This is a genomic window from Streptomyces sp. NPDC007084, from assembly GCF_040703595.1.
Classification (GTDB): Bacteria; Actinomycetota; Actinomycetes; order Streptomycetales; family Streptomycetaceae; genus Streptomyces.
In genome coordinates, this window is the sequence record NZ_JBEYFY010000007.1 from 1 (window position 1) to 57,671 (window position 57,671).

The 57,671-nt window shown below is 72.7% G+C and carries 46 protein-coding genes and 1 pseudogene (1 of these 47 running past the window's edge); 23 read left to right on the forward strand and 24 right to left on the reverse strand.

The window, feature by feature from the left end; translation table 11 throughout:
* Positions 1-353: 353 nt before the first annotated feature.
* A complete protein-coding gene (locus AB0912_RS08715; protein WP_366697225.1) occupies positions 354-1,127 on the reverse strand; it encodes a hypothetical protein in 774 nt (257 codons plus the stop codon).
* Between the two features lie 555 nt (positions 1,128-1,682).
* Between AB0912_RS08715 and AB0912_RS08720 the strand changes: the two genes are divergently transcribed.
* Together AB0912_RS08720 and AB0912_RS08725 are read left to right on the forward strand one after the other, a co-directional pair.
* Positions 1,683-2,372, forward strand: coding sequence for a transglycosylase family protein (locus AB0912_RS08720; RefSeq protein ID WP_366697226.1), 690 nt, complete (start codon positions 1,683-1,685; stop codon positions 2,370-2,372).
* 211 nt (positions 2,373-2,583) lie between these two features.
* On the forward strand, positions 2,584-3,255 hold the full coding sequence (locus AB0912_RS08725) for a transglycosylase family protein (RefSeq protein WP_366697227.1): 672 nt from the start codon (positions 2,584-2,586) through the stop codon (positions 3,253-3,255).
* Here AB0912_RS08725 and AB0912_RS08730 read toward each other — a convergent pair.
* The 3 genes and pseudogenes from AB0912_RS08730 to AB0912_RS08740 all read right to left on the reverse strand — a co-directional run.
* Positions 3,203-3,883, reverse strand: coding sequence for an ATP-binding cassette domain-containing protein (locus tag AB0912_RS08730; RefSeq protein WP_366697228.1), 681 nt, complete (start codon positions 3,881-3,883; stop codon positions 3,203-3,205). The genes AB0912_RS08725 and AB0912_RS08730 overlap by 53 nt on opposite strands.
* Complete coding sequence (locus AB0912_RS08735; protein ID WP_366697229.1) at positions 3,880-6,585, reverse strand: ATP-binding cassette domain-containing protein; 2,706 nt, start codon at positions 6,583-6,585, stop codon at positions 3,880-3,882. The genes AB0912_RS08730 and AB0912_RS08735 overlap by 4 nt, the downstream gene beginning before the upstream one ends.
* 251 nt (positions 6,586-6,836) lie before the next feature.
* Positions 6,837-7,328 (reverse strand): annotated as a pseudogene (locus AB0912_RS08740) (hypothetical protein); the annotation flags it as partial.
* Between the two features lie 123 nt (positions 7,329-7,451).
* Here AB0912_RS08740 and AB0912_RS08745 point away from each other — a divergent pair.
* The 3 genes from AB0912_RS08745 to AB0912_RS08755 all read left to right on the forward strand — a co-directional run bounded on the left by AB0912_RS08745 (position 7,452) and on the right by AB0912_RS08755 (position 10,065).
* Entirely contained in the window at positions 7,452-7,994 is a 543-nt protein-coding gene (locus AB0912_RS08745) for a hypothetical protein (protein WP_366697230.1), read from the forward strand.
* 6 nt (positions 7,995-8,000) lie between these two features.
* Positions 8,001-9,281 carry an ABC transporter substrate-binding protein gene (locus tag AB0912_RS08750; protein WP_366697231.1) on the forward strand — a complete coding sequence of 427 codons (1,281 nt, stop codon included), beginning with the start codon at positions 8,001-8,003 and terminating at the stop codon, positions 9,279-9,281.
* Positions 9,282-9,849: 568 nt separating this feature from the next.
* Positions 9,850-10,065: an I78 family peptidase inhibitor gene (locus AB0912_RS08755; RefSeq protein WP_366697232.1), complete on the forward strand. Its 216-nt coding sequence runs from the start codon at positions 9,850-9,852 to the stop codon at positions 10,063-10,065.
* Positions 10,066-10,284: 219 nt separating this feature from the next.
* On the opposite strand, the gene AB0912_RS08760 is transcribed toward AB0912_RS08755, so the two are convergent.
* Entirely contained in the window at positions 10,285-11,316 is a 1,032-nt protein-coding gene (locus AB0912_RS08760) for a phosphatase PAP2 family protein (protein ID WP_366697233.1), read from the reverse strand.
* A 543-nt stretch (positions 11,317-11,859) separates the two neighbouring features.
* On the opposite strand from AB0912_RS08760, the gene AB0912_RS08765 reads away from it, so the two are divergent.
* Both AB0912_RS08765 and AB0912_RS08770 read left to right on the forward strand, forming a co-directional pair.
* Positions 11,860-13,614 (forward strand): MFS transporter, encoded by a 1,755-nt coding sequence (locus tag AB0912_RS08765; RefSeq protein ID WP_366697234.1) that lies wholly within the window; start codon positions 11,860-11,862, stop codon positions 13,612-13,614.
* 259 nt (positions 13,615-13,873) lie between these two features.
* Entirely contained in the window at positions 13,874-15,064 is a 1,191-nt protein-coding gene (locus tag AB0912_RS08770) for an acyl-CoA dehydrogenase family protein (protein WP_366697235.1), read from the forward strand.
* Between the two features lie 54 nt (positions 15,065-15,118).
* On the opposite strand, the gene sepF is transcribed toward AB0912_RS08770, so the two are convergent.
* Positions 15,119-15,559 carry a cell division protein SepF gene (gene sepF / locus AB0912_RS08775; RefSeq protein WP_366697236.1) on the reverse strand — a complete coding sequence of 147 codons (441 nt, stop codon included), beginning with the start codon at positions 15,557-15,559 and terminating at the stop codon, positions 15,119-15,121.
* A 289-nt stretch (positions 15,560-15,848) separates the two neighbouring features.
* On the opposite strand from sepF, the gene AB0912_RS08780 reads away from it, so the two are divergent.
* From AB0912_RS08780 to AB0912_RS08805, 6 genes are all read left to right on the forward strand, one after another.
* Positions 15,849-17,120: a DUF5685 family protein gene (locus tag AB0912_RS08780; RefSeq protein WP_366697237.1), complete on the forward strand. Its 1,272-nt coding sequence runs from the start codon at positions 15,849-15,851 to the stop codon at positions 17,118-17,120.
* Positions 17,121-17,563: 443 nt separating this feature from the next.
* On the forward strand, positions 17,564-19,459 hold the full coding sequence (locus AB0912_RS08785) for an FAD/NAD(P)-binding protein (RefSeq protein ID WP_366697238.1): 1,896 nt from the start codon (positions 17,564-17,566) through the stop codon (positions 19,457-19,459).
* A 198-nt stretch (positions 19,460-19,657) separates the two neighbouring features.
* Positions 19,658-20,440, forward strand: coding sequence for a DUF1684 domain-containing protein (locus AB0912_RS08790; protein WP_366697239.1), 783 nt, complete (start codon positions 19,658-19,660; stop codon positions 20,438-20,440).
* A gap of 264 nt (positions 20,441-20,704) precedes the next feature.
* Positions 20,705-21,604 carry a S1 family peptidase gene (locus AB0912_RS08795; protein WP_366697240.1) on the forward strand — a complete coding sequence of 300 codons (900 nt, stop codon included), beginning with the start codon at positions 20,705-20,707 and terminating at the stop codon, positions 21,602-21,604.
* A 219-nt stretch (positions 21,605-21,823) separates the two neighbouring features.
* Positions 21,824-22,675 carry a slipin family protein gene (locus tag AB0912_RS08800; RefSeq protein ID WP_366697502.1) on the forward strand — a complete coding sequence of 284 codons (852 nt, stop codon included), beginning with the start codon at positions 21,824-21,826 and terminating at the stop codon, positions 22,673-22,675.
* Between the two features lie 288 nt (positions 22,676-22,963).
* The gene (locus tag AB0912_RS08805; RefSeq protein ID WP_366697241.1) at positions 22,964-24,046 is read left to right on the forward strand and encodes a S1 family peptidase; all 1,083 of its coding nucleotides are present in this window, start codon (positions 22,964-22,966) and stop codon (positions 24,044-24,046) included.
* Positions 24,047-24,203: 157 nt separating this feature from the next.
* Here AB0912_RS08805 and AB0912_RS08810 read toward each other — a convergent pair whose 3' ends face one another.
* Positions 24,204-25,274 carry a DUF3533 domain-containing protein gene (locus tag AB0912_RS08810; protein WP_366697242.1) on the reverse strand — a complete coding sequence of 357 codons (1,071 nt, stop codon included), beginning with the start codon at positions 25,272-25,274 and terminating at the stop codon, positions 24,204-24,206.
* Positions 25,275-25,747: 473 nt separating this feature from the next.
* Here AB0912_RS08810 and AB0912_RS08815 point away from each other — a divergent pair, with 473 nt between their 5' ends.
* Positions 25,748-26,167 (forward strand): hypothetical protein, encoded by a 420-nt coding sequence (locus AB0912_RS08815; protein WP_366697243.1) that lies wholly within the window; start codon positions 25,748-25,750, stop codon positions 26,165-26,167.
* 108 nt (positions 26,168-26,275) lie between these two features.
* On the opposite strand, the gene AB0912_RS08820 is transcribed toward AB0912_RS08815, so the two are convergent.
* From AB0912_RS08820 to AB0912_RS08830, 3 genes are all read right to left on the reverse strand, one after another.
* A complete protein-coding gene (locus tag AB0912_RS08820; protein WP_366697244.1) occupies positions 26,276-27,256 on the reverse strand; it encodes an ImpB/MucB/SamB family protein in 981 nt (326 codons plus the stop codon).
* A complete protein-coding gene (gene dnaE, locus AB0912_RS08825) occupies positions 27,253-30,705 on the reverse strand; it encodes a DNA polymerase III subunit alpha (RefSeq protein ID WP_366697245.1) in 3,453 nt (1,150 codons plus the stop codon). Before dnaE ends, AB0912_RS08820 begins: the two co-directional genes overlap by 4 nt.
* Positions 30,706-31,293: 588 nt before the next feature.
* The gene (locus tag AB0912_RS08830; protein WP_366697246.1) at positions 31,294-31,668 is read right to left on the reverse strand and encodes a cupin domain-containing protein; all 375 of its coding nucleotides are present in this window, start codon (positions 31,666-31,668) and stop codon (positions 31,294-31,296) included.
* Positions 31,669-31,821: 153 nt separating this feature from the next.
* On the opposite strand from AB0912_RS08830, the gene AB0912_RS08835 reads away from it, so the two are divergent.
* Together AB0912_RS08835 and AB0912_RS08840 are read left to right on the forward strand one after the other, a co-directional pair.
* A complete protein-coding gene (locus AB0912_RS08835; protein ID WP_366697247.1) occupies positions 31,822-32,268 on the forward strand; it encodes a MarR family winged helix-turn-helix transcriptional regulator in 447 nt (148 codons plus the stop codon).
* A 176-nt stretch (positions 32,269-32,444) separates the two neighbouring features.
* Complete coding sequence (locus tag AB0912_RS08840; protein ID WP_366697248.1) at positions 32,445-33,305, forward strand: alpha/beta fold hydrolase; 861 nt, start codon at positions 32,445-32,447, stop codon at positions 33,303-33,305.
* 68 nt (positions 33,306-33,373) lie between these two features.
* Here the strand turns inward: AB0912_RS08840 and AB0912_RS08845 are convergent, their stop codons facing one another.
* The gene (locus AB0912_RS08845; protein WP_366697249.1) at positions 33,374-34,417 is read right to left on the reverse strand and encodes a lytic polysaccharide monooxygenase; all 1,044 of its coding nucleotides are present in this window, start codon (positions 34,415-34,417) and stop codon (positions 33,374-33,376) included.
* A 381-nt stretch (positions 34,418-34,798) separates the two neighbouring features.
* Between AB0912_RS08845 and AB0912_RS08850 the strand changes: the two genes are divergently transcribed.
* Positions 34,799-35,251 carry a GNAT family N-acetyltransferase gene (locus tag AB0912_RS08850; protein ID WP_366697250.1) on the forward strand — a complete coding sequence of 151 codons (453 nt, stop codon included), beginning with the start codon at positions 34,799-34,801 and terminating at the stop codon, positions 35,249-35,251.
* A gap of 85 nt (positions 35,252-35,336) precedes the next feature.
* Here the strand turns inward: AB0912_RS08850 and AB0912_RS08855 are convergent, their stop codons facing one another.
* A complete protein-coding gene (locus tag AB0912_RS08855; RefSeq protein ID WP_366697251.1) occupies positions 35,337-35,471 on the reverse strand; it encodes a hypothetical protein in 135 nt (44 codons plus the stop codon).
* A gap of 136 nt (positions 35,472-35,607) precedes the next feature.
* Between AB0912_RS08855 and AB0912_RS08860 the strand changes: the two genes are divergently transcribed.
* Entirely contained in the window at positions 35,608-36,246 is a 639-nt protein-coding gene (locus AB0912_RS08860) for a class I SAM-dependent methyltransferase (protein WP_366697252.1), read from the forward strand.
* A gap of 267 nt (positions 36,247-36,513) precedes the next feature.
* On the opposite strand, the gene AB0912_RS08865 is transcribed toward AB0912_RS08860, so the two are convergent.
* Complete coding sequence (locus tag AB0912_RS08865; RefSeq protein ID WP_366697253.1) at positions 36,514-37,014, reverse strand: DUF402 domain-containing protein; 501 nt, start codon at positions 37,012-37,014, stop codon at positions 36,514-36,516.
* Positions 36,986-37,924 carry a GNAT family N-acetyltransferase gene (locus AB0912_RS08870; protein WP_366697254.1) on the reverse strand — a complete coding sequence of 313 codons (939 nt, stop codon included), beginning with the start codon at positions 37,922-37,924 and terminating at the stop codon, positions 36,986-36,988. Before AB0912_RS08870 ends, AB0912_RS08865 begins: the two co-directional genes overlap by 29 nt.
* Positions 37,925-37,995: 71 nt before the next feature.
* Between AB0912_RS08870 and AB0912_RS08875 the strand changes: the two genes are divergently transcribed.
* Entirely contained in the window at positions 37,996-38,370 is a 375-nt protein-coding gene (locus tag AB0912_RS08875) for a GntR family transcriptional regulator (protein ID WP_366697255.1), read from the forward strand.
* Positions 38,371-38,565: 195 nt separating this feature from the next.
* Here AB0912_RS08875 and AB0912_RS08880 read toward each other — a convergent pair whose 3' ends face one another.
* Complete coding sequence (locus tag AB0912_RS08880) at positions 38,566-39,660, reverse strand: DUF5925 domain-containing protein (RefSeq protein ID WP_366697256.1); 1,095 nt, start codon at positions 39,658-39,660, stop codon at positions 38,566-38,568.
* Between the two features lie 165 nt (positions 39,661-39,825).
* On the opposite strand from AB0912_RS08880, the gene AB0912_RS08885 reads away from it, so the two are divergent.
* Entirely contained in the window at positions 39,826-41,256 is a 1,431-nt protein-coding gene (locus AB0912_RS08885; protein ID WP_366697257.1) for a xylan 1,4-beta-xylosidase, read from the forward strand.
* Between the two features lie 18 nt (positions 41,257-41,274).
* Here AB0912_RS08885 and AB0912_RS08890 read toward each other — a convergent pair whose 3' ends face one another.
* The 5 genes from AB0912_RS08890 to AB0912_RS08910 form a co-directional block, all read right to left on the reverse strand.
* Positions 41,275-45,174 (reverse strand): lipopolysaccharide biosynthesis protein, encoded by a 3,900-nt coding sequence (locus tag AB0912_RS08890; RefSeq protein WP_366697258.1) that lies wholly within the window; start codon positions 45,172-45,174, stop codon positions 41,275-41,277.
* Entirely contained in the window at positions 45,167-45,964 is a 798-nt protein-coding gene (locus AB0912_RS08895) for a polysaccharide deacetylase family protein (RefSeq protein WP_366697259.1), read from the reverse strand. Before AB0912_RS08895 ends, AB0912_RS08890 begins: the two co-directional genes overlap by 8 nt.
* Complete coding sequence (locus AB0912_RS08900) at positions 45,961-46,974, reverse strand: glycosyltransferase family 2 protein (RefSeq protein ID WP_366697260.1); 1,014 nt, start codon at positions 46,972-46,974, stop codon at positions 45,961-45,963. Before AB0912_RS08900 ends, AB0912_RS08895 begins: the two co-directional genes overlap by 4 nt.
* Positions 46,971-47,789, reverse strand: a complete 819-nt coding sequence (locus AB0912_RS08905) for a glycosyltransferase family 2 protein (protein ID WP_366697261.1) — start codon at positions 47,787-47,789, stop codon at positions 46,971-46,973. Before AB0912_RS08905 ends, AB0912_RS08900 begins: the two co-directional genes overlap by 4 nt.
* A gap of 362 nt (positions 47,790-48,151) precedes the next feature.
* On the reverse strand, positions 48,152-48,508 hold the full coding sequence (locus AB0912_RS08910; protein ID WP_366697262.1) for a hypothetical protein: 357 nt from the start codon (positions 48,506-48,508) through the stop codon (positions 48,152-48,154).
* Between the two features lie 346 nt (positions 48,509-48,854).
* On the opposite strand from AB0912_RS08910, the gene AB0912_RS08915 reads away from it, so the two are divergent.
* Positions 48,855-49,661 carry an SGNH/GDSL hydrolase family protein gene (locus AB0912_RS08915; protein WP_366697263.1) on the forward strand — a complete coding sequence of 269 codons (807 nt, stop codon included), beginning with the start codon at positions 48,855-48,857 and terminating at the stop codon, positions 49,659-49,661.
* Here the strand turns inward: AB0912_RS08915 and AB0912_RS08920 are convergent.
* The 4 genes from AB0912_RS08920 to AB0912_RS08935 form a co-directional block, all read right to left on the reverse strand.
* Complete coding sequence (locus AB0912_RS08920) at positions 49,631-51,316, reverse strand: serine/threonine-protein kinase (protein WP_366697264.1); 1,686 nt, start codon at positions 51,314-51,316, stop codon at positions 49,631-49,633. The two genes, AB0912_RS08915 and AB0912_RS08920, sit on opposite strands and share 31 nt — an antisense overlap.
* Positions 51,317-51,361: 45 nt before the next feature.
* Positions 51,362-53,227 (reverse strand): sulfite exporter TauE/SafE family protein, encoded by a 1,866-nt coding sequence (locus tag AB0912_RS08925; RefSeq protein WP_366697265.1) that lies wholly within the window; start codon positions 53,225-53,227, stop codon positions 51,362-51,364.
* Complete coding sequence (locus AB0912_RS08930; RefSeq protein ID WP_366697266.1) at positions 53,224-54,762, reverse strand: tetratricopeptide repeat protein; 1,539 nt, start codon at positions 54,760-54,762, stop codon at positions 53,224-53,226. The genes AB0912_RS08925 and AB0912_RS08930 overlap by 4 nt, the downstream gene beginning before the upstream one ends.
* A gap of 121 nt (positions 54,763-54,883) precedes the next feature.
* Positions 54,884-56,419, reverse strand: coding sequence for a DUF4331 domain-containing protein (locus AB0912_RS08935; RefSeq protein WP_366697267.1), 1,536 nt, complete (start codon positions 56,417-56,419; stop codon positions 54,884-54,886).
* Positions 56,420-56,667: 248 nt separating this feature from the next.
* Between AB0912_RS08935 and AB0912_RS08940 the strand changes: the two genes are divergently transcribed.
* Together AB0912_RS08940 and AB0912_RS08945 are read left to right on the forward strand one after the other, a co-directional pair.
* Positions 56,668-57,210, forward strand: a complete 543-nt coding sequence (locus AB0912_RS08940; RefSeq protein ID WP_366697504.1) for a sigma-70 family RNA polymerase sigma factor — start codon at positions 56,668-56,670, stop codon at positions 57,208-57,210.
* Positions 57,207-57,671, forward strand: the 5' portion of a protein-coding gene (locus AB0912_RS08945; protein ID WP_366697268.1) for an anti-sigma factor. 357 nt of this gene lie beyond the right edge of the window; only the first 465 of its 822 coding nucleotides appear in the window; its start codon is at positions 57,207-57,209; the stop codon falls past the right edge of the window. Before AB0912_RS08940 ends, AB0912_RS08945 begins: the two co-directional genes overlap by 4 nt.

Consider the following 57,671-nt stretch of genomic DNA (forward strand, 5'->3'; position numbering starts at 1 on the left):
CGCGGGGCCGCGCGCCCGTCGCGCCGGGCCGCATGCCTCTGGCGCGGGGCCGCACGCCCGGTAGCGCGGGGGTCAGGCCGGGTCCGAGTCGGGTCCAGCGCCGGGAGGCGGGTCTGCCCGGGCCGTACGCCGCTCACCTCGGTTGCTCGCGGCCCCTGTGCCGGCCGGCTCCCGGCGTCATGTGCGACCGGGCCCTGACGCGGAGACGTGCCGGTGCGGCAGGACCCTGCGCCACTGCTCCCGCCCGCCCCCGGGGTCCGCCCCCTCGCCCCCACGCCCAACCGGGCGCGCCCCGCCGGGCGTTGGGATGCACGGCGGGGCGGGGGTGGGGGCGCGTCGGCTTCGGAGGGGGCTCAGGTGCCGGCCAGCGGCATGGTCGCCGCGACGAGTTGGCCGTTGGCCGCCGCCTTGTCGAGGGCGTCGCGCAGCAGGTCCTCGCGGGGCTGCCGGCCGATCGAGCCGACCGGCGCGGCGAACAGCAGCACCTGCTGGTGCTTGTTGGCGGCGGCGCGCCAACTGTCGGCGACCTGGAGCGCCTGGTGCGCCTGCCACCAGGCGACGGGGGAGCCGCCGCCGGTGCCCGGCTGGAGCACGGCGTGGAGCTGGCCCATGGCGAGCAGGACGGACCAGCCGTGCAGCACCGGCGGCACCGCGTTCAGCTCGGTCACCGGCATGAAGCCCTGCTCGATCAGCAGCGGCAGGAAGTCGTCGCCGATGTCGGTGGACCCGGGGCGCACGATCGGGCCGGTCGGCTCGACCACGAGCGCCGGGTGCAGGTCGCCGTTGATCAGCACGAGTCCGCTGGTCACCCCGAGCACGGCCTGCTCGGGCGCGGCGTCGGCGGGAGCGCCGTCGGGGTGGATCGAGCGGACGGCGCCCTGCAGTTGCTCCTCGGTGACCTGCACGACCTGGGAGGGCAGGCAGGTGGCGTGGGCGAACGCGAGGACGGCGGTCTCGTCGCCGATGAACAGGACCGTGCTGGTGCGCTCCTGTTCCGAGTCGCCCGGGGTGCGGCACGACGTGCAGTCGTAACTGCCGGGGGCGTTCTCTCCGGCGAGCAGCCGGTCGGCTTCTTCGTCGCCGATCTCGGCGCGTACGTCGTCGCTGACGTCGAGCATGCGCGGCACGGTGGCTCCTCGGGATGCGGTGCGTGGCGGTGCCGGGAGGCGCCCGGCCCATGAACCCGGGGGTTCCCGGCTCATGAAGATGACAACGGGCGATCTGTGGCCGGAGTCACGCTCGGGAGCGAACGGAATCGAACCAACCGACGCCCAGGGTGAAATGACCGCCGGAATCGGTCACTCCCCGTCAACTTCTGTCAGTACGAAGGAAGTTGAACGGGTGAAGTAAGTCACAGGTCGTCAGGGTGACAGGTCGACAAATCACGAAATCGGCGCATGAAAGGGGTGGCCGAAAATCGACGATACCCCCGGTAACAGTGAACTGGCCTCGAATGACAGGGAATTGGTTGATACCAGGCGCCCCGCTCCATAGATTCCTCCGCCGTGTGCACAGAGCACCGCCCGGGAACGTCCGCCGGCCGATCGAGCACGACCGCACCACAGCACGACCGCACCACAGCACGGCCTCCGGCGGACGGGGCGGAGCGCGACGAACGCGTCCTATGCGCGGCACGTCGCGCCCCGCCTTGGGGGACCCCGGGTGTTCGGAGAGGGAACTACATGTCCGCATGTGCCGATAACGCTCACGGCAACAACTCCAAGGCCCGTCCCGCGAACAAGACGCGCACGACGGCGGTTCTCGCCGGGGCGGCCCTGCTGGCCCCGCTCGGGGTGCTCGCCGCGAGCGGCGACGCCGGCGCGGCCGACGGTGGAGTCTGGGACCGTATCGCTCAGTGTGAGAGCGGCGGCAACTGGCACATCAACACCGGCAACGGCTACTACGGAGGACTCCAGTTCTCCGCCGGCACCTGGCGTGCCTACGGCGGTACGGCCTACGCGCCGACCGCCGCCCAGGCCTCCAGGAGCGCGCAGATCGCCGTCGCCGGCAAGGTCCAGCGAGCGCAGGGATGGGGTGCCTGGCCGGTCTGCTCGGCCCGCGCGGGCGCCTATGGCAGCGCGCCCGCCTCATCGGCCGGGAGCACGGCCACCAAGAGGCCGGCGGCGAAGCCGGCACCGAAGCCGGCGGCCGGGTCCACGGTGAAGTCCGCCCCGGCGAAGGCGCCGGAGCGTCCCGCGGGCCACGTCAACCGAGGTTCGTCCCGTGGTGACTACACCGTCCGGGCGGGCGACACCCTGAGTGTCATCGCCGCCCGGCACGGGACCACCTGGCGGAAGATCTACGCGGCCAACCAGGCCGTCATCGGCGGCGATCCCGACCTGATCGTGCCCGGCCAGCGGCTCGACATCTGAGCCACGCGCCCACGCGCCCACGCGCCGCTTGCGGGGCCCCGCCCGGTCGTCCGACCGGGTGGGGCCCTGGGCGTGCCGGGCGCGGCTGGACGGGCCCACCGGCCGGGCTGCTTAGCGTGGCCCGATGTCTCCCATGTCGAACAGGTGCACCCCGCCGACCTCCAGGACCCTGCCCACGGCCGGGGCCCCGCGCCCGGCCAGGACCGCACCCGTGGCCAGGCCCCTGCCGACGGTGCCGAGCGGGCCCGCCCGGTACGCGGCCGTAGTCGCCGTCGCCGCCGCGCTGGCCGCCCTCGTCCCGCAGGACGCGTTCGCCGCCCCGCCGCCCCCGCGGCCGCGATCCCTGTCCGCGAGCGTCTCCTACGCCTGCGCGGCCGACGGCTGGCCCTGGGGCTGCATCGCCGACTGCGAGAGCAGTGGCCGCTGGAACGCGAACACCGGGAACGGCTTCTACGGCGGCCTCCAGTTCTGGCAGCCCACCTGGAAGGAGTTCGGCGGCCTCGCCTACGCCGCGCGGGCCGATCTCGCCACCCGCGCCGAGCAGATCAAGGTCGCCGAGAAGGTACTCGCCGTCCAGGGGTGGGAGGCCTGGCCCGCCTGCTCGAAGAAGTACAGCCTGCGGGGCCGCGCGCACATCGTGAAGAGCGGCGACACCCTGTCCTCGATCGCCCGCAAGTACGCGATCGCGGGCGGCTGGCAGGCCCTCTACGAGGCCAACAAGAAGACGATCGGGGCCAGTCCGGACAGGCTGAACCCGGGCACGCTGCTCACCCTCCCGAAGGCGGGCGGCGGCACCCGGGCCCTGGAGCCCGCCGGGTTCGGCCCACCCGTCACCTCCGCCGGTCCGGGCTCCAGAAACCACGCTCGGCCGCCTCTCCGCTGAAGACGACCGCGCCCCGGCTCAGTTCGTGGACGTAGGCGGTCCGGGCCGCCCGCCCGCGCAGCGCCGGTGGCAGCCGCTGCTCGGCCACGACCACGCACGCGTCGAGTGCGCCGAGCAACTCGTACGTGCGTGCCGCGACCGCCGGTGACATGCCCTGGGCGGGCTCGTCGACGAGCAGGACGCGGGCGCGGGCCAGCAGGGCGCGGGAGACGGCGAGCATGCGCCGCTCCCCGCCGGAGAGGGTGCCCGCGCGGCGGCCGAGCAGCGGTGCCAGTTGCGGATACGCGTCCAGGGCGGGGGCGAGGGAGGGTCCCGCCAGCTCCAGATTCTCCGCGACGGTCAGCGAGCCGAACACGGCCCGGCGTTCGGGCACCAGGCGCAGTCCGCGCCGGGCGCGCTCGAACACGGGCAGGCGGGTCACGTCGGCGCCGTCCCAGACGACGGCGCCCCCGGACAGGGGGAGCGTTCCGGCCAGCGCCCGCAAGGCCGTCGTACGACCGGAGCCGTTGCGGCCCAGCAGCACGGTGAGGCCGGGGCCCGGCGCCACCAGGGTCACGCCGTGCAGGGCTTCCAGCGGGCCGTAGCGCACCCGCGCCTGGCGCAGGGCGATGCCGCTCGCCTGGCTCATCCGCCGGCCCTCCTCTTCAGAACGCGGCCGGCGGGCCCCGACGTCACGATCCGGCCCGCCGCCATCACATGGACGGTGTGCGCCAGACCGGCGACCAGATCGAGGTTGTGCTCCACCACCAGGACCGCCATGCCGTCGGCGGCCAGCGCCCGCAGCACCCGGGCCAGGGCGGTCACTTCCCCGCCGTCGAGTCCGGCCGCGGGTTCGTCGAGCAGCAGCACGCGGGGGTTTCCGGCGAGGGCCCGGGCCAGTTCGACGCGGCGCAGCGTGCCGGTCGGCAGCTCGGACGCGGGGCGCGAGCGCACCGGCCCGTCCAGCCCGAGCAGCCGCAACGCCCGGTCCACCGAGGCGGGATCGGGCCGCCGTCCGTGCTCGGCGCCGACCCGTACGTTCCCGGCCACGCTCAACGACGGGAAGACGGCCAGTTCCTGAAAGGTCCGGGCGATCCCCAGCCGCGTCCGCGCGTACGCCGGGAGCCCGCCGATGTCCCGCTCCCCGAGCAGCACCTGACCGCCCGAGGGGCGCAGCGTGCCGGCGAGACAGTGGAACAAGGTGCTCTTGCCCGCCCCGTTGGGCCCCACCACCGCGGTGACCCGCCCTGGCCGGACATCCAGGGAGACCCCGTCGAGCGCGACGAAGCCGCCGTAGGCGACTCGGAGCCGACGGGCGGACAGCGGGGGAGGGGGAGGAGAGGAGGGGCGGAGGGTGATGGGAGGGGAGGGCGGCTCCGTCCCGGCGGGGAGCGAGGGGGCCGGGAGTGCGTGCCTCGTGGTCGACCGGGAGGGGCTCGCCGCCGGCACAGCTCCGGACGGTCCCCTTTCCGGCGCGGACGTTCCCGCCCGGCGCGACTGCTCCGTCGCCGCGAGCCGTCGTCGGACCCGCAGGCCCAGAGGTGTGAGCGTCGCCGGGCGACGCGGGCGGGTCGGCGCCGCGCGCAACGCCTCGTGGGGGCCGTCGGGGAAGTGGCCCGCGGCGATGGCCAGCACGCCCACCACGGCCGCTGCCAGTCCGCCGCGGGTGCCCGCGTCGAGGCCCACCAGCAGGGCCGCGGCGGCGAGCGCGCCCAGCATGCTGTCGGCGCCGAGCACGACGACCGCGGCGAACCAGAGCAGCCCGCGCACCGGGTCGTACGCGTCGGCGTCGAAGGCGCGGACGCCCATGCCGAGCATGCCGCCGCCGAGCGCGGCCAGCGCCGCGCCGGCGACGAACGCGGCCAGTTTCAGGGCCGGCACCGGGACCCCCGCCGCCGATGCGCCCGCCTCGTGATCGCGCAGGGCGGCCAGTGCCCGGCCCGTGCGGCCCCGGCGCAGACCGTGCACCGCGCACAACGCGAGCGCCAGCAGGGCGAGTTCGAGCAGGTAGTAAGCGTGGTCGCCGTCGAAGCCCGCCGGGCGGTCAAGGGACAGGCCCGACACGGCGTAGGGCTGCGCGAAGACGAACCGGCTGACGCCGACGCCCACCGCGAAGGTGGCCGCCGCGAGCGCCAGGCCGTGCCGGCGGATGGCCGGCCACCCGGTCAGCAGACCGAGCGGCGCCACCAGCGCCACCGCCACCGCGAGCGCGGCCAGTTCGGGCAGCCGGGGGAAGCCGGGAAGGCGACCCGCCGCGAGCAGCGCCGTGAACAGGGCACCCAGACCGGCGTACGCGGACTGGCCCAGCGAGATCTGGCCGCCGCGCCCGGTGACGACGACCAGGGACAGCAGGACGACCCCGAGCGCGGGCACCTGCACCGAGGTGTGCAGGTCCGAGCCCGCGAAGCCGAGCGGCAGCAGGAACAGCACCGCCGCGACGGCCCAGGTCCCCGGCGGCGCCGGTACGCGGGCCCTCGCCGGCCGGGGGAGGGCGTCGCGGCCCCCGATACCGGGCAGGACGAGGGCCGCGACCAGCAGGGCGACCACGAAGAGGTTGGCACCGACGGCCTGGAGCAGCGGCTCCGCCGCGCCCGGGGGACGCAGCCGGGTCAACTGGCTCTGGGCGACACCGATACCGAGGGCGGCCACGACGGCTACCGGCAGGCTCCGCATCCGGGCGGCGACCGCGACCGCCATCACCTCCATCACGAGCAGCGGCATGCCGTACGGGTCGAGCCGCACGTACGGAGCGAGGAGCACGCCCGTGAGGCCCGCCGTGAACGAGCCGAACGCCCAGCCGGCCGCCGCCACTCGGTCGGCGTCCACGCCTCCGAGCACCGCCAGCGGCCGGTCGTCGACGACGGCCCGCAGCTCCGTGCCGAACCGCGTCCGCCGGGTCACCGCGCCGACGCCCACCGCCAGCGCGCCGGCGACCGCCAGTTGGCCCCACGGGTCCGCCGAGACCAGCACCGGGGCGTCGGCCCGCGCTCCCGGCCCCCACACCAGCGCCGCCCCGCCGACCAGCAGCACGAAGACGCCGATGGAGGCGACGAGGGTGCGCGCCGGGTCGCCGCCGAGGACGGACAGCGGCCGGAAGACGAAGCGCTCCAGCCCCACGCCGATCACGGGCGCCACGACGAGCAGGGTCACCGAGGCGCCGGCCGCGAGCGGCCAGCCCCACTCGACCGTGAACTGCCGCAGCAGGTAGGCGCAGACCATCGCGATCGCGCCGTGCGCGAGGTTGACGACGCCGGTGGAGCGGTGCGTGACGACCAGCCCGATCCCGGTGAGCGCGGCGGCCCCGCCGACCGAGAGGCCGGCGAGGGTGAGGTCGTACGTCAGCGACGCCATCAGGCGTCCGGACCGCCGGTGCCGCCGCCGGTCCCCGTCCCGCCATCCGCTCCCGGCCCGCCGCCGGTCCCCGTCCCTCCGGCTGTTCCCGGGCCGTTGCCGATTCCGGTGCCGCCGCCGGTGCCCCTACCGGTCTGTCCGTCGGGGGAGGGCCGCTCGACGAGCGGCTCGGCGGGTCCGGCGACGCGTGCGGACGGCGGCTCGGCGGCGGACGTAGGCGGCTCGGACTGCCGCGCGGGGGTGGGGAGTTCGTCGTCCGCGTCCGGTTCGCAGATCGGGCAGGGGCCGAGGTCGCCGCCGGTCAGGGCGTGCGAGTCGACGGGGACCGCCTCCGGTTTCCCGGCGACCAGAGGGCAGTCCGCGCGGTGGTACAGGGTGCCGCCGGGCACCATCAGGAGATCACCGGCGACCGCGAGGGGAGCGGACGCCGCCCGCGCCGACTCCTCGGCCTCCGCCGCGCCCGAGGCCACGAGCAGCCCGTACAACTCCTCGACACGGGACCCGGCCGACGCGCTCCTGCCCTGCGCGACCAGCACCGCCCCCGCGACGATCAGCGCGGCGCCGGGCACGGTGCACGAGGCGAGATAGGGGAGTTGGCGTTCCGCGTACCGCTCGCCGGAAACGCCGTACCAGCCGATGACACACAGCACGGCGCCGGCCGCGAGCGCGGCCCAGCCGGCCCACAGGACGGGGCGCACGGTCCCCGGGACGGGCCGCACGGTCCGCAGTCGAGCTGTCCGCATCCGGACTCCCCCACGTCGTGTGTCTGTCCATGTGAGCCGATGGCTTGCACTATGCCTTCTGGAAGCTGACCCTGAAAGCGCCGGGCGCACACCGCCCGGACCGACACCCGGCGGTGAGCCACGATGGTTCTCGGGAGCGACCCAAGGCGGCTGCGCGGCAGGGGAGTCGCGGCGACGGCGGTTCTCGTCCTCGCCGCCGCCCTCACGGCCTGCGGCGACGACAGCGGCGGAGCGAGCACGTCGGCGCCCACCCCCTCCGTGGAACGGACCGGCGGCGCCGGCCCGAGCGCCACCGCTCCGGCCGACCCCGCCGCGGCGGAGGCCCAGGTGCGGGAGAACTGGGAGAAGTTCTTCGATCCCGGCGTCGGCACCAAGGACAAGCGGGCCGTCCTGGAGAACGGCGACCGGATGGCCCCGGTGCTCAAGGGCTTCAACGGCGACCGGCGCGGCCAGGAGGTGCGGGCGAAGGTGGAGAAGGTCGAGTTCACCTCACCGGCCGCGGCGAACGTGACGTACACCCTGACCCTCAAGGGCGCCACCGCGCTGCCGGACGCCGCCGGGACGGCCGTCGAACAGGACGGCACCTGGAAGGTCTCCGTCAACACCCTGTGCGCCCTGGTCAAGTTGAGCGGCGACCCGTCGTCCAGCGCCGCCCCGGGCTGCTGAGCTGCGGTGCGCCGCACAGCCGCCGGGGCCGCCGTCGCGGGACTGCTGCTCCTGCTCGGCACGGCCTGCGGCAGCCGGCTGCCCGAGAGCGACTTCGGGCACCGCGCCACGACCGCGCCCGCCCCGAGCGCCGGACCGGTCCGCGTCGGGATCGTCACCAGCGCCACCAGCCCCGTCGGCGGCTCCGCGTTCACCGGACCGCGCGACGGGGCGATCGCCTACTTCGACCGGCTCAACGCGCGCGGCGGCATCGCCGGGCGGCGCGTCGAGGTGAGGCTGTGCGACGACGGCGGCAGCGGGGTCGGCAACAACGCGTGCGTGCACCGGCTGATCGACGAGGACAAGGTCATCGCCCTCGTCGCCACCACCGTCCTCGACTACGCGGGCGCCTCCCGTGTCTCCCGCGCGGGCGTGCCCGACATCGGCGGCCAGCCCATCGGGCCCGCCTACGACACCTATCCGCACCTCTACGGGATCTACGGCAGCCTCGCGCCCCGGGACGGTACGCCCGGCTGGGGCGGGAAGCTGTACGGCGGCACCGAGGTCTACCGCTACTTCAAGCGCGTCCACGGCGCCCGTACCGCCGCCGTCGTCTCCTACAACCAGTCCGCCTCCGCCGCCTACGCCCGTCTCGTCACCCAGGGGCTCAAGGCCGAGGGCTACCGGGTCGTCCCCGAGCAGGTCGACTTCGCGCTGCCCAACTTCCGTGCCGTCGCCGCCGATCTCAAGGAGCGGGGCGCCGACCTCGTCTTCGACGCCATCGACAGTCACGGCAACGCCCGGCTCTGCCAGGCCATGGACCAGGTCGGCGCGCACGTCGTCGCCAAGGTCACCAACGTCCAGAACTGGACGTCCACCGTCCCGCAGGACTACAAGGACTCGCCGCGCTGCCGTAACGCCCTGTGGGTCACCGGGGCCAGTCGTGACTACGAGGATGTCTCGAACGCGGCCGTGCGGGAGTTCCGGGATGCGACGAAGGGGCTCAAGACGCACTCGCAGTGGCAGTTGGAGGGGTGGGTGGCCGCGGGGTGGTTCGTGGCGGCGGCTCGGGGTTGTGCGGGCGGCGAGGTCACCCGGGGGTGTGTCGACTCCTTCATGAGCCGGGGTGAGCCGTACACCGGCGGGGGGTTGCTGCTTCCCGTCACGTACGAGCGGCTGCGTGAGCCTCCGGTGTCGCGGCGGGCCTGCCTGTCCGTCGCCCGGTGGCGGGACGGCCGTGGCTGGGTGCCCCAGGGGGACATGAACCGGACCTGTTTCCGGGTCCCGCAACTGGGCTACCGCCCGTAAGGTTCTTCGCCCCCTCCGCCCCTTCCCGTCCCGTTGCGGGGGCGCTGCCCCCGGACCCCCACTCCTCAATCGCCGGAGGGGCTGAAGATTCTCAGCCCGTCCGGCGATTGAGGACGAGGCCGTTCAGACCGAAGCGGGGGTCTGGTAGCCGCCGCCGGTGCCCCTGGAGCGGGCCGCCGAGCGGATCACGGGGACGCCGTAGCGGGGGAGCGGTGGGCGGAGAGAGCCCGCGGGGGTTGTGTGTCGGAACCGTGTATTTCCGCTGTGGGGTCGGGCGGTGCCGAGGGGGGAGAGGTGGCCGTGGAATCCCGGCGGGCCGGAATGAAAAGACGCGGCCGAACACCGGTTCACGTACATTCCGGCGGGCCTATTTCGGATGCTTCGCCGAAGACTCCGAATTGCGTTCGAAGGCGTTCGGAACACGGCGCGTGATCCACGCGGGCGGCCCGGAGTTCGGCCGAAACGCGTGTCGTGATCCTGTGACAGAGATGTGACCGGAGGGGGACGAGTGACGCACGGTCGCCGTCCGGGCTTCCACCGCCGGGTCGCGGAGCCTAACGTGGCGGTCATGGCACCCAATCACCCCGCACGCCTAGAGCCCCAGGAAAGCCCGGAGAGCTACGTCGGACTGGAGGCGAGCCGCGCCGAGGAGCGCGCCCGGGAGCACGGCTGGTCCTCGGTGCGCTCGCTGCCGCCCGGTTCCGTCATCACCATGGAGTACCTCGTGGGACGGCTGAACTTCGAGGTCGAGGACGGCACGGTCCTCCGCTGCTGGAAGGGCTGAGCGCCCGACGGGACCCATGACACGCGCCCGACGGGACCCAGACACGCGAAGGCCCCCGGCTCGGTTGAGCCGGGGGCCTTCGCGGTGCGAGGAGGTGCGAGGAGGTGCGGGGAGCGGGTGTGCGTACCGGCCCCGCCGTCCTCGGCCGTACCGGCCCCGCCGTCCCGGCCATACCGGGTCCGGCCGTACTGGGTCCCGCCGTACCGGGTCCCGCCGTCCTCAGCCGCCCGTCAGGGGGCGGGCCGAGGTGGTCGTCGTGGCCGCGCGCGCCACACGGTCGGCGTGCGGCGGCCGGCGGCTGCCCGCCGGGGTGACCGGCGTGCGCTCCGAGCGGGTGGTGTGCGGGCCCGGCGCCAGATAGACGGGGGTCCTGGCCGGACGGGACGCGGCGGCGCCCCGGGCCGGCATCTCGCCGCCGTCCGTGGCGGGCGGCTGGGTGGCCATGACCGGTGCGCCGACCGGCGCCGGCGCGGGAGCGGGCGCCGTACCGCCGCGCCGGGCGCGCCAGCGGTCACGGAGCGCGAAGATCCAGGTCTCGGCGCGGGCGATCAGCGGCTCGAACCAGGGCAGCGCCAGCAGGATCAGCAGACCCGCCGCCCAGCCCAGCAGGACGTCGCTCAGCCAGTGCGTCCCCAGGTACACGGTGGTGAGACCGACCCCGAGGGAGGTAACGGCGGACAGGGCCGACAGCCACCGCCTGGCACGCGGAGTGGACGCCAGATAGGCCAGGATTCCCCAGGTCACGACGGCGTTCGCGGTGTGGCCGGAGGGAAATATATCGCCGCCCAGACCCATCTCGTTCGAGCCGATCGTTATGGCGTAGTGCGGACCGAGGCGGCCCATGCCGAGCTTCGCGGCACCGACCGTGATGTTGAGCAGCAGCAGGGAGGTGGCCAGCGTGAGCAGCGGGCGCAGGGTGTGCTGGCGCCAGGAGCGCCAGCCGAGCCACGCCGTGACCATCACGGCGGTGGGGCCGCGCTGGCCGAGCACCACGTAGTAGTCGAGGAAGGCGTGGATCTCCGGCCACTGCTGGTAGGGCCGGAAGAACATGACCTGCCAGTCGAACCGGACCAGCCAGGACGTGACCGAGACGGCCCACACGATGGCCAGGTAGAAGGCCAGGGTCGCCGCGAAGAGGACGACCCTGTGCCGGCTCATCCGGGAGACATCGATGTGGGCCGGCCGTTCCGGCTCACGGTCGAGCCGGGCGAAGACCCGGTCCAGACGGGTGAGGTTTCGTTCGGTACGCACTCAATCGACGTTACAGCGAGTGAGCTGTGGTCCAGGCCGATTCACTCGCTTTGTGATGACGATGTGATGTGGGATTCCTCTCAGGATCATGTTCATTTCCAATGAATCTCTAATCCGGGAACCGTGGAGCCTTCAATTCCTATGGTCTTCCATGGCTTCGGTTATATGGCGCTTGTGTATTCGTTCACCGAATGATGGCGCGGAATTACCCGTACGCTCACCGACCGCACACGGCCGACCGGACCCGGCGGACCGGACGGTCGGCATACGGCCGGGCGTACGGCCATGGCGCAAGACGGCGGCGTACGACGACGGCGTACGACGACGGCGCACGACGACGGCGTACGGCCGTGGCGTACGCCACACTCCCGCCGGGAGAACGTGAGAGGTCCGCCACGTGTCATCGACGGGAACTCGCGTACGCTGGCGCCTCACTCGCCTTTGTTGCGTGGGCCCGGGATATCCCGCTCTCCGGGCCGCAGCCCCAGGGAGTCCCCACCCTGCGGATCCGCCGAACGCGAGGGAACCTCTGGAGGTACGTACATGTCCGGGACGACCACGGCCGCAGCGCGATGCCGTCGGGAGACCGGGGCCGGTGCCAACCGCTGGGTCGTCCTCGTCGTGCTGTGCGTCAGCCTGCTGCTGGTCGCCCTCGACGCCACCGTCCTGCACGTGGCGGTCCCCGCCGTCACCGAGGACCTCAGGCCCGGCGCCATGGAGCTGCTCTGGATCGTCGACGTCTACCCGCTCGTCTGCGCCTCGCTCCTCATCCTCTTCGGCACGCTCGGTGACCGCGTCGGCCGCCGCAGGGTCCTCCTCCTCGGCTACGCCCTCTTCGGCGTCGCCTCCGGCATCGCCGCCCTCGCCGACAACGCCCAGGTCCTGATCGGCGCCCGCGCCCTGCTCGGCGTCGGCGGCGCGATGATCATGCCCGCCACCCTGTCGATCCTGCGCCAGGTCTTCCCCGACCGGCGCGAGCGGGCCCTCGCGATCGGCATCTGGAGCGCGGTGGCCGCCGTCGGCGCGGCGGTCGGCCCGCTGCTCGGCGGGTTCCTCCTCGAACACTTCTGGTGGGGATCGGTCTTCCTCGTCAACATCCCCCTGATGATCGTCAGCCTGCCCGTCGGACGGCTGCTGCTGCCCGAGTCGCGCGGCGACCGCGACGGCCCCTGGGACGTGGCCGGCGCGCTGATGGCCGCCGCCGGCCTGTTCGGCATCGTCCTCGGCGTGAAGCGTCTCGGCGGCGGCGAGGCGCCGCTCAGCCCGTTCACCTGGGCACCGCTGATCGCCGGCGGCCTGCTGATGACCGGGTTCGTCCGGCGCCAGCGGCGGCGCGAGCACCCGCTGGTGGACCTACGGATGTTCTCCCGCCCCGCCTTCAGCACCTCGGTGGGCTGCATCGTCCTCGCCATGCTGGCCCTGGTCGGCCTCGAACTGATCGCCGCGCAGTACCTCCAGCTCGTCCTCGGCCTGTCCCCGCTGGAGACCGGGCTGCGGCTGCTGCCGCTCACCGTCGCGGCGATGGCCGCCGGGCTCGCGGGCGCCAAGCTGCTGCGCCGGTTCGGCCCGCGCGCGATGGTCAGCCTCGGCTTCTGCCTCACGGCGGCGTCCGTCGTCACGCTCACCGCGATGGGCACACACGACAACACCGGACTGCTGCTGGCCGGCTTCGTGCTGCTCGGCTTCGGCCTGGAGACCACGCTCTTCGGGGCGTACGAGTCGATGCTCAGCGAGGCACCACAGGCGCAGTCCGGCGGGGCCGCCGCGATCGGCGAGACCTCCTACCAGCTCGGCGCCGGCATCGGCATCGCGCTCCTCGGCAGCGTGATGAACGCGGCCTACGCCCCCGGCCTGTCCTCCGTCCCCGGTGTCCCCTCCGCCGACTCCAGGGCGGCCGGGCATTCGCTGGGGGAGGCCTACGAGGTCGCCGCCCGGCTCGGCGGACCGGCCGGCGGCGCGCTGCGGCAGGCCGCCAGGAACTCCTTCGTGCACGGACTCCATGTGACCCTGCTGGTGAGCGCGGGCCTGCTGCTGCTCGGCGCGGTGATGGCGCTGCGCCTCCCGCGCGTCATGGACTGCGACTCCGCCCCGGACGCCGGCACGACGGCCACGGCCCCGGACGCAGGCATGACGGCCACGACCACGGCCCCGGACGCCGGCACGGTGAGGGCCGCCTCGGGCTCCGGCCGCCCGGGCACGGACTCCGCCCCCGACCCGAACAGGGCCCCGGGCGCCGGCTCGGCCCACGCGGACATCCCGTCCCCCAGGGAAGTCGCCGAGCGCCGCGTCTCCGCGTAGACCCCGATCCGGACGACGGCCGGGCTCCCCTGACGCGACCCGCACCACCGGACTGAACGTGCCCCCACCTTCAGGCGGACGTGACCCGCACCTCCGGGCGGACGTGCTCCCCACCCCCGGGCCGACGTGACCCGCACCTCGGGACCGACGTGACACGCACCTCCGGGCCGCGCGCTGGACTTGCGGGACACTGCGTCGTAACGTCGGGCCGAGATCTTTAACTAGCGGTGCTAGTTATCACCCTGCCGGAGGCTGTCGTATGTCCGCGTCCTCGAAGCTCCCGCCCCTCGACCCCGCCGACCCGCTCGGGATCGACGACCTGCTGGACGCGGAGGACCTCGCCATCCGCGACACCGTGCGGAGCTGGGCCGCCGACCGGGTGCTGCCCCACATCGCCGACTGGTACGAGAAGGGCGAGCTGCCCGGCATCCGGGAACTGGCCCGCGAACTGGGCGGCCTCGGCGCCCTCGGCATGTCGCTTGAGGGCTACGGATGCGCCGGGGCCACCGCCGTGCAGTACGGCCTCGCCTGCCTGGAACTCGAAGCGGCCGACTCCGGTATCCGCTCGCTCGTCTCAGTACAGGGCTCCCTCGCGATGTACGCCATCCACCGGTTCGGCGGCGAGGAGCAGAAGCGGACCTGGCTGCCGCGCATGGCGACCGGCGAGGTCATCGGCTGCTTCGGGCTGACCGAGCCCGACCACGGCTCCGACCCGGGCTCCATGCGCACGTACGCCAAGCGCGACGGCGGCGACTGGGTGCTCAACGGGCGCAAGATGTGGATCACCAACGGTTCCGTCGCCGGTGTCGCCGTCGTGTGGGCGCAGACCGACGACGGCATCCGCGGATTCGTCGTCCCGACCGACGTCCCCGGGTTCTCCGCCCCCGAGATCAAGCACAAGTGGTCGCTGCGGGCGAGCGTCACCAGCGAACTGGTCCTCGACGACGTCCGGCTGCCCGCCGACGCCGTGCTGCCCGAGGTCGTCGGCCTCAAGGGCCCGCTGAGCTGCCTCTCGCACGCCCGCTACGGAATCGTGTGGGGCGCGATGGGCGCGGCCCGTTCCAGCTTCGAGTCCGCCGTCGCCTACGCCAGGACGCGCGAGCAGTTCGGGCGCCCCATCGGCGGCTTCCAGCTCACCCAGGCCAAGCTCGCCGACATGGCCGTCGAACTCCACAAGGGAATCCTGCTCGCCCACCACCTGGGCCGCCGCATGGACGCGGGACGGCTCCGCCCCGAGCAGGTCAGCTTCGGCAAGCTCAACAACGTGCGCGAGGCCATCGACATCTGCCGTACCGCGCGCACGATCCTCGGCGCCAACGGGATCTCCCTGGAGTACCCCGTGATGCGGCACGCCACGAACCTCGAATCGGTGCTCACCTACGAGGGCACCGTCGAGATGCACCAACTCGTGCTGGGCAAGGCGCTCACCGGACTCGACGCCTTCCGGTAGAGATCCGTTCCGTTCCCGGGACCCGGTGGGGCAGGGCCGGTGAGCGGCCCTGCCTCAGCTCTGGTTGAAGAACCCGTCGGTCTGCCGGCCGGCGGCCTCGCCGCTGACGATCTCCGTGTTGGCCGGGGTCAGCAGGAAGACCCGGGTGGCGACCCGCTCGATGGTGCCGCGCAGGCCGAAGGTCAGGCCGGCCGCGAAGTCCACCACGCGCTTGGCGTCGGCGGGCTCCATGGCCGTGAGGTTGATGATCACCGGGACGCCGTCCCGGAAGAGTTCACCGATACCGCGCGCGTCCCGGAAGCTGTCCGGGGTGACCGTGCCGATCCGGCGGCCCTTCTCCTCCGCCGTCTCGGAAGCGACCTTCACGCGCGGGTCGGTGACCCAAGCCTCGCCGGGGGTCTCCTGACCCTCGGCGTAGTCGTCGTCGTAGTAACGCTCGTCATCGTTGTCGTCGACGAGGCCAAGCCAGGCACTCGCCTTGCGCACCGATCCCATGGACGCCTCCTCTCACAGCGGTCTTTCGTGCTTCCGCATACCCATGGTCGTCCATGATGCGGATGTCGCGCCAAGTGGATAGACGCCGCGCGGGGGTTTCGTGACGGTACTGGTGCACGGCGAATCCGTCGAGAGCCCGCGCCCCCCAAGGGTCCTGCCGTGTACGGCTGCTGACTGAGAGTGAAATATGATTTCTCCCGGCGATCGGGTGACGGGCGGGGCGTACGGGTGAACGGGGTGGCCGCTACGATGCCGCAGCCCAACGTCGTACGTGTCACGGGGGAGTGTCGTGTTCGGAATCGTGAGGCCCTGCGCCCATCGGCTCGGTGAGGGGCTCAAGGCGCAGTGGATGGCGCATCTGTGCGGGCTGTGCCTCGCACTGCGCGGGGACCACGGCCAGTTCGCACGGGTCGTCACCAACTACGACGGCCTGCTCATATCGGTTCTGACGGAGGCTCAGGCCGAGCGCGCGCCCGGCGGTCGCCGCACGGCGGGGCCCTGTCCGCTGCGCGGGATGCGCACCGCGTCCGTCGCCCAGGGCGAGGGCGCGCGGCTCGCCGCGGCCGTCTCGCTCGTCCTCGCCGCGGCCAAGGTGAGCGACCACGTCGCCGACAGGGACGGCCTCTTGGGGCGCAGGCCGGTCGCGCTCGCCGCCCGCCGTGTCGCCGCGAGCTGGGGCCGGGCGGGCGCGCGGACCGGTTCCGAGGTCGGCTTCGACACCGCCGTGCTCGTCGACGCGGTGGACCGGCAGACCGGGATCGAGGCGCTGGCCGGGCCCGGCACCCCGCTGCTGACGGTGACGGAACCCACCGAGACGGCGACCGCCGCCGCCTTCGCGCACACCGCCGTCCTCGCCGGCCGCCCCCGCAACGCGGAGCCCCTGGCCGAGGCCGGCCGGCTCTTCGGACGGCTCGCGCATCTGCTGGACGCCGTGGAGGACAGGGAAACTGACGCCGCGTCGGGAGCCTGGAACCCGCTCACCGCCACCGGCACCCCGCTCACCGAGGCCCGCCGGCTCGCCGACGACGCGCTGCGCGGTATACGGCTCGCCCTGCGCGAGGTCGAGTTCACCGACGGTCGGCTCGCCCATCTGCTGCTCGCCCACGAACTGGGCCGCTCGGTGGACCGTGCCTTCGGGACCTCGGGATGCGGACATCCGGCCGACGGCGCGCACGGGACAGTTGATCTTCACGGTGTCCCCGGTACCCCCGGAGTGGCGGGTTCACTCGGACCGGCCGTCCGGCCCGGCCCCGAGGGAGCCTTCGGTCCGCCGCCCCAGCACACCGGGAACCCCTACGTCGGGGGCGGCAACCCCTTCGGCGGCGGTCCCTCGGCGCAGCCCCCGAACCCGGGCCGGCGCGGGTTCTGGGCGGGCTGTGCCGCCGCCGTCGGGCTGTGCTGCACCTGCAAGGTGTGCTGCGCCGACGAGTTCGAGGGCCCGTGGTCGCGCAGGAAGCGCGGCGGATGCCTGAACGACTGCGACTGCGACTGCGGGTGCTGCGAGGCGTGCGAGTGCTGTGAATGCTGCGAGTGCTGCTCGTGCTGTGACTGCGGGCTGTGAGCGCCGCTCTGCCGTGCGCTGCTGCCGTGGACGCCGCCCGCGCCGTGGCCGAGGACGGTCACGGGCGGGGGCGGCACGCTGAGGGGAGGGGTGCGCGTGTGAAGGCGGGGGAGGCGGAAGAACGCGGGGCGGCCGTGCGGGACGGGCGCGCAGGGGGTCGGCTCAACAGGAAGAGGACCACACGCGACCGAAGTCGATGTGGGAGCGCTTGACCAGCCACTGCTGTGAATGCATGGGCCAAGTGGAACAGGCATCCGAGAGCACGTCAACCGGCTTGAGACGTACCGCTCACAGTACGGACACCCTTGACAACGAGGGGAAACGCCGCCGTACCCTCGTGCCACGGCCCTGCTGAGGGGCTCGGCCGTACGGCGCCCGAGGGCGCCCCGCGTGACCTGTGTGAAGGCACCCGCGCTCGACTCGACGCATCACGGAGCCTCCGCATGTCCTCCGACGCCCCCGCCCATCCCGCCACCGCACCGGACGAACCGGCCGCCGCGTCCGCCGGCCGGCAGCCCGTCGTACCGGCGCGGACCCGCGCCCCGCGGGTCCCGCCCGGCGAGGACCGGAGCGCGCCGACCGCGGGCCGGCCCTCGCTGGTGATCGTGGGAGCGGGCCCGCGCGGCACCGGACTCCTGGAGCGCATCGCCGCCAACGCGCCCGAGCTGTACGCCGGTTCGGGGCTCGACATCCATGTCGTCGACCCGTACCCGGCGGGCGCCGGACGCATCTGGCGCACCGAGCAGTCGCCGCTGCTGTGGATGAACTCCGAGGCGCGGGACGTCACGATGTTCACCGACGAGTCCGTCGACATGGCCGGCCCCGTCCTCGAAGGCCCCACGCTGGACACCTGGGCCGACCTGCCGGGACGCACCTTCGCGGACCGGCCCCGGCAGGGCGCCTATCTGCGGTGGGTGTACGAGCGGGCGGTGGCCGCCCTGCCGCCGGGCATCCGCGTCCACCGGCACGTGTGCCGCGCCCTGCGGGTGAACGGACCCCGCGAGGGCCGCCAGCAGGTGTGGCTGGAGGGCAGACCCCGCCCGCTCCTCGCCGACGCGGTCGCCCTGACCCTCGGCCACCTCGACGCCGAACTCGACCCCGAACAGGCCGCGTTGGCCGCGTACGCGCGCGAGCACGGGCTGGTCCACCTGCCCCCGGACTTCACCGCCGACAGCGACCTGTCCGCCCTTGCGCCCGGCGAACCCGTCCTGGTCCGCGGCTTCGGGCTCGCCTTCGTCGACCTCATGGTGCTGCTCACCGAGGGCCGCGGCGGCCGGTTCGAGGGCGACCGCTACCACCCGTCAGGGCAGGAGCCGGTCCTCTACGTCGGTTCCCGGCGCGGCGTCCCCTACCACTCCAAGATCGGCTACGACTGGGAGGGCGAACGGCCGCCGCTGCCACGGTTCTTCGGGCCCGCCGAGGTCGACGGACTGCTCGCCCGCGCCGGCGGGTTCGACTTCCGGCGGGACGTGTGGCCGCTGATCGAGAAGGAACTGGGGTTCGCGCACTACCACCGGCTGTTCGCCGCCCACCCCGGACGCACCCGGCTCCCCTGGCCGGACTTCGAGGAGAAGTACGCCGCCGGCACCCCCGACGAGATCAGGGCGCTGGTCGCGGACGCCGTGCCCGACCCGGCCGACCGTCTCGACCTCACCGCGCTCGACCGGCCGCTGGACGGCGTGCGGTACAGCACCCCCGAGGACCTCCAGCACGGACTGCGGACGTACATCGAGGACGACCTGACGCGACGTCACGACGCCGCCCACAGCCCCGACCTGGCCGTCTTCCTGGGGCTCTTGTCGGTCTACGGCCAGCTCGTCCGGCTCGGCGACATCGGCGCGTGGTGGCACGGCTTCTTCAGCTACCTCGCCTCCGGTCCGCCCGGCCCCCGGCTGCGGCAGATGCTCGCCCTGTCGCGGGCCGGAATCCTCCGGTTCCTCGGCGCGGACGTGACCGTCACCGCCGAGGACGGGGTCTTCCGGGCGGCCGGCGCCAGCGTCCCCGGCGCCGTCGTCGAGGCCCGCGCGCTCGTCGAGGCCCGCCTGCCGCACCCCACCGTCGAGCGCACCAGGGACACCCTGCTGCGCGAGCTGTACGCCGAGGGAGCCGCGGCGACCCCCGAGGGACTGCTCGCCGTCGATCCCGTCGACGGACGGATCCTGGAGCGCGACGGGACCCCGCACCCCCGGCGTTTCGCCCTCGGCCCGCACACCGACGCGCGCGGCTCGGGCGCCTTCACCCGGCCGCGTACCGGCGGCCCGGCCTTCCGGCAGAACGACGCGACGGCCCGCGCCGCGCTCACGTTCCTGCGGGCACTGTCCTGCCGTATCGCGGCCTGAGGACTGCCGGTGAACGGGCGCCGGGCCCCGTCCGCTCGGGCCGCGCGGACCCCCGGCCGCTCGGGCCGCGCGGACCCGGGACACACCGGCGGGGCCGGCCGTGCGGTCCGCAGGGACCGGGAAACCGGACGCGATACACGGACACCACGGCGTGCCCGCACCTCGGATCGGCCGAGTGCGTATGGAAGGGTTGATCACATGACGACGGACGCATCCGAGGACTGGAAGCACTGGCAGGAGCACCGCGAGGCCGCGGTGTCCGCGCCCTACGGGCCGCTCTCGCTCACCGGCACCCACTGGATCGAGGACTATCCGGAGGGGCGACTTCCGGACATCCCCGGGCTGTGGGGCGCCAAGGACGACGGAGTGATCCTCACGGCGGTGGCCGAGGAGGGGCTCACCGTCGACGGCGAGCCGTTCACCGGCGAGATCGTGCTCGGCGCCGACCAGGGTCCGGCCGACGGGGCACGGGTCGGACACGGCGACCGCCGGTTCGTGGTCCTGGTGCGCGAAAAGATCTGGGGCGTCCGCAGTTACGACCCCGCCGCGCCCGCCCGCACGGCCTTCGCCGGCATCGAGGCGACCCCCTACGACCCGCGCTGGGTGGTGCCGGGACACTTCACCCCGTACGGCGAGAGCCGCACCGTCCGGGTCGAGAACGCCGACGGGGTCGCCCGCGGACTCCCCATCGGCGGCATCCTCGCCTTCACCCTCGACGGGCAGGACCTCACCCTCCAGGTGTCGGTCGAGAGCGACGGCTCGCTGTGGGCCGTGTTCTCCGACTCCACCAGCGGGGACGGCAGTTACCGCTTCCGCTTCCTGCGCCCGGCGGCTCCCGACGCCGAGGGGCGCACGACGGTGGACTTCAACCGCACCGTGCTTCCGCCGTGCGCGTTCGCGGACCATTTCGTCTGTCCCTTCCCGCCGCCCGGAAATACCCTGGGCGTCGCCGTCGCCGCGGGGGAGCGCCGACTGGCCTGAGGCCGCCGGGACTCCCGAAGACACGTGGGAAATCCGGGGCCTTCAGCGCCCTGTCGATCAACCTCCTTGGGACGTACGTAAGTTGAACGCTGCACGGCCGAAAGGCGCCCTTGCGTCCGTCGGCCGTGCCGCCGAATACTCCCCCTCAGCGCTTGTCAGGGGCACGGCTTGTCCGAAATCCGGACGGGCGGCTCCCGGCTGCGCCTCACGGGCCCCCCACCCCACGAAACGAGGGCCCCTTACTTCCCTTCGGAGGAACGAAACGTGAGGATCAAGCGCACCACCCCCCGCAGCGGCATAGCGAGACGGAGTCGGCTGATCGCCGTCACCACCGGACTCGTCGCCGCGGCAGCGTTCGCGGTCCCCAGCGCGAACGCGTCCGACGCCCGGACCTTCAGCTCCACCCAGCTCAGCAGCGTCAAGGAGTCGGTCCTCAAGGCCGATGTCGCGGGCACCGCCTGGGCTGTCGACGCCAAGACGAACCGTGTGGTCGTCACCGCCGACAGCACGGTCTCCCAGGCCGAGATCGCGAAGATCAAGGAGCAGGCGGGCGGCAACGCCGACGCCATCACCATCAAGCGCACCCCGGGCACCTTCAAGAAGCTGATCTCCGGCGGCGACGCCATCTACGGCGGCGGCTACCGCTGTTCGCTCGGCTTCAACGTGCACAGCGGAAGCACCTACTACTTCCTGACCGCCGGTCACTGTGGTGAGGTCGCCTCCACCTGGTACTCCAACTCGGGCCAGACCACCAAACTGGGCACGAACGTCAGCTACAGCTTCCCCAACAACGACTTCGCACTGGTCCGTTACACCAACACCTCGGTCGCGCACCCCAGCGCGGTCGGCAGCCAGGCGATCACCAGCGCGGCCACGCCCAGCGTGGGCACCACGGTCTACCGGCGCGGCTCGACCACCGGCACGCACAGCGGCCGGGTCACCGCCCTGAACGCCACCGTCAACTACGGCGGCGGTGACGTCGTCTACGGCATGATCCAGACCACGGTCTGCGCCGAGGGCGGCGACAGCGGCGGTCCGCTGTACGGCGGCAGCGTCGCCTACGGTCTGACCTCCGGCGGCAGTGGCAACTGCTCCTCCGGTGGTACGACCTTCTTCCAGCCGGTCACCGAGGCGCTGAGCTACTACGGCGTGAGCGTCGGCTGACCACCGCCCGGCCCATGGACCGGCCCCTCGATCGACTCGTCGGCTGACGGAACCGGCACCCCCCACACCGCTTCCGCGCGACAGCACCACGGCACACGAGTGAGCCCCCGCACCCAACCGGCGTGCGGGGGCTCGCTCTTGTTCCCCTGCCGGAGTTACCTTCGAAGCACACGCTGTGCACACGCCTGCTGCGCCCACGTCGGACCCTGGGGGGCCGTGATGGTCGAGGAACTGGTGGCGGCGGGAGTCTCCGCCGCGTCCGTGGGGCTGGTCTACGTGATGGCCGGGGCCCGGGTCGTCAAACAGTACGAGCGGGGTGTGGTGCTGCGGCTCGGCAGACTGCGCCCGGAGGTACGCGGTCCCGGCCTCACGATGATCGTGCCGTTCGTGGACCGGCTGCGGAAGGTTAACATCCAGATCGTGACGCTGCCGGTGCCGGCCCAGGAGGGCATCACCCGGGACAACGTGACGGTCCGGGTGGACGCGGTCGTCTACTTCAAGGTGGTGGACGCCGCCGACGCGGTCATCCGGGTCGAGGACTACCGGTTCGCGGTCTCCCAGATGGCGCAGACCTCGCTGCGCTCGATCATCGGCAAGAGCGACCTGGACGACCTGCTGTCCAACCGCGAAAAGCTCAACCAGGGGCTGGAGTTGATGCTCGACAGCCCGGCGATCGGCTGGGGCGTGCAGATCGACCGCGTCGAGATCAAGGACGTCTCCCTGCCCGAGACGATGAAACGCTCCATGGCCCGCCAGGCCGAGGCCGACCGCGAACGCCGCGCCCGGATCATCAACGCGGACGCCGAGTTGCAGGCCTCGAAGAAGCTCGCCCAGGCCGCCGAGGTGATGTCGGAACAGCCCGCCGCCCTCCAACTCCGGCTGCTCCAGACCGTGGTGGCCGTCGCCGCCGAGAAGAACTCCACCCTCGTCCTCCCCTTCCCCGTCGAACTCCTCCGCTTCCTCGAACGGGCCCAGCAGAACATGGCTCCGCAACAGCCTCCGGGAGGGCGGGAGCCGGCTGTCCCCTCCATGGACGAGCCGTCCGAAGGGTCGAAAACAAGACAGGACTAGTCCTCACAGCCCGCACCTCCGTGATCCGCAGGCAGTGTTTGCAGCGGGAAGCAACACGCCGTGACCACGGAAGCCAACGGCGTAGGAGGTGTACGGCGGTTGTCGTACACGCGTCCTGAAGTCGACCTTGTGTGCCCCCTGTGCGGCTCGGAATAGTGGGCCGCGAACAACTGGCATGGACGCGACGAGGCGGGTGTTTTTGTCGTCTCCCGGGTCCATATACGTACGCCTTCCGGTCCTGGAGGTCCCCACAACCTCCCGGTCCGACCCCCCACAGGAGGACGTGAGTTGAAGCACCGACGCATATCCCGACGCCGTGCCGTCATGGCGGGCGCGGGCATCGCCGCACTCGTCACCGCCGGAGTCACCTTCCAGACTGCGAACGCGAGCGAGGCTCCCCAGTCCCCGACGCCGCACACCCTCTCCGCGGTGGCGGCCGGAAAGCTCGCATCGACCCTGGGCAAGGACCTGGGCGCCGACGCGGCGGGAACGTACTACGACGCGAAGGCGAAGCACCTCGTCGTCAACGTGCTCGACGCGAGCGCGGCCGACACGGTCAGGGCGGCTGGCGCCCAGGCCAGAATCGTCGAGAACTCCCTCGCCGACCTCAAGGGCGCCCGTACGACGCTCAAGAAGGACGCGACCATTCCCGGCACGTCCTGGGCGACCGACCCGGCGAGCAACAAGGTCGTCGTCACCGCCGACCGCACGGTCTCCAAGACCGAGTGGGCCAAGCTCACCAAGGTCGCCGACCGGCTCGGCGGCACGGTGGAACTCCGGCGCACGAAGGGGGAGTTCAAGCCCTTCATCGCCGGTGGTGACGCCATCAGCGGTTCCGGCGGGCGCTGCTCGCTCGGCTTCAACGTGGTCAAGGGCGGCCAGCCGTACTTCATCACGGCCGGGCACTGCACCGAGGCGATCTCCACGTGGTCGGACTCCAGCGGCAACGAGATCGGCACCAACGAACAGTCCAGCTTCCCGGACAACGACTTCGGTCTGGTCAAGTACACGGGCAGCACGGCCCACCCGAGCGAGGTCGACCTCTACAACGGTTCCTCGCAGCCCATCACCCGGGCCGCCGAGGCGACCGTCGGCGAGAAGGTGACGCGCAGCGGCTCGACGACCCAGGTGCACTCCGGCACGGTCACCGGCCTGGACGCCACCGTGAACTACGGCAACGGCGACATCGTCAACGGGCTCATCCAGACCGACGTCTGCGCCGAGCCCGGTGACAGCGGCGGTTCGCTCTTCGACGGCGAGTCCGCGATCGGCCTCACCTCCGGCGGCAGCGGCGACTGCACCTCGGGCGGCGAGACCTTCTTCCAGCCGGTCACCGAGGCGCTCTCCGCCTTCGGCGCCCAGATCGGCTGACGGCCTCCCCGGTCCGCCGGAGCCCCGCCCCCGCGCCATCGCGCGGGGGCGGGGCTCCCGGCTGTTCGGGCTCCCGGCTGTTCGGGCTCCTGCTGTTCGGGGTCCGCGCCGGGGGTTCCGAACGGCCGGGGGCCGGCGCGGGAAGGCCGCGTGCGGGTTACGTCGGCTCCGGGGCGGCGGTGCCGGCCGGGGCTGAGGTGCGGTTCCTGGTGCGGAACTCGGCCGCGAGCAGCGCCACCGCGCTGCCCACCACCGCCCACACCGAGAGCACCAGCATCGCGCCGGTCATGTCGTTGCCCTTGAAGTACGCGATCGAGCGGGCCGCCCAGGTGCCCGCCCCCGGTGGCAGGGCGGGTCCGATCGCCTTCCAGAAGGGCGGCAGCATCGGCAGCGGGAAGGCGCCGCCCGCGCTCGGGTTGCCCGCGACCACCACCAGCAGGATCGCCAGACCGATGCCGACGACCCCGAACAGGCCCTGGAGGCCGAGGGTGGCGGCGCCGACCGCGAAGGTGATCAGGGCGCCGAGCCCCCAGAACGCCCAGACGGACCCCGGCAGGGCGCCCAGGATCGGGCCGACGATCACCGCGCCGCCCAGCCCGCCCACGATCGCCACCACGGCCATCACGAGGAGCCGGATCAGCGCGCGCCGCAGGTTGGCGGGCCGGGCCCCGGCGCTGATCGCGAGGATCGAGGCGGCGAGATAGCCGCCCACGCACCAGCCGACGACCAGGTAGAACGACGAGAGGCCGTCGAAGTCGTGGGCGGAGGCCCTGGCCACGTCGACGGTCCGCACGGTGCGCTGCTGGGCCGACTCCAGGGTGCCGACGAGCTTCTCCAGGGTGGTGGCGAGGACCGTGCCGCCGCCGGAGGCGACCAGCAGCGTGTCCTTGGTGCCCCTGGGGTCGATGATCAGGGCGCCGTCGATCTTCCGGTTCAGGATCTGGTCGCGTGCCGCCTCCGCGTCGGAGACCGTCCTCGGGTCCAGCGGCTCGCCCTTGATTCCCTCCAGCCGCGTCACCGTCTGCCGGGCCACCGCCTGCGGGGCGACCACCCCGAAGGGGACGTCCTTCGGCTTGGGATCGTGGAGCGCGCCCACGTAGGAGGCGATGAAGAGGAGCTGGAGCGCGATCACCCCGATGACGAGCAGGGTGGCCCGTGGGGTGACGGCGTCCTTCGCCTCGGTCAGGAAGGACGGGCGCGGGGCGGCGTCGCCGGCTGTCTGTGCCATGCCCCCACCGTCCGAGCGGGACGGGGTTTGCGCAGGTGGGGAGGGTCCGAACGGATGTCGTACTGAGGTTCGAAACCGGGGCGGGATGGGGTTGGGCGATCGGGTGCCGGACCTCGAGACCCGCCCTGCCCGGCTGCTCGCGCTCCTGGCGCGGGAGTGGTCCTCTTCCCGGGCGTGCTGCTCACGGCCGGGTTCATCTTCAACGGCCTGACGGGCGGAGCCCACGCCCTGGCCACACGCCAAATAGGGTCGGGACGACGTGAGAAGAAGGAGCGGGCTGTGACGGAAGACGAGGCGGCCCCTGGCCTTGACGTGCACATCGAGGTCACCCTCGATGAGCGGTCCGCCGTGTCGCGCGGCGACTTCCTGGCCCATTGGTTCAGGGCCGCGGTCGACTCCTTAGCTACACCGCTGCGGCCGTCGATCTGCGCGCCGTGGAAAGAACGGCCGATCCCGAGTGGTGCGCGCGGCTCGTGGGCTTCCTTCACGCCGCGATCGACGGCTCGGATTCCGCCTTCACGCGAGTGGAGTACAGGGACTTCAATGACACGACCCACCTGGAGGCGGCGCTGCGCAGGGCCCGGCGCGAGTCCCTGCGTGAGTCCCGCACCCACCTCCGCGGCTACTGCTGGGTCACCGGCGTGCCTTCCGGACTCGCCGCCCGGCTCGGCGGCGCCCGGCGCCTCGCTGCCGGCGGCGCCTTCCACTCCGTACGGGAACTGCGCGGCGGCGGCGTGCTGCTGCAGGCGACCGAGACGCTCGCCGGGTACGACGACCGAGCGATGCGCGAGGTCTTCCACGCCCTCGCGCCCGTGCTGCCGCCGGGCATCCCGGAGGACGACCCCGCGCGGGAAGAACTGCGGGTGGTGTTCGAGGACGCCGGCGGGGTCTGAACAGTGGCCATCAACCCGCTGGACAGCCTGCTTTAGGAACCTTGCTCCCGGCGGTGGGTGTCAGAGGCCGCCACCCGGACCGACCCGGAGCCGGCGGCGGCGCAAGCGTCAGTTCGCCAGAGCTGCCGGACGTACGGCTGCCGGTCCGAAGCGTCGTCGGGCGCGGTCCGCGGCGGCTTCGGCGGCGCGGGCGCGGCTGTCGCCGGGGTCCAGGGAGAGCTGGCGATAGGCCCGGTCGGTCGGCAGCAGGTCGTCCGCTCGGATCACGAAGGCGCGTACTCTCGCTCGCTGCAGGCCGAGACCGGTCAGCAGACCCAGTGCGATCGCGGCGAGGGCGGGCGAGTGGTCGGCGGGTTCCGGCAGGGCGCGTGTGCGGGTGGTGGAGCTGCCGTCGGCGTACCGCACGGTGAGGGTGAGCCGGCCGGCGACCTGGCTCTCACCACGCAGCCGCTGACCGACCTGGTCGGCGAGTCCCAGGACAGCTCGATGATGCTCGTCGGGGTCCAGACAGTCTCGGTCCAGGACGAGGTCCGCGACCAGGTGCTCCGCCGGTTCGGACGGAGCGACTGGGCGGGGGTCGTGGCCGCGCGCTCGTTCGGTCAGCAACCGGGCGGGCCCCGCGCCGAGCAGGCGCTGCAGGGTCCCCGCAGGCAGATCCCTCACCTGGCCGATGGTGTGCAGCCCGTACCTGCGGAGTGTCTCCGCCGTGGCGCGGCCGATTCCCGGCAGCGCGTTCACCGGACGCGGACGCAACCAGTCGGCCGCTTGCCCAGCGCGAACCCAGGTGGTGTCTCCGGGGGCGGACGCGTCAGCAGCCATGGCCGCGAGCATGCGGTTGCCCGCGAGCCCGGCGCTGCTGTCGATGTCGTACAGGGCCTTCAGACGGAGCTTTGCCAACTGCACGACGTCAGAAGGGGGGAGACCGAAGTACCGGAGTGCTGACGTCAGGTCGAGTTGGACAGCGTCGGGTGGAACAGCCTGCACGTGAGGCGTGATACCAGACATCAGTTCGATTACGTTGCCGTACTGGGCCTCACTCAGCGCGGCGTGCAGGTGAAGGTGGGCGATGTGCCGCAGGCGTGCGTTCATCCCGCGCTCCCGGGGCTTCGGTGGCCGAACTTCCTCAGGTCGGCCGAGCGGGTGCCGGCGGGCTGGAGGTCGGCATAGGGATGCAGCCGTGCGCCTGCGGTGCCGTCGACCAGGATGCGCTGCGATTGGACGGGCGTCGGGTGCGCGCGGCTTCGGCCGAGCAGGGCGAGGGCGGCTTCGGGGCCGTTGTCCCGGCGGGTCGCGGCGATCTCGTCCAGGTCCCAGGCCATGGAGCCGACGACGGTACGACGGGTGCCGCGCACCTGAACCGTGCCACGCACCAGCAGCAGCCCACTGTGGAAGACGGTGTACGCGCAGGCCGGATGGGAGTCCTCGAAGAAGGCCAGGTCGACCAGCCCCGCCCCGTCCTCCAGTGTCACGAAGATGATCCGCTTCCCGCTTGCGATCGGCGGCGTCTGGGTGGAGGCCCGTACCCCGGCCACCAGGACCTGCTGACCGGCGCGCAGGCCGGACAGGTGCGCCGCGTCCGTCGCGCCGATCTCCCTCAGCAGCCGGTGGTGATGTTCCATCAGGTGCTTGGAGACGTCGATACCGAGGGTGCTCAGCTCGGCACTCAGGGCCTCGCGGCCGGTCATTTCCGGCAGGCCGCTCGGCTCCGCCCCGCCGACGGCGTCCGCGGTGATGGCCAGCTGACCCTCGTACGCGGACCGGGTGCGGGACTGGCGATGGAGTTCGGCGATCTGGAGCAGCAGGTCGCGCCGGGTGAGGTGGCCGTCGTGGAGACCGTTCAGGGCGCCGATCTCGGCGAGACGTTCGGCGACCGGTCTGCTGGGCCGGGCCCGCTGCCAGAAGTCCGACAGCGATCCGTACGGCTGCCCCGCCTCGATCCGCGCACACTCCTCCTCGCCGAGGCCGCGCACCCCGGACAGGGCGAGCCGCACCCCCCACCGGTCTCCATCGGCCTTCTCCACGGTGTGCCGTACCCGGGAGCTGTTGACGTCGACCGGCAGAACGGGAACCCCGCTCCGGCGGGCGTCGGAGACGAGGACCCGCTTGGGCCACATGCCGGGATCGTGTTCGAGAAGGCCCGCCAGCAGGAACGCTGGGTAGTGCGCCTTGAGCCAGGCACTCTGCAGGGCGGGTACGGCGAAGGCCACCGCGTGCGCGCGGCAGAAGCCGTACGCCCCGAAGGCCTCCACGGTCTTCCACACCTCGTCCCGCACCGCCGCGCTGTAACCACGCGCGGCGGCCCGCTCGTGGAACCAGTCCCTGATCCTGGGCAGTTGCTCCTTGTCTCCGAGGGCCCGCCGGGTGACCTCCGCGAAGGCCCGGTCGCAGCCGGTCAGCACCCGCAGCGTCTCGATGATCTGCTCGTGCCAGATGGTCACGCCGTAGGTGTCGGCGAGCACCGGCTCCAGATCCGGATGCGCATAGGAAGGCGCACCACCGTGGCGGGCAGCGATGTACCGCTCGGGCATGCCACCGGCGACCGGGCCGGGGCGGAAGAGGCTGATGTCGGCGATGACGTCCTGCACATCACGCGGCTGCAGCCGGGACAGCAGGTCCTGCTGGCCGGGTGACTCCAGCTGGAACAGGCCCAGGGTCTGGCTGGCCTGGATGAGCTTGAAGGCGAAGACGTCGTCGAGCGGCACCTGTCCGGGGTGGTCGAGGTCGATGGCGTTGCCAGTGGTGCGTTCGATCTCGCTGACGGCGTGGGCCATCGCGGACTGCATCCGCACGCCCAGGACGTCGAGCTTGATGTTGCCCAGCGCCTCGATCTCCTCCTTCGCGGCCATCGCCATGGGGTAGTCGCCCTGTGGCGTGGGCTGCACCGGCAGCCGGTCCAGGAGGGCAGCGTCGCTGATGACGACGCCGCAGGGGTGCATGGCCATGCCGTGGACCAGGGAGTCGAGGCCCTCGGCCAGCTCCCACAGGGGGCCGTAGCGGTCTGCCTCCGCGGCGAGCTGCCGCAGTTCGGGCAGTTCGGCAAGGGCGCTGGTGATGTCGGAAGCGCGCAGGTGCGGGAAGCTCTTGGCGATCCGGTCGACGTCCGCGGGCGCGATCCCCAGTGCGAGGCCGGTGTCCCTGAGGGCCCTGCGTGCCCGGTAGGTCTCGGGCATCGCGGTGACCGCGACCCGCTCCTTGCCGAAGCGTTCGAAGATCGTGTCGTAGCACTCCAGGCGCCGGGCGGACTCCACGTCGATGTCGATGTCGGGCAGCGAGGCCCGGCACGTGCTCAGGAAGCGTTCGAACAGCAGGTGGTGGTCGAGCGGGTTGGCGGTGGCGATGTCCAGCGCGTGGCAGACCAGGGAGCCGGCGCCGGAACCGCGGGCGGCGACCCGGATGCCCCTGGCCCGGATGTCGGCGACGACCTGTCCGATGGCGAGGAAGTACGAGTCGTAGCCCAGCGTGGAGATCACCTTGAGTTCTTCGTCCAGCCGGGAGAGTGCCTGCCGGTCGCGGTCCAGGCCGCGCCGGACCAGGCCGGCCTCGCTGCGCAGGCGGAGCACCCGGGCCGCGCCACCGGCCCCGGGCTCGGCGCCGAAGAGTGCCGGTTCGGGGAGATGCGGTGTGCCGAGGCCGAGGTCGGTCGCCAGGTCGACGGTGCACGCGCTCGCCGTGGCGGCGGTGTCCGTCATCAGCCGGCGGGCCCTGCGGGCGTCCGCTCCGGCACTTTCGACGATCATGCGGGCGACGGCCGTCATTCCTCTCTCGTCTCTGAGCCAGCGCTGTCCGCTGTCCAGGTGGCGCCGGTCGATGGGGCGCAGCAGGCGTGCGGCGTCCAGGACATCGGCAAGTCGATGTTGTCCGGGGTCGGCGTAGCGGACGGCGTTGGAGAGCACGGCGGTGGTGCGGGTGTGGTCGGCCAGGGCGAGCGTGCGGGCGGCCAGGCGCAGAGATCCCGGGCCGGTGCCGGAACGTTTCTGTGCGACGGCTTCCAATCGAACATTCCTTCCGAAGATCTCCTGCCAGGGTGCGAGCAACGTCACGGCGACGTCCTCCCGGCCCGCCGAAAGCGCCCGCACGGGCTCCGAGAGCGGGCCCAGCAGCACGGTCAGGCCGGGGCCGCCGTACTCGCGCAGCGCCTCCCATGGCACCACCGGCGGCGTGCCGGACACGGTGCCGACATGGGCGGCCGACGTGATGCGGCACAGCCGGGCCCAGCCCGCCCGGTCCTGGGCGAGCAGCACGAACCGCAGGGGTGGCTCGATCACGTGCGCGCCGCCGCGTGCCGGGGTGCGGCGCCGCTGGGCGGGCGGCGGAGGCGCAAGGGCCGCCACCGCCAGGTCGATGCCGAAGACTGGCCGGACCCCCTCCTTCACGCAGGCCTGCGCGAATCGAACAGTCCCCGTGACGGTGTCCCGGTCGGTGAGCGCGAGCGCGGATATGCCTCGCTCGGCCGCCCGCTGGACGAGCTGCTCGGGGTGGGAGGCGCCGTAGCGGGCGGAATAACCGGACGCGACGTGCAGGTGGGCAAAGCCCGTCATGCGGCACCTCCATCGCTCCACCCTTTTTCGGCCATGTGTCCGACATGTTCGTCGTACTTGCGTTCGATTACTCTAACCCTGTCAGTCCTGGTCAGCGACCTTGATTCGAACGCGATATCGATTCATGGGGGAGGTGGAGGGTGGCCGAATCGGGCGCCACTCCGTCAGCTTCCTGGCTGCGTCGGGCAGTTGGAGGATGCGGCCTCGGCGCAACGTCTCGCGCCAGACGGTTCGGCGATTCGAGGTGGCCGGAAGGTGACGTCTTGTAGTCGAGTGTTGCTTTCCGTGGCGACCGGGTCCCTGGCGGGTCGCTGTCGGCTCTCGGGCTTGGTGTGCCGCCGCGTCGGCCGGAAACGGCTGCTGCCGGCGGACGCGCGGAGAGGGGGCGGGCGGCGGAGCGGGCCCGAACGTCGGTGCGGGCTCCGGTTCGGGCTCCCGTCGGCTCACCTTCGACCCGGCGGACGAGGAGGTCCGCCGGGTCGAGGAGGTCGCGGACCGCGCGCGGGCAGGTTCGGCCCGCATGCGATCGGACCGGGGGCGCCGGCCGTGTGGCGTTGGTGAAAAGGGTGAACGCCCTTGACGGGCAGGCTAGTTGGCCCAGGGCGGAGTGAGGACCGTGCCGTCGGCCAGTTCCGCCCGCAGGCCGGTCGAGGTGGTGACCCAGGCGGTCGCGAGGTGCCCGGAGGCGTTCTCGATGCCGAGCGCGGTGCCCGGGTTGACGATCACGGTGTCGCCCGCGGTGACCTGCTCGGTCCTGCCGTCGAGCGTGATCAGCAGGTCGCCGGTCAGGAGGTGGAAGATCTCCTCGCGGTCGACCGTGTGCACGGGGGCGCGGAGCCCGGCGGGAAGCTCCGTGCGCCAGGCGCACAGCTCCTTGCTGCCGCTGCGCGGAGCGGCGTACGAGACGAACCGGCCACCATGGATCTCGTGGACGACGGCTTCGGAAGAACGGACGACGGGCACGGGGTGCCTCCTGGGTTGGGATTGCGGCGGATAGGCATGGTGGGGCGGGATCGTGACGGACGGGCCGGGCAGATGGTCAAGCTGCTTGACCAAAAACTCTGCCCACATAGTCAAGGAGCTTGACTGGTTAGTCAAGGGTGTTTGAATGCCCGTGTGCAGAACTCCGAGGCCATGGCCCTGTCCGCAGCCCTGCTCTCCGCCGCCGGTGAGCTGACCCGCCGTATCGACGAGGGCGTGGTCGCCCGCGGATTCGAGGGTGTGCGGCCGGCCCACGGGTTCGCCTTCGCGCGGCTCTCGCCGGACGGGGCGACGGTCACCGACCTCGCCGGCCACCTCGGGGTCACCAAGCAGGCGGTCAGTCAGCTCGTCGAGGAGCTGGTCGGCAAGGGGTATGTCGAGCGCCGGCCGCACCCCGACGACGCGCGCGCCCGGCTGATCGTGCTGACGGACCGGGGGCGGGCGTGCACCCGCGCGGCCGAAGAGGCGGCGGCCGAGGTCGTCCGGGGGTGGGGTGAACTGCTCGGTGCGGGTGACATGCGCGCGTTGTATACGGGTCTGCTGCGCATCGCGCCCTACGGTCCCCTCAGGCCCGCCTGGTGACGGACGGTCCGAAGGAACGCCGCAGCCCCTGCTGGTTACCACTGAAAGTTTTTACTGACGCGTAACTTCACACGTCCACTACTCGCTCGTAACTTGACGAGTGAACAGCATCCTCGTGATCCGGATCACAGGGCGTACGCCGTCGCAACTCCCTTGAGCCGCAAGGAGATCACCCGATGCTGCCCTGGAACCGAGTGCTCAGACCCCTGGCCGCCCTGCTCATGGCCGTCGCCGTCGCGGTCGTCCCCGCCGCCACCGCCCAGGCCGCCTCCGCCCCCAGCAGTGGCTGGAACAACTACTCCTGCAAGCCCTCCGCCGCCCACCCCCGCCCCGTCGTCCTCGTCCACGGCACCTTCGGGAACTCCGTCGACAACTGGCTGGCCCTCGCGCCCTATCTGACCAGCCGCGGGTACTGCATCTACTCCCTCGACTACGGCCAGCTCCCCGGCGTCCCCCTCTTCAACGGCCTCGGCCCCATCGACAAGTCGGCCGCGCAGCTCCAGGTCTTCGTCGACAAGGTGCTCGCCGCGACCGGCGCCGCCAAGGCCGACCTGGTGGGCCACTCGCAGGGCGGCATGATGCCCCGCTACTACCTCAAGTTCCTCGGCGGAGCCGCCAAGGTGAACGCCCTCGTCGGCATCGCCCCCGACAACCACGGCACGACCCTGAACGGCCTGGCCAACCTGCTTCCGTACTTCCCCGGCGCCGAGAGCCTGCTGTCGGCGGCGACCCCGGGACTCGCCGACCAGGTCGCCGGCTCCGCGTTCCTGACCAAGCTCAACGCGGGCGGCGACACCGTCCCCGGCGTCCACTACACGGTCATCGCCACCAAGTACGACGAGGTGGTCACGCCGTACAGCACGCAGTTCCTGAACGGGCCCGACGTCCACAACGTCCTGCTGCAGAACCTGTGCGGCCTCGACCTCTCCGAGCACGTGGCCATCGGCATCGTCGACCGGATCGCCTACCACGAGGTGGCGAACGCCCTCGACCCGGCGCACGCCTCCGCCACCACCTGCGCCTCCGTGTTCAGCTGACCTCCAACTCACGCACCACCGGGGGCCGACCGGCCTGAGCCGCCGGTCGGCCCCCGGATGCGTACGCGTCAGCGGCTGTGCCGGCCGCCCGTGGCCGCCCGGCGCCGCACCGACGCGAACAGGGTCGCGGCACCGAGCGCCAGGACGGTCGCACCGCCGATCGCGATGTACGGGGTGGACGAGTCGCCGCCGGTCTCGGCGAGGTTCGCCGACGAGCCGGCCGCCTCCGGCCGGTTGGCCCCGGCGTCCGGAGTGGACCCGGTGTCCTCGGCGGCACCGGCCGCCTTCGCGCTCGCGGTCGGCTCGGCCGACGTACTCGCGTCGTCGTCGCCGTGACCGTGGTGCTCGACCGTCGACTTGTCGCTGCCGTCCGCGATCTGCTCGTCGGTGGGCGCGGAGGCAGTGGGCGCCGGAGTGGTCCCGCCGCCCGCGCCACCGCCGTCACTCGTGCCGCCGCCGCTGCTGCTGCCGCTTCCGCCGCCGAACGCCACGTCGGAGCAGGAGTAGAAGGCCTCCGGGCTGTCCGAGCGCTGCCAGACGGCGTACAGGAGCTGCTTTCCGGAACGCTCCGGGAGGGTGCCGGAGAACGTGTAGAAGCCGTTCGAGGCGGTCGGGTCGGTGGCCGTCGCGACGGGGTGCGCGAGATCGAGGTCGGACCAGGCCAGCGGCTTGGACGCGTCGTAGCCGGACTTGGTGATGTAGACCTTGAACGTGCCCTTGTGCTGGGCCGTCACCCGGTACTTGAAGGTGTACGCGCCACTGCTCACGTTCGTCGCCGGCCAGTCCGCGCGCGCCAGGTCGAGCCCCTTGAACTCCTCGCTGTTCGCGCTGCACAGCCTGCCGTCCGGGATCAGCGTCTGGTGCTGTCCGTTCGCGTCACCGATGCGGATGCCGTTCCAGTCGTAGAGCGCCTGCGTGCCGCCCGCGGCGCCCGCCGCCTTGCAGGCCGCCGACGTCGGGCTCTCCGGTCCCTCCGCGTAGCACTGGGCCACCCGGCTCACCGGGTCTCCCATCGTGCCGTGCGCCGCGGCGGGCGCGGCGGCCAGCGCGGACAGGGCGAGCGGGGCGATGCCGACGGCGGCGACGACGGCGGCCTTGCGGCGTGCGGGCATGGGGGAACTCCTCGAACGGTCCGGTACGTGGGGCGGCTCCCGCACGCCGTTCGTGCGGGGATCCCGTGGGGGTGAGCAGCAAACTAGCCCCAAGAAACCGTGAAATCCCCTGCTGGGGACGGGTGATGGAGATCCTTATGACGCCGTTAAGGCGGGGCTAACGGGGGGCTCAGGAACGGGCACCCGGGCTCCGCGGACCCTCGGGTGGGGCGGGGCGGAAGGCCGCTGGGTAGCGTGCCGGGCATGACGAAGAAGGTGGAGAGGACGCCGGAGAACACGCCGGAGGAGACGTCGGCGGAGGCAGGGGAGTGCGGGGAATCCGGGGGATTGGGGGGATCCGGGGAATTCGGGGGATCCGGTGCGTGCGGAGAACTCGGGGATGTGTTCGCGCAGTTCGGGGTGCGGCGGGCCGTTGCCGGGGACGTGGGCGGTGTGCGGGCCGTGGTCGACGCTGCGTTCGAGCCCTACGTGGAGCGCATCGGGGTGGTGCCCGCGCCGATGGAGGCGGACCACACGGCGAACATCGCGGCCGGCCGGGTGTTCGTCACGGGGGAGCCGGTGACCGGGCTGGTGGTGGTCGAGGCCCGCGCCGACCACCTGTACCTCGATGTCGTCGCCGTCCGCCCCGACGCCCACGGCCGGGGCATCGGGGGGCGGCTGCTGCGCTTCGTCGACGCACACGCGCGTGCCCTCGGGCTGGACGAGGTCAGGCTCTACACGAACGCGATGATGTGGGAGAACCAGCGGATCTACCCGAAGTTCGGGTACGAGGTCACCGAACGGCGCGTGGACGGCCCCTACGACCGCCTCCACTACCGCAAGCGCCTCGGCTGACCCCGCCGCGCGCCGACCGGTCCGGTCCGGTCCGGTTCGTTTCGGTTCGTTTCGGTCCTGGTTCGGTTCGGTCCGGGGAGGGGGCTCAGCCGTCCGGCCACCAGGTGCGGGCGATGTCCTTGCGGATCTCCGGGCGCTGGGCAGGACGTTCCTCGGCCTCGTCCCGTACACGGCGGGAGTCCGACTTCCTCAGGGGCTTCTGCACGGTCGTACGGCGCATGGCTGCCTCCTAGCGTCCACCGGATTCCGTCGTTGTACGGAGGCAGACCTTTCGGGGGAGAGTTCCTCATCGGTGGCGATCTGTCTGTGGCGCCGGTCACGCCCGACTGTCAGTGGCGGCTGCCACGATGGGACGCATGGTGAGTGACAGCGGTACGCGTGCGGGGGCGGGCGTCGACTGGGACGCGGCGTCCGGCACCTTCGACGACGAGCCCGACCACGGCCTGCGCGATCCCGTGGTCCGCGAGGCCTGGGCGGCACGGCTGCGGACCTGGCTGCCGGACCGGCCGGGCGATCTGCTGGACGTCGGCTGCGGCACGGGCAGCCTGTCACTCCTCGCGTCCGAGGCGGGCCACCGGGTCACCGGAGTCGACCTCTCCCCGCGCATGATCGACCTCGCGAGAGCCAAGCTGGCCGGCCGTGACGCCGCGTTCCTCGTCGGGGACGCGGCGTCACCGCCCGTCGGCGAGCAGCGGTTCGACGTCCTGCTGTGCCGCCATGTGCTGTGGACGCTGCCCGCTCCCGAGCGGGTGCTGCGGCACTGGCGGGGGCTCCTGCGCCCGGGCGGACGGCTGGTGCTCGTGGAGGGCGTCTGGGGGACCGCGCACCCGGTCGGCCTGTCCGCCGAGGCGCTGACCGGCCTGCTCCGGCCCCTGATCGCCGGGGCGGGCGAGGGGGCCGGTTCCGGCTCGCGCGTGGAGCCGCTGTCGGGCGACGCGCGGCTGTGGGGGCGCGAGGTGGACGACGAGAGGTTCGCCGTGGTGGCCACTTTCTGATTCGAACCGAGACGAACCGAGTCGAACCGGGATTGCCGGCCATCGCCGGCCGCGAACCGGGGTCGCCGGCCATCGCCGGTCTTGCGGCCTACGGGGAGGCTCACGGCCGGTGTCGCGTGGTGCGGCGGCGTCACCTGAACCGGGGGCGGCGCCCGTCGTCCCCGGGCGGTCCGTCGTCCCCGGGTGGTCCCGGGTCCCGTAGGCACGTGTCGGTGTCGGTGTCGGTGTCGCTGCCGGTGTCGCCTTGGCGGGCCCCGCCCCCCCCCGCTACTCCAGCAGCGCGTCGAAGCCGCCCTCGCGGGCCAGGTGTTCGAGGTCGTTCAGGGCCTTCTCGGCGGCGGTCGCCGCCGCCGGGTCGGTGGACGCCAGGCCGCTCGCGGCGAACTCGTCCTCGTCCAGCCGCAGTACGTCCCTGCCGTCGGCCGAGCGCCACAGGTCCAGGTCGAGATCCTCGACCACCAGGCAACCTTCGGACAGGGCCGCCGGCCGGGTGACGTCGCAGTACCAGCCCTTCAGCACGCCCGCCGGGTCCCGGACCTCCTTCACCGCGTACCACCGGTCCCGCCAGTAGTACTCGGTGAACACATCACCCCGCTCGAAGCGTACGAAGCCGAAGTCCCGGGCCGTGTCGCCCGCCCACGGCGCCCGCACGACGATCCGCGTCCCGTCGTCGGAGAGCAGCTCCGCCGGGTAACGGATCTTCGTACGGCCCGCCTTGACCAGCACGACGTCCACCGTGTCAGGCACTCCCGCCGACTTCGCGGACATACTGCACCTCCGTCGCACACACGTCGTAGCCGAACCATGCGTTGATCGCGAGCATCGGCCCGTTGCCCGCGTCGTTGCCGGTGAACGCCTCCGTGTACCCGGCCGCGCGGGCCCGGTGCAGGGAGTGGTTCTTGGCGAGCTTGGCGAGACCCCGGCCCCGGAACGCCCGGGCGGTGCCCGTCATCACCGTGCCATACCGGGTGCCGCCGTCGGTGCGGGCCGCGCTGAACGCCGCCGGCCGGCCGTTCACCACCGCGACGGAGGTCAGCTCGTGGTCGAGGAGCGGATGGTGCCAGGTCTCCTTCAGCCAGGCCGCGTAGTCCGTGAACTCCCGTTCCACGTCGCCTGGTTCGTCGCGCAGTGTCTCCGCGTCCAGGGTGAACAGCGGCCGTGGGTCGTCCGCGAAGTCCGCGCCGGTGCGCAACTCGACGCCGGGAGGCGGCGACTGGAGCGGCGGCAGGGTGCCCTTCGCCAGGTCGAGGCGGAGGAAGTGCGCGGAGCGCGCCGCGCGGTAGCCCCGCTTCTCGTCGAAGGCGCGGTTCGCGGGTGCGTCCAGCACCCAGGCGAACAGCCGGGTCGCACCCGCCGCGGCGAGCCGCTCCTCGGCGGAGCGCACCAGCAGCGAACCCGCGCCCCGGCCGGTCCGCTCCGGGTGCACATAGACGTTGACGTAGCCCTGGCCGGGCTCCGGGCTGTCGTAGACGAGGCCCACCTGCGCGGTGCCGGCCGGCTCACTGTCCTCCAGGGCCAGCAACGGCTGGTAGTGCGCGTCGGGATGGGCGTGGGCGACGTCGTAGGCGATGGACTCCGGGGTGAAGAGCATGAAGGGGAGTGCCGCGTGCCGGATGCGCGCGAAGCTCGCGGCGTCCGCCGGGTCCCCTCGGCGCACCTCGCGGATCATCAATGTCATGGCAGCGCACGCTACGGGGAGGCCTTGTGCGGATGCCTCTCATTTTTCCCCGCGTGCGGGACAATCGCCGGGTGACCCTGAAGATCCACATCGCAGAGGGGGCCGCGCCGTACGAGCAGGTGCGCGCCCAGATTTCCGAGCAGGCCAGGTCCGGCGCGCTACCGGTCGGCCACAAGCTGCCCACGGTGCGGGGGCTGGCCGAGTCGCTCGGCCTCGCGGCCAACACCGTCGCCAAGGCGTACCGGGCGCTGGAGGCGGACGGGGTGATCGAGACGCGGGGCCGCAACGGAACGTTCGTGGCCGCCGCCGGTGACGCGGCGTCCCGCGAGGCGGCCTCGGCCGCGCAGGCCTACGCGGACCGGGCGCGCCGCCTCGGCCTGACGGAAGCCGCCGCCCTGGCCGCGGTACGGGACGCGCTGCGAGCGGCGTTCGAGGGCAACAGCTAGGACACCCGGGCCGGGGCCGGGGCCGGGGCCGGGGCCGGGATCGGGGCCGGCTCCGGGAGCCGGGAGCCGGGAGCCGGGGCCGGCTCCCGGAGCCCCGGCGGTCTCTCGCGACCCGGGGAGGCCCGAACCCCCGGCGGAAACCGAGGGCTCCGCCCGCCCCCGGGGACAGCCGGCGTCCCCCATCCGCGGCCCCGCCTACAGATACAGCCCCGCGTCCGCCCCCTCGCGTTGGTCCGGGACCGATGTCGGGGTCGTTCCGCGGCGCAGGGCGTACAGCTCGGCGAGGGTGGCGCCCTCGCGTGGGACGCCCTCCTCGGTGCCCAGCCAGGCGACCGACTCGCGGCGGGTCAGCGGTCCGACCTCGATACGGGCCAGGCACCGGCCCGGGCGGACGACGGCGGGGTGGAGCCGCTCCAGGTCCTCGTTCGTCGTGACGCCCACCAGGACGTTGCGCCCCTGGCCGAGCAGGCCGTCGGTGAGGTTGAGCAGCCGGGACAGGGCCTGGCCCGCCGTGTGTTTCGCCTCGCCGCGGATCAGCTCGTCGCAGTCCTCCAGCAGGAGCAGCCGCCAGCGGCCCTTGCCGGTGCCGTCCTCCTCGCCGATCGCGATGTCCATCAGATAGCCGACGTCGGAGAAGAGCCGCTCCGGGTCCAGCACACAGTCCACCTGGCACCAGTCCCGCCAGGAACGGGCCAGCGTGCGCAGGGCGGAGGTCTTGCCGGTGCCGGGCGGCCCGTGCAGGAGCAGCAGCCGGCCGGCGATGTCCTCGGGGGTGGTCTTCATCAGGCCGTCCATCGCGTCGGCGACCGGCGCCGTGTAGTTGGCGCGGACCTCCTCCCACGTACCGGCGGAGATCTGCCGGGTCGTGCGGTGCGGGCCGCGCCGGGGCGACACGTACCAGAAGCCCATCGTCACGTTGTCCGGCTGCGGCTCCGGCTCGTCCGCCGCGCCGTCCGTCGCCTGCTTCAGCACCTTCTCGGCCAGCTCGGCACTGGTAGCGGTCACCGTGACGTCCGCGCCTCTGTTCCAGCGGGACACCAGGAGGGTCCAGCCGTCGCCCTCGGCGAGGGTCGCGCTGCGGTCGTCGTCCCGGGCGGAGCGCAGCACCCGGGCGCCGGGCGGCAGCAGGGTGGCCCCGGACCGTACCCGGTCGATGTTCGCCGCGTGCGAGTGCGGCTGCTCGCCCGTCGCGAAGCGACCGAGGAACAGCGCGTCGACGACGTCGGACGGCGAGTCGCTGTCGTCGACGTTGAGCCTGATCGGCAGAGCGTCGTGTGGGTTCGCAGACATGCCGACATGATCCGTCACGCGGGCGTCCCATGCACCCGGTTTCCGAGGTGCGCCGTATGTGTCGCGTGGGTCCCGCTCATCCGGTGTATCCCTTCCATCCTGTTACAGGGCTGTGCGGCGGAAGGCCTGCCGCGCGCCCGAATCCCCCCGTTACTGTTGCCCTTGATGGGACGTCATGGGTGGAATTCGGGGGAACGACGGTGGCGCCTGACCGCGCTGCTCGGCGTGGGCGCGGCCGTCCTCGCCCTGGTGGTGACGCTGCTCAACACCCTGCCGGGGGACGCCGGAAGCACCGTGGGCACGACCCGAGACGGGGACAAGGTGCACGGCACGCCGGCCACCCCGCCCCAGACGTCCCGCCCCGACGTCGGCTGGGGGTTCACCCACACCCAGTACAGCGCCGACATGGGCGACGGCGCGGCCACCGAGCGGGTCGAGGGGCTGCTCGGCCGTGACCAGGTGTCACTCCCGCAGAACCAGCACATCATGGGCTGGGGCGCGGGCAACCCCGAACCGTCCAAGGGGCGTTACGACTTCACCGAGATGGACAGCCGCGTCGACTTCGTCCGCGGGTCGGGCGGCACCCCGGTGATCACGCTGTGCTGCTCCCCGGACTGGATGAAGGGCGGCGAGGCCGGCGCGGACCGGACGGACTGGAGCCAGGCCTCGCTGGAGACGGCGCCGGAGCCCGCGCACTTCGCGGACTTCGCCGCCCTCGCCGCGACGGTCGCCCGCCGCTACCCCGACGTACGCCACTTCATCGTCTGGAACGAGTTCAAGGGCTTCTGGAACGACAGCGAGGCCCGCTGGGACTACGAGGGCTACACCAAGCTCTACAACCTGGTCTACACGGCGCTGAAGAAAGTGAACAAGGACATCCAGGTGGGCGGCCCCTACCTGGTCATGGACAGCTTCGACCCGCGTCAGACCCAAGACGCCTCGACGACCCTCAAGGGCCCCTGGGGCGCCATGGACCAGCGGGTCCTGGACGCCTTCTCCTACTGGAACCGGCACAAGGCGGGCGCCGACTTCGTGGTGGTGGACGGCTCCAGCTACACCAACGACGACGAGACGCTGCCCGACGAGTTCGCGGCCACCGACAAGTTCACGGCCGTCGGCCGGTGGCTGCGTGGGCAGACGGGCCAACTGCCGCTGTGGTGGGCCGAGTACTACGTCGAACCGGCCGACGGCCAGGACGAGCGCCGGGGCTGGTCCGAGACCCGGCGCGTGGCCGTCCAGGCGAGCGGCATGATCGCCATGGTCAAGGGCGGCGCCTCCTCCGGTTTCTACTGGAACCCGGAGAAGGAGAAGGGCACCGACTGCCCCGGCTGCCTGTGGACCCCGACCGGCACCGCGAGCGGCGGCGCGGAACTGCCGATGTACGACCTGGTCTCCCGCTTCGGCAAGGCGTTCCCGCCGGGCACGACGTACGAGAAGGTGTCCGTCGCCCCCGACGACGTGCCGAACGTGCGGGTCCTCGCCTCCGGGCGGACCGTCCTCGTGGTCAACACCCGGGGCCGGTCGATCAGCGCGAAGGTCGACGGGAAACGCTTCGCGATGGGCCCGTACGCCGTGAAGTGGATCGACCGGCGCTGACCGGGCCGCCCCCGCGCTCTACTTCATCGTCAGGAACCGCTGCACCAGCGAGGCCAGCAGGACCGCCAGCAGCGGCAGGGAGAACCAGAAACTGCTCTGGAGCCACCGCAGTTGGCGCACCCCCGGCCGCACCGCCACCCGGACGACCTCGCGCGCCGTCAGCAGCACGACGAGCGCGACCGCGGCGAGCCCGCCGACGACCGACCACGGCGTCCACGTCACCTGCGGCCCGATCGGCCCCGGTTCGGCGCGCGGCACCTCGCCGGCCGGCCGCTCGCGCAGCGCGTACATCGTGACGTCGTCGTTGACCAGGACCTTCCTCAACTCCCGCCGTTCGTCCAGGTTGGTGATCAGCCGCGACTCCCAGGTCGGCGAATAGCCCACGTCCAACTGGAGGTAGACCACCTGACCGCGGTTGACCATCAGATACGAGTTCGGGCCCGCGTCCTTGAGCGCCTTGACGAGCCCGGACACCAGTACCGGGTCGGCCGGCGCGAGCGTGGGAACGTACTGCACCTTCTCCATGTCCTTCGCGCCCCACGGCATCGCGGGTGTCACGTTGTCGACCGTGTCGTCGCTCAGCCACAGCAGCCGGACGGTCGGATCGTCGTGCGCGTACACGTACTCCATGGCCGCGACCTCGCCCGGCCGGATCCGCTCGAAGGACTCGTTGCCCCAACGGGCCACCAGGAAGCCGCCCATGAGCAGCAGCCCCGCCAGCAGCGCGGCGACCGGGGCGAGACTCAGCCGGTCCTTCTCGCGTTCCTTCGCGGTGACGCCGGTGCGCGGGAAGAGGGCGAGACCGGCGAGCAGCGCCGCGCCCGGCACCGCGAACATGAAGACGCGCAGCGCCATCTCACCGCCGTACGACTGCATGCCGAAGCCGAGGAACGGGACGAAGGTCAGGACGAGCAGCGACCGCTCGCGGTACCTGTGCTCGCGCCGCCGCCACCAGCCCCAGCAGGCGAACGCCATCATCCCGCCGGCGAGCAGCACCCGGGTGTACAGCACCAGCTTGTGGGTCGAACTGCCGCCCTGGATACGGCCGGAGACCGAGGTCGACACATTGCTGCCGACGCCCCCGACCCCGCCGAACAGGTCGTCGAAGTGGCCCGACCAGTACGGCTCGGCCATGAAACCGACCCAGGCGGCGACGAGGACGGCGAACAGGATGGGCAGGCCGCGCAGTTCGGAGCGGCCGACGAGGACGAGCACGGCGAGCACGCCCAGCATCACGAACGGGGTGAGCTGGTGCGCCGGTACGGTGGCCGCGAACAGGCCGATGAGGACCATCAGGAGCACGGCCTGCTGCCGCCGGTCCGCCGGTTCGACCTCCGCCTCGCCCGGCCGGCGTTTCGTCCACAGCACGCGCGGCGCCCGGAACCACACGAGCAGGATAGCCACGAACACCAGGTACAGCAGGTAGGTGAAGCCCTGCGGGGAGAAGTAGTCCTGCCCGACCCAGCCGCACAGGGTGAAGAACCAGACGCCGGTCCACTTGGCGCGCCAGCTCGCGCGCATCGACCGGACCAGCAGGAACATCGGTGCCAGATAGAGGAGTTGGATGGCCAGTGGCCACCAGCGGATGACCTCGGTCAGATCGGAGACCCCGCACGCCTTCGCGGCGAACGCGGCGACCGCGAAGAAGCCGGGCCAGCTCCAGCGGGCGTCCAGGTCCGGCACGGCCGATCCGGTGCGGTCGATGTAGTCGAGGAAGCCGAGGTGCTGCCAGGCGGTCGCGAACCGCGGCTCCGTCTCGACGACCGCCGGGAGCGCGTGCAGGGACACGACCGTGGCGAGCAGTGTGACCAGCAGCAGTCCCCGGTGCTCGCGCCTCATCCAGAGCAGCGAGGTGAAGACCGTGACGAGCAGGGCCGCGCCGAGCAGCGTCGGCAGCGGCAGTACGGAGATCAGGCCGAGGCCGCCCATGCGGGTGAGCGAGTCGTCGTCGAGGCCGGACGCGGGGACCCAGTAGAGGAGCAGCGCCGAGACCAGCAGGAAGCCGAGGACGACGCCGGGCTTGGAGGGGCGCTGGACGCGCTCGCGCCAGGGCGGGGGAGGACCGTCCGGTGCGTGCCGGTCCTCCGCCGTTCCGTCCGCCGCGACCGGTCCCGCCGCCCGGTCGTCCGCCGCCCGGTCGTCCGCCGGGCCCTCCGCCGCCGAACCGCTCCGCGCCGGATCGGTCCGGGTCCCGGGCGCGCCGCCGTCGGGTCCCTCCGTCTCGAACGGGGCGTCGACCTCCGGCACGTCCACCGGGCCGAGCGAGGCCTCCGAGCCCGGCTCGCGGGCCTCCACGGGCAGTCCCACGGACGGCTGCCGGGCCCAGGCCGGGCGCCGTTCGGCGGCACTCGCGCGCACCGCGGGCGTGCCGGCCGGCGGGGTGCCGGGACCGGGGCGCACATCGGGCCGCCGCTCCAGGTGATCGAGGTCGACGTGCAGACCGAGCGCCAGGGTGTCCGCGTCCGGCGCCCAGGCCGGGCCCCGCCTCGGCTCGGGCGGCACGGCGTCCTCGGGCGCCCCCAGGTCGGCGAGATCGCCGTCCGGCGCCGCGTCCGCCGGCGGTTCCGCGGGCGGCGCGGTCCGCACGATCCGGAAGAGTCTCGGAGCGGCGATCGCCACGATCACCGCGAGGCTGGAGATCTCCGCGACCCCCGCGCCCGTAAGCCCCATGCGGGGCAGCAGGATCACCGTGAGCCCGAGCACCAGCACGCACAACAGACCCTGAAGATAGGCCAGTCCGGAGGTGCGGCTCTGCGCGCGCAGCACCGCGAAGTAGGTCTCCATCACCACCCGCAGCAGCGCGCCGACCGCGAACCAGCGCAGCAGCGGGGTCGCCGCGTGCGCGTACCCGGCCCCGAACACGTGCAGGATGTACGGCGCGCCCAGGAACAGCAGCCCGCACACCGGCAGCATGATCCGGGCCATCCGCCGCAGCGCGGCCCGGGTGTTGGCGGCGAGCCGCGCCGGATCGTGCGACCCCTCGACGGTCAGCGAGGCGCCCATGTTGATGGCGAGCAGATTGACCGTGCCGCCGATGGTCGTGGTGATGTAGAAGTACGCGTTGTCGGTCGAGCTGACCTGCGAGGCCACGATCACCGGGACCAGATAGACCACGGCGAGCGAGAACAGCGACCCGGTGTAGTCCCCGGCGAGGAACCGGCCGATCTCCTTCAGGGAGGGCGGCTCGGCGTGGGCCTGTGTCGCCTTCACATGCCGGGGCACCAGCCGGCGGAACACCAGGATGCCGAGCGGCACCACCGACAGGGCGATCGCCGCGACCCAGGAGACGAAAACACCCGAGGCGGGAATCGCGGCGGCGAGACCGACCAGCAGCGCCAGCTTCGCCGCGGAGAACACCGTGTTGCCCACCGGCACCCACAGCGCGCTGCGCAGCCCCGTCAGCACCCCGTCCTGCAAGGTCAGCAGCGACCAGGCGATCACCGCGAGCACGAAGAACGTGCCGTGCAGCGGCCCGTGCAGGAAGCGGTACGAGGGCCCCCACAGGTTCAGGGTGAGCAGGAAGATCCCGGCGGCCACCGCCACGACCACCGAACTGCCCGCGTACGTACGGAAGATGAGCCGGGCGGTGGCGCGTCCCGCGACCGGGATGAAGCGGGCGAGGGCGCCGGTCAGGGTCACCGCGGTGACGCCCGCGAGGAGCTTCATCGCGGCGATGGCGGCGGAACCCTGGCCGACGGCCGACTCGGTGTAGTAGCGGGCCGCGATCAGCCAGTAGCCGAGGCCGAGCACCGCGGAGATCCCGGTGTTGAGCATCAGGGCGTAGGCGTTGCGGAACAGCGGGCTGCCGCCGCTGCCCTCGCGGCCGGTGCCGGGCAGCCGCAGCCGGCGGCCCGGCCGCCGCTCGGACGGCTCGGGCGTGGTGGGTGAGGCCTGGGCTGTGGTGGTCGTGTCAGACACGGGAACGGATGGCCTTCCGGCGGACCTGTCGTGCTCTTCGGACCATGGCGTACCCCTTGGTGAGGGCCCGGTCCCGGGCGAAGGTGCGGGCGATCGCGCGGCCGTCGACCAGCCGCTTGAACTCCTCGATACCGGTCGTGCCGCGTACGGTGACGCGTTGCAGGGCGTACGGGCCCTGGCGGCGGCGGGCGAGACCGTTGCCGACCGCGAGCGACTGGGCGAACCCCGCCGCGCGCACCGAACGGCGCACCCGTGCGCTGGAGTAGCCGTACGGATACGCGAACGAGACCGGCCGGACGCCCAGTTCGGCGGCGATGATCTCCCGGCAGCGCAGCAGTTCGAAGCGCAGCTCGGCGTCCGTGATCTGGTCGAGCTGCGGATGGGAGTGGCTGTGCCCGCCGATCTCCACCCGCTGGTCGGCCAGTTCGCGGACCTGGTCCCAGTCGAGCATGGTGTCGGGCGCGCCCCCGGCGTCGTACGTGCCCCTGATCCACCCCGTGGACACGAACAGGGTGGCCGCGAAACCGTACGCGGCGAGGGCGGGCAGGGCGTAGCGGTGCACGCCCTCGTAGCCGTCGTCGAAGGTGATCAGGACGGGCCGGTCGGGCAGCGGGCCGCCCGACCGCCAGGCCGCCGCGAGGCGGGCGGTGTCGACCGGGGTGAACCCGCGCCCGTCCAGCAGCGCCATCTGCTCGGCGAACGCCTCGGGCGCCACGGACAGCGCCCGGGTCGCGGCGTTCGGCGACCGCGCGACCGAGTGGTACATCAGGATCGGTACCGGTGCGTTCATGCGGCCGCCCCCTCGTCGTCAGGAACCTCCTCGACCGCCGCGACGGGCACCACCGAGAAGACGGCGCCGCTCCGGCGGGCCCGCAGGCTCCCCGCGGCATACCCGCCGGCCGCCGTCAGTACCCCGGCGACGATGGCGCCGGCCCGGCCCGCGCCGCCGGGCCGGGCCAGCGCCGCGTCCCGCAGTCCGCGCAGCACACCCACCGGCAGCACCCGGGTGGTATAGCGGCGTTCCGACTCAAGTCCCTTGCCCGCGCCCACACTTCGGGCGACCAGAGCCTTGGACAGGCCTTCGGCGTAGGCCCGGGTGCGGAAGTAGCCGAACCGCTCGCGGGCGGCGGGCACCCGGTGGTGGATGACCGCGCGGTCGTCGATCAGCAGGACGGCGTCCGGCCGGGCGCGGGTGAGCCGGATGCACAGCTCCGTCTCCTCGCAGCCCAGCGGACGCCTGTCGCCGTCGCGGCCGATCCCGGTCGCGAAACCGCCCGCCGCGGCGAACGCCGTACGGCGGAACGAGGCGTTGCCGCCGAGGACGTTGCGGACCCGGACCCGGCCGGGCGGCAGCCCCTTGTACGTGCAGCCCACCACCCAGTCGAACTCCTCCGGGAACCAGGCCGGCCGGCGCCCCGACGCCCACACGGGCACCGTACGGCCGCCGACGGCCATCACCCGCGGGTCGGCGTAGCCCTCGGCGAGGTGCCGGAGCCAGTCCCGCTCGGCCACCGCGTCGTCGTCGAGGAAGGCGACGACCAAGCCGTGCGAGGCCGCGATCCCGGTGTTGCGGCCCGCGGACAGGCCGCGGGGGCCCGCGTTCGCGAGCACCCGCACCCCTGCGGTCTCCTCGTACTCCCCGGTCAGCCGCTCCAGGAGGACCGGGTTGTGGTCCACGACCAGCAGGGTCTCCAGGGCGGGCCGGGACTGCGCCCGCACCGAGGAGACCGCCGCGAGGATGTCCTCCCAGCGGTCCTCGGTGTAGACGCAGATCACCACCGAGATGTCCGGTGTGCTCAAGACACCTCTCCCCGGCCGGAGTCGAGCTGGTGGGCGTGCGGAGTCCGGCGCAGCGCACGCCGGTTGGACCGCTCCTTGAGGATCACCTTGAGCACCCGGATCCCGTCCCGCACGGCGCGCAGATTGCTCGACCCGTGGATGCGGAGGTACTCGTGGCTGGGTATCTCCTGCACCTTGAGGCCCGCCTTGACGACCCGGATGTTCATCAGGGTCTCGACCTCGAAGCCGGTGCAGTCGAGTTCGATCTTGTCGAGGCAGTGCCGCCAGAACGCGTTGTAGCCGTAGCAGAGATCGGTGTAGCGGGCGCCGAACTTGGCGTTGACGGTGGCGCAGAGCACCCGGTTGCCGAGCTTGCGGATCGGCGTCATGTCGGAGGTGCCGCCGCCGTTGGCGAACCGTGAGCCCTTGGCGAAGTCCGCCCCGGAGACCAGCGCCGAGACGTACGACACGATCTCGTGGCCGTCGGCCGAGCCGTCCGCGTCGACCATGACGATGATGTCGCCGGTGCACGCGGCGAACCCGGTGATCAGCGCGTCGCCCTTGCCCTTGCCGAGTTGTCTGACGACCTTGACGTCGGGCCACAGCTCGCGGGCGACCTCGACGGTGCCGTCGGTGGAGTTGCCGTCCACCAGGACCACTTCGTGGATCCAGGCGGGCAGCGTCTTGAAGACGTACGGGAGATTCTCCGCCTCGTTCATGGCGGGAATCACGACACTCACCGGTGGCGCGATGGCCAGGTGAGAGGAGATCGGCCGGTAGGTGGCGGCCACTAACGGATCGTCGCCCGAGATGGCTGGGCGCAGGACTGAGCTCATGAGTCTGGTCCCTCTCGTCCGGTGGACCGCCCGCCCCTGGGCGGTCCGTCTCTTGGTCCGGTTCGAAAGGGGGGTTACTCACTGACGGCATGCCGGAACGGATCTCCGCCCATGCCGGGTGAGCTGGCGAAAACTGCCCGCCCCGAACTGAGGAGCAGGCTGCGCGGCCCGACTCGGCATCTGTCTGGTCACCGAGAACGGCACCCCCCAACCGCGCCCCGCGCCGGGAACCATCGCGGTCCTGAGCCCTCCCCTGGAGCCGCTGATGATGGACCGATGCGGGTGAGATGTACGACGGTATTGACGATTGCGCCCGTATGGCAAGGCCTGAACCAGGCCTCACCTTTTTGTTGGTTTGACCGTTACCTTGCGCCTCGAACGGATTTTCCCGATCCGTTTGAGGGTTCCTCGGGGACTCCTTCGCGGGGTCCGTGAGCGCGCCGCCGGCGCACCAGCGCGAGCAGCAGGATCAGGCAACTGAGCGCCGTGACCGCGCCGATGCCGCCCGGGACCGACCAGCGGTGCACGGCGAGCATGCCCTGCGCCACCAGCATGTTCAGCACGACGGCACCGGCGACGGAGGTGAGGACGCGGCCGAACGGGTCGAGTCCGCGCAGTGCCACGCCGATGGCGGCGGACGGCGCGGCGAGCAGGAAGAACAGCGCGCACGGCCCGCGCAGCGGCGAGTCCGCGTCGGCCAGCGCGAGGAGCGCGCCCACGGCCCCCACCGTGGTCGCGCCGCCCGCGAGCAGGGGGAGCAGATCCCTTCCGGGACCCCTCCCCGGGTCACTTCCCGGGCCCCTTCGCGGGCGCCCCCGCGGCTCCTTCGCGGTGCCGGATGAAGATGTCTTGATCCGTAAGGTCTGCATTGGCGACTTTGCCCCCCGACGCGCCGGATGCCGGGCTTCAATGTGGCGCAGCGGGTCCGGGCTCGTCAAGGTGCGCAGGGGGCGCGTTCACGGGTTTCCGAAGCAGCGGCGAAAGAAGTCTTGGCATGAACACTTCCTGTCAATGCGCGTAGCTGCTACCAAAGTTGTGGCAGAGATCCTGCTAAAGGGAGGTTCCATGAGACGTTCCCGAATCACGGCATACGTGACCTCACTCCTCCTCGCCGTCGGCGTCACCCTCACCGGGGCGGCCACGGCGCGGGCTCAAGCAGCCGCCGCCACCGCCTATGTGGCCCTGGGCGACTCCTACTCGTCCGGCGTCGGCGCCGGGAGCTACACCAGCGAGAGCGGCGACTGCAAGCGCAGCACGAAGGCCTACCCCTATCTCTGGAAGACCGCGCATTCACCCGCCTCGTTCGCCTTCACCGCCTGCTCGGGCGCTCGTACGGGTGATGTCACGGCGAACCAGCTCGGCCCGCTCAACTCCTCGACCACCCTCGTCTCGATCAGCATCGGCGGCAACGACGCCGGTTTCTCGGACGTCATGACGACCTGTGTCCTGCAGTCCGAGAGCTCCTGCCTGTCACGCATCGCGACCGCGAAGGCGTACGTCGACTCCACCCTCCCCGGCAAGCTCAACTCCGTGTACTCGGCGATCCGTTCCAAGGCGCCCTCCGCCCACGTCGTCGTCCTCGGCTATCCCCGCTTCTACAAGCTCAACGGCAGTTGCCTGGCCGGCCTCTCCGAGGCCGAACGGTCCGCCATCAACGGCGCGGCCGACTATCTGGACAGCGCGATCGCGGCCCGGGCCGCCGCCTACGGCTTCACCTTCGGTGACGTCCGGGGCACCTTCACGGGCCACGAGATCTGCTCCGGCAGCGTCTGGCTGCACAGCCTGAACCTGCTGGACATCGGCGAGTCGTACCACCCCACAGCGGCCGGCCAGTCCGGCGGCTACCTCCCCGTGTTCAGCGGAGCGGTCTGAACCGTCCCGCCCTGAGGTGATGCGGAAGCGGAGGCCTCGTCGCTCGGGGTCTCCGTCGCACACGTGATCGTGAACGGCACCCGCGCGGACGCCGCGTGGACCGGGCCGCGCACCTCCACGCGGATCGAGTTGGCGAACTCCCCGCTCGTGTCGTACGTCGTCGCCACCACCGTCGTCTGCCGGGTCCTGCCGCCGCCCGCCGGGAACGACAGCGTCTTCCAGCTCTTGTCGGTCACCTCGCCGGTCTCCGTCACCCACCGGTACTCGACGTCCACCGGTACGCGGCCCACCGTGAAGGTCGCCGTGAACGAGGGCGCCTCCGCGCCGGGCGGCGGACACACCCCCGCGTAGTGGGTGTGCTGCCCCACCACCGTGACCCGCACCGACTGGGCGGGCCGCGTGGTCGCCGCCCCGCCGCCGGTCCCGCCGGCGCCCGGCGCGCTCGCGGACGAACTCCCGCCGGGCGAAGGGCTGCCGGCCCCCGCGCCACTGCGGCTCGCCCCGCCGTCGGAGGCACCGCCGACAGCACCGCCGGCCCCGCCGCTGCCCCGCCCGCTGTTCCCCTCCTCCCCGCCGCCACGGTTCGTCAGCGCGTACGTCAGTCCGCCGACGGCGAGCGCGAGCGCGGCCACACCGGCGATCAGCGCGAAGGCCGCCCGACGGCGACGGTTCGGCTCCGGGGCGGGCGCCGCCGCGGACGCCGTCACCGCGGGCGGCGGCCCGAAACTCCCCGACGGGGTCCGCGCCTCCGGCGGCGGCTGGTGGAAGACGCCGATCGTGGGCGTGTCCGCGGGCGGCGGCGGACCGACGGTCCGGGTGGGCGTCCGGCCGCCCCCGGCGATCGCCCGCAACTCCTCCTCGGCCGCGTCGGCGCGCGCCCGCCCGGCCGGGTCCTTGGCCAGCAGCCCTTCGATCACCGGGGCGAGCGGACCCGCCCGGCGGGGCGCCGGCAGCGGCTCGTCCACGATGGCCCGCAGGGTGCTCAGCGGAGTGTTCTGCCGGAAGGGGGAGTTGCCCTCGACCGCCGCGTACAGCAGCACACCGAGCGACCACAGGTCCGACTCCGGCCCCGGCGTACGCCCCAACGCCCGCTCAGGCGCCAGGAATTCGGGCGATCCGATGACCTCGCCGGTCATGGTCAGCGCGGAACTGCCCTCGACGGTCGCGATCCCGAAGTCCGTCAGCACGACCCGGCCGTCGTTCGCCATCAGCACGTTGGCCGGCTTCACGTCACGGTGCAGCACGCCCGCCGCGTGCGCGGCCCGCAGGGCGGACAGCACCTCGGCGCCGATGCCCGCGACCCGGCGCGGCGCCAACGGCCCCTCGGCGTCCAGCAGATCGGAGAGCGCGATGCCACGGACCAGCTCCATCACGATCCACGGCCGGCCGTCCTGGGTGGCCACGTCGTACACCGTGACCACGTTGCGGTGCGAGACCCGGGCGGCCGCCCACGCCTCCCGCTCCAGCCGGGCGTACAGCCGCTCGACCTCGGAGGCGGGAAGCCCGGCCGGCGCCCTGACCTCCTTGACGGCCACCTCGCGCTGGAGCACCTCGTCACGGGCGCGCCACACCGTTCCCATGCCGCCCTCGCCCAACGGCGAGAGCAGACGGTAGCGGCCCGCGATCACCCGTTCACCGCCCGGATCCTGGGACACGTGCGTTCCCCCTTCGCAGCCGCGCGATTTCTCCCCAAAAGTAGCTCAGGCGAGGACGGATGCCGCCCCCTTGAGCACCAATCCGGCCCCGAGCGCCACGACGATCGCCGCCGACCCCAGGGGCGCGGCCCGGCGGACGAGCCGTACGACGCGACCCCCGGCCCAGCGCGGACGCCTGGCCAGCACCCGGTTCATCCCGTCGCCGAGCCGGACGACGGCGAACCCCGCGGCCGTCAGCGTCAGGGCGAGCCCGACGCCGTACGCGAGCACGAGCAGGAGCCCGAACCACGCCTGCCCGAGGGCCGCGGCCCCCACCAGCACGACGACCGCCGAGGGACTGGGCACCAGCCCGCCGGCGAACCCGAGCAGGACCGTCCCGCGCAGGGTCGGAGCGATCTCGTGGGTGTGCGTGAAACCGCCGTGGGTGTGTTCGAGGGCGGGGGAGGGGTGGGGGTGGGGGGCGTGTGGGTGTGGGTGCGTGTGGGCGTGGGTGTGGGGGTGGGTTTGGGGGGACGTGGTGACCGAGGTGCGTGGTCGCGCGAGGACGGTGGCAGTGGCGGTGGTGGCAGTGGTCGCGGTGGTGGTGGCGTGGGCCGGCACCAGGGGGCGGTGACGGGGGTGTTCGGCGGGCGCGTCCAGGGTGTGCGGGTACGCGCCGGGGTCTGCCCCGGGCCCAGCCTCGGTGGCCGCCGTGCCGGGGTGGGCGGCCTCGTGGCCGTGGCCGTGGCCGTGGCCGTGGCTGTGGCTGTGGCTGTGTCCGTGATCGTGTCCGTGCGCCGGGTCGGTGGTGTGCGTGTGCCGGGGTTCACTCGCAGGGGTGGTGGCGTGGGCGTGTTCCGGTGAGCGGTGGTGCCAGGCCCTGCGGAGGAGCGTGAGGCCCGCGAGGGTCACCAGGACACCGCTCGACACGCCGAGCCAGGCGATCACCGAGGGAGCCGCCGCCGACCCCGCGGTCACCAGCAGCCCGAGGGCGACGACTCCGAGGGTGTGCGTGACCGTCACCGAAGCGGCCAGCGGCAGTACGTCCTTCAGCCGGGCCCGGCCGCCACGTGCCGCAGCCGTCGCGGCCATCAGCGTCTTGCCGTGGCCCGGCGCGAGGGCGTGCAGCGCTCCCAGGCCGACCGCGATGACGAGGGCCAGCGCGGCGAAACCGACGGTGAGGTGGTGCCGGGCCACCAGGTTGTTCAGGGCCTCGGTCCAGCGGTCGGCGCCGCGCGGCAGCACGCCGGCGGCCGGGGCGTTCCCGTGGCCCTCGACCAGAGCGGGGCCGCCGGGGCTAACCCGCAGCGTCGCGGAGCCGGTGTCGGCCGGGGAGGACAGCAACGCCTTCGGATACGTGGTCAGCTCCGCCGATACCGACGAACGCGGTACGTCCGATGAGGCGAGCGTCATCCGGTCACCCCGCGCGGTGATCTCCCGCCAGCCGGGTCCCCGGTCGGCGCCCGCGCCGTGGAAGCGCACGGTGAGGGTGGCACCCTCGCCCTCGCCCTCGCCCTCGCCGTCGTCCTCGTCCTCGGGGAGCGGCGCGGTGAGCCGGCACTCGACGCGCAGGGTGTCCAGCCCCGCCTGCCCCGGCCGCCGGACGGCCCGGCTCGCCCCCGGGGTGAGCGTGACCTCGTGCCCGCCGACCGTGACCCCGCTCCCGCGCGCGGCGGCCTCGCACCGTTGCCGTGCCCACTCCGGCATCCCGAGGCGGGCGATGCCGGGCTTGGCCTGCGTCGCGGGTATCTCCGCCAGGTCCTCGACGTGCTCGACGCGCAACGCGCCGGGCGCGACGACCAGTCCGTCGTACCGGTTGACGGTGAAGTTCCCCAGCGGGTGCGCGCTCGCCTGCCCGGCCGGGACCAGGGCGAGCGCGAGCCCGGCGGCCAGGACCGCGCCCCACGCGGCGACCGCCCGGCGGGCCCTCACCGCGCCGCCTTCAGCGCCGCGCGGGCCGCTTCGGCGCCCAGGGGGGAGAAGCCCGGGTGCAGTTCCAGGGCCGAGGCCAGCGTGGCGCGGGCCTCCTTCCGGTGTCCGGTGGCCCGCTCGATGACACCCCGGTGATAGAGGAACGACGCGTTGCGGTAGCCGGTGGCCGTGGCCTCGCGGGCCAGGGGCAGGGCCTCGGCGTCGCGGCCCGAGACGTGCAGCGCCCAGGCGAGCGCGTCCGCCGTGTGCACGGTGTGCCGTCGTGCCCACTCGTCGCGGGCCGCCTTCAGCGCCGCCCGGTGATCGCCGTGGTCGGCGGCGGCCAGCGCGGTGTCGAGGTCGGCGTCGACGCCGTTCGCGCGGGCGAGGGACACCCACGCGTTCACCAGCGCGTACTGCTCGCGGGCCTTCTCCCGGTCACCGGTCTTCCCCCGGGCCTCGTACAACTCGCCGAGTTCGACCAGGGGTTGGGGCAGGGGATAGCGCTGGACCAGCTGCTCCATGCCGGTGATCGCCGCCGCCCGGTCGCCCTTCGCAGCCTGGGCGCGGGCCCGGCCTTCGAGGGCGGGCAGATAGCCGTCGTCGGCGGCGAGCGCCCGCGCGTAGAAGCTGAGCGCGGAGTCGTAGTCACCCTGGTTCCAGGCGAGTTGGCCGAGCGCGCTCGCCACGTACGCGATGTCGCCCCGGCTCGTCGCCGTGGCGAGCGCCTGCCGCAGCACCCGCCGGGCGGTCTTCACGTCGCCGCGCAGCTCGTGCACGTACGCGTACCGCGTGAAGACGGGAACCCCGGGACGCCGGGAGTCCGCGAGGTCGGCCGCCTTCGACGCCTCGCCGTAGCGGCCGAGTTCGACCAGCGCGTCGATACGGGAGCAGAGGGCGCGCTCGCTGTACGGGTTCTGCTCCAGCGCCAGGTCGGCGTACTTCAGGGCGCCGGTGAAGTCGTGCCGGGCGGCGGCGAGCGCGGCCCGGCCGGCGAGCGCCGGGTCGTAGCGGGGCCGCAGCTTCAGGGAGCGGTCCAGTGCCTTCTGGGCCTGCGGATAGCGGGAGGGGTCGCCCTTGGTGCGGGCCTGTTCCACATAGGCGAGGCCGAGGGTCGCCCAGCCGCCGAAGTCGGCGGGCTGTGAGCGGAGATGGGCCTGAAGCGAGGTGATGCTCCTGTCCAGGTCACCGCTCGCGAGCACCTGTTGTGACACCCCGGCGCCAGTCGTCGCGAGGGCGGGTGCCGTGCCGCCGTCATCCCGCAGGGCGCCGACGACCACCGCGCCCGCCGTCATGGCGACGGCCAACGCCAGCGCGCAGAAGCCCAGTTGAGCCGAACGCCGGCGACGCGGCGGCACACCGCTCGTGGCCGACGCGGCTGACGCGGCTGACGTATCCGACGCGGCGTCCGGGGCGTCCGGGGCGTCGATGTCAGCGTCAGCGTCGGTCCCGGTCCCGGTGTCGGTGTGGGTGTCAGCGTCAGCGTCGGTCCCGGTGTCGGTGTGGGTGTCAGCGTCGGTGTCGGGCGTCGCGTTGTCGTTCGTACGCGGAGGCATGCCCTCTCCTCAAAGTCCTTGGTGGCACAGGTTGTCGCGGCAGACGGGAAGGAGGTGGCGCGGCCCGCACCGTGGGGGGTGTGGGGGGTGTGTGCGGGCCGCGCCGGTCGGGAGGCCGGGGTCAGTAGGCCCGGTCGTACCGGCGGCGCCACCAGCGCAGGCCGGTGCCGATGAGCAGGATTCCGGCCGCCCCCGCCGCCGCGGAGCCGGCGACGAGCACGGTGTCGGTGCCGCCGCCGGAGGCCGCGGCCGGCTGGAGCGCGTCGCCGAGCCGGCTGCGCACGTCGGTCCCGTCGGCGGTGCCCTTGGCGAGCGCGCCGCGCGAACCGGACGTCGGCTCGGCCACGTAGGGGAAGTACTGCTCGAACTTCTTGTCGTTCTTGTCGACCGCGTCGCCCAAGTCGTTCTTGGAACCGACCAGTTCACCCTCGACGACCTGGAGCGAGGCGTCGATCACGTCGTCGGAGAGCCGACGGCCGTTGGGGAAGCCCGCGTTGTCGCCGTCGAGCACACCGAGCCGCTTGGGATGCGCCGCCGGTTCGATCGAGGTGTTGAGGCGCAGTTCCTCGGCCGGGCGCACATGGGGCGGCTGGTTGAGGCCCTTCACGCCCTTCAGGAACACGTCGACCAGATCGTTGCGCGGCTCGGCCGGGGCCTTGATCTTGTAGATCGCCTCGATGAGCTTGGGCAGCTCCGGGTTGGTGACGTTCTTCAGGAACTGGGCGTCGTTCCAGGGAGCGGACGCGTTGAACCTGTCCTTGTCCTTCTGCGGGTTGACGACCTCGTTCACCAGCGGCATGCCGAGCCGCGAGACCTGCGTCCAGCCGCCGCGGGCGTCCTTGCGCTGGGTGGTGGACCAGATACCGACGACGGGCTGCTCCGCCGACTCACGGATCATGGCGTTCGGCACCTGCAGGGCTATGGAGTTGACGTTGTAGCCCTTGAGCGTGTCCCGCCCGACCTCGGTCAGGTTCCCGCCGTACAGCAGGTCGAAGACGCGCAGGTCCAGGAAGAACGGGTCGTCGGCCTGTCCGGCGAACGTCGTGGAACCGCCCGCCAGTCTGTGCACGGCCTGCGCGCGCAGCTTCGCGTAGTCCGGCATCGACGCCTTGCCGACGTTCGACGGCGCGACCGGCACATCGTCCGCGATCTTGGTCCGGGACACCAGCTTCTGGTCGCGCAGCCGCAGCAGGTCGATGTCGTAGGTCTGCGTGATGTTCAGGTCGGGATCGTCGAGGCTGGTGACCGGACCCGTGTTGTACAGGAACGTGTCGCCGTTCTTGCGGTGCGTGCGGAAGGTGTAGCGGTAGATCAACTCGCCCTGCGCGTCACCGTTGTTGTCGATGTGCAGGTCGTACTGGGCGTCGTCGGCGAACGTGTAGAAGTTCGGGCCGCCGGCCGGCTCCTCGAAGGGGATCCAGTTCGCCACGATGGTCGTGGTGTCGGGCTTGTCCGGGCTCACGAACGCGTACACGTCCGTGTTGTCGTACTGCGGAGTGCCCGAGATCAGCGGGGCCTCCCGGTGGCTGGAGGCGGAGGCCGCCCCCGGTTGCAGCGTGGTCACGCCGGCGGCCGCGAGTGCCCCGGCGGCCAGCGCACCGCATACGAGGGTCGCGAGAGACCTGCGTCCCCCGCCGCTCCTGGAGATAGGTGTCATGCCGTCCGTCCTCATGTCCAACTTGCCTGACGCCCGCCATTCGGAGCGGTGGGGGAACCGGATTGGTCGCATCTCAAACCTGTTCGCGACGCCCCGTTCCACGGCGGACGGCGAACTCCTTCGCGGCGGGCTCGCGTTTTCGGCTCCGCGATCCGTAACCCATCCGAAGAGACGTTCGCTGCGAACACCCAGGGAGCTGCGAACACTGAGGGAGGGGGCGGACCGTGCACGTCCGGAGAGGGGGACGGGTGGAGGCCGACGAACTGCTGCTGCGGGTGGCCGGCGGCGACCAGAGGGCGTTCGAGGACCTGTACGCACTGGTCTCCGGGCCGGTGTTCGGACTGGTGCGCCGCGTGGTGCGCGACCCCGCGCAGTCGGAGGAGGTGTCCCAGGAGGTGCTGCTCGAACTCTGGCGCTCCGCCGCCCGGTTCGACCCCGGACGGGGTACCGCCCTGTCCTGGGTCCTCACCCTCGCGCACCGCCGGGCGGTCGACCGGGTGCGCAGCGCCCGCGCCGCCACCGAACGCGAACAGCGCGAGGGCCGGCGGCTCCACCATCCCGCGTTCGACCAGGTCGCCGAGGAGGTCGAGGCGGGACTCGAACGCGAGTGGGTCCGCCGCTGCCTCGACCGGCTCACCGCGCTGCAACGCCAGTCCGTCACCCTCGCCTACTACGACGGCTACACGTACCGGGAGGTCGCCGAGCGGCTGTCGCTGCCCCTCGGCACCGTCAAGACCCGTATGCGCGACGGTCTGACCCGGCTGCGCGACTGCCTGGGAGGTGGCGCGTGAGCGTCCTCGACAAACTGCTCGGCCGCGATCTGCACTCCCTCGCGGCCCCCTACGCCCTCGACGCCCTGGAACCCGACGAGCGGCGCCGCTTCGAACGCCATCTCACCCGCTGCGAACGCTGCGCCGACGAGGTCCGGGCGCTGACCGAGGACGCCGTACGGCTCGCCTGGTCCACCGCGGCGCCCCCGCCGGCCGCCCTGCGCGAACGGGTCCTGCACGCCGTACGCACCACCCCGCAGGAACCGGCCCCCCGCGACCGGACCGCACACGCGCGGACCGCCCACGTCCGGACCGCGCACGCGCGGACCGCCGGACCGCCGGCCCGGGCCCGCTCGCCACGGTTCCGCCCGCTCCTCGCCCCGCTCGCCACGGCCACCGCCGCCGCGGCGCTCGTCGTCGCCTCCCTGTTCGCCGTGCAGGCGGCCCAGACGCGGGACAGCCTCGACCGCGAGCGCGCCCAG

Excerpts from the sequence above, each read along its gene's own strand:
- AB0912_RS08865 (WP_366697253.1), bottom strand. The coding sequence starts at position 37,014 with ATGTCCGCGAAGTCGGCGGGAGTGCCTGACACGGTGGACGTCGTGCTG.
- AB0912_RS08905 (WP_366697261.1), bottom strand. The coding sequence starts at position 47,789 with ATGAGCTCAGTCCTGCGCCCAGCCATCTCGGGCGACGATCCGTTAGTG.
- AB0912_RS08810 (WP_366697242.1), bottom strand. The coding sequence starts at position 25,274 with ATGGCACAGACAGCCGGCGACGCCGCCCCGCGCCCGTCCTTCCTGACC.
- AB0912_RS08840 (WP_366697248.1), top strand. The coding sequence starts at position 32,445 with ATGCTGCCCTGGAACCGAGTGCTCAGACCCCTGGCCGCCCTGCTCATG.
- AB0912_RS08935 (WP_366697267.1), bottom strand. The coding sequence starts at position 56,419 with ATGACACCTATCTCCAGGAGCGGCGGGGGACGCAGGTCTCTCGCGACC.
- AB0912_RS08930 (WP_366697266.1), bottom strand. The coding sequence starts at position 54,762 with ATGCCTCCGCGTACGAACGACAACGCGACGCCCGACACCGACGCTGAC.
- AB0912_RS08720 (WP_366697226.1), top strand. The coding sequence starts at position 1,683 with ATGTCCGCATGTGCCGATAACGCTCACGGCAACAACTCCAAGGCCCGT.
- AB0912_RS08845 (WP_366697249.1), bottom strand. The coding sequence starts at position 34,417 with ATGCCCGCACGCCGCAAGGCCGCCGTCGTCGCCGCCGTCGGCATCGCC.
- AB0912_RS08895 (WP_366697259.1), bottom strand. The coding sequence starts at position 45,964 with ATGAACGCACCGGTACCGATCCTGATGTACCACTCGGTCGCGCGGTCG.
- AB0912_RS08915 (WP_366697263.1), top strand. The coding sequence starts at position 48,855 with ATGAGACGTTCCCGAATCACGGCATACGTGACCTCACTCCTCCTCGCC.
- AB0912_RS08790 (WP_366697239.1), top strand. The coding sequence starts at position 19,658 with ATGACGACGGACGCATCCGAGGACTGGAAGCACTGGCAGGAGCACCGC.
- AB0912_RS08800 (WP_366697502.1), top strand. The coding sequence starts at position 21,824 with ATGGTCGAGGAACTGGTGGCGGCGGGAGTCTCCGCCGCGTCCGTGGGG.
- AB0912_RS08855 (WP_366697251.1), bottom strand. The coding sequence starts at position 35,471 with ATGCGCCGTACGACCGTGCAGAAGCCCCTGAGGAAGTCGGACTCCCGC.
- AB0912_RS08770 (WP_366697235.1), top strand. The coding sequence starts at position 13,874 with ATGTCCGCGTCCTCGAAGCTCCCGCCCCTCGACCCCGCCGACCCGCTC.
- AB0912_RS08755 (WP_366697232.1), top strand. The coding sequence starts at position 9,850 with ATGGCACCCAATCACCCCGCACGCCTAGAGCCCCAGGAAAGCCCGGAG.
- dnaE (WP_366697245.1), bottom strand. The coding sequence starts at position 30,705 with ATGACGGGCTTTGCCCACCTGCACGTCGCGTCCGGTTATTCCGCCCGC.
- AB0912_RS08745 (WP_366697230.1), top strand. The coding sequence starts at position 7,452 with ATGGTTCTCGGGAGCGACCCAAGGCGGCTGCGCGGCAGGGGAGTCGCG.
- AB0912_RS08785 (WP_366697238.1), top strand. The coding sequence starts at position 17,564 with ATGTCCTCCGACGCCCCCGCCCATCCCGCCACCGCACCGGACGAACCG.
- AB0912_RS08730 (WP_366697228.1), bottom strand. The coding sequence starts at position 3,883 with ATGAGCCAGGCGAGCGGCATCGCCCTGCGCCAGGCGCGGGTGCGCTAC.
- AB0912_RS08860 (WP_366697252.1), top strand. The coding sequence starts at position 35,608 with ATGGTGAGTGACAGCGGTACGCGTGCGGGGGCGGGCGTCGACTGGGAC.
- AB0912_RS08820 (WP_366697244.1), bottom strand. The coding sequence starts at position 27,256 with ATGAACGCACGCCTGCGGCACATCGCCCACCTTCACCTGCACGCCGCG.
- AB0912_RS08765 (WP_366697234.1), top strand. The coding sequence starts at position 11,860 with ATGTCCGGGACGACCACGGCCGCAGCGCGATGCCGTCGGGAGACCGGG.
- AB0912_RS08880 (WP_366697256.1), bottom strand. The coding sequence starts at position 39,660 with ATGTCTGCGAACCCACACGACGCTCTGCCGATCAGGCTCAACGTCGAC.
- AB0912_RS08885 (WP_366697257.1), top strand. The coding sequence starts at position 39,826 with ATGGGACGTCATGGGTGGAATTCGGGGGAACGACGGTGGCGCCTGACC.
- AB0912_RS08735 (WP_366697229.1), bottom strand. The coding sequence starts at position 6,585 with ATGGCGTCGCTGACGTACGACCTCACCCTCGCCGGCCTCTCGGTCGGC.
- sepF (WP_366697236.1), bottom strand. The coding sequence starts at position 15,559 with ATGGGATCGGTGCGCAAGGCGAGTGCCTGGCTTGGCCTCGTCGACGAC.
- AB0912_RS08870 (WP_366697254.1), bottom strand. The coding sequence starts at position 37,924 with ATGACATTGATGATCCGCGAGGTGCGCCGAGGGGACCCGGCGGACGCC.